This is a genomic window from Phenylobacterium sp. (assembly GCF_030697925.1).
Classification (GTDB): domain Bacteria; phylum Pseudomonadota; class Alphaproteobacteria; order Caulobacterales; family Caulobacteraceae; genus Phenylobacterium.
This window is the reverse complement of record NZ_JAUYOJ010000200.1, coordinates 1-53,250: the sequence shown is the minus strand read 5'-3', so window position 1 is coordinate 53,250 and position 53,250 is coordinate 1. Positions and strand designations below refer to the sequence as shown.

57 protein-coding genes and 2 pseudogenes (1 of these 59 only partly in view) are annotated in these 53,250 nt (G+C 69.4%); 36 read left to right on the top strand and 23 right to left on the bottom strand.

Annotation, left to right across the window (positions count from 1 at the left end; genetic code table 11):
- Positions 1 to 479 carry the 3' portion of a hypothetical protein gene (locus tag Q8Q88_RS19325; RefSeq protein ID WP_305676815.1) on the top strand. Its footprint begins 235 nt before the window's first position, so 479 of the gene's 714 nt are visible here — the last part of the coding sequence; its start codon lies beyond the left edge, outside the window; it ends in the stop codon at positions 477 to 479.
- Here Q8Q88_RS19325 and Q8Q88_RS19320 read toward each other — a convergent pair.
- Entirely contained in the window at positions 476 to 1,231 is a 756-nt protein-coding gene (locus Q8Q88_RS19320) for a helix-turn-helix transcriptional regulator (protein ID WP_305676814.1), read from the bottom strand. The two genes, Q8Q88_RS19325 and Q8Q88_RS19320, sit on opposite strands and share 4 nt — an antisense overlap.
- An 82-nt stretch (positions 1,232 to 1,313) precedes the next feature.
- Here Q8Q88_RS19320 and Q8Q88_RS19315 point away from each other — a divergent pair, with 82 nt between their 5' ends.
- Together Q8Q88_RS19315 and Q8Q88_RS19310 are read left to right on the top strand one after the other, a co-directional pair.
- Positions 1,314 to 2,072: a VOC family protein gene (locus tag Q8Q88_RS19315; RefSeq protein WP_305676813.1), complete on the top strand. Its 759-nt coding sequence runs from the start codon at positions 1,314 to 1,316 to the stop codon at positions 2,070 to 2,072.
- A complete protein-coding gene (locus Q8Q88_RS19310) occupies positions 2,069 to 2,737 on the top strand; it encodes an O-methyltransferase (RefSeq protein WP_305676812.1) in 669 nt (222 codons plus the stop codon). The genes Q8Q88_RS19315 and Q8Q88_RS19310 overlap by 4 nt, the downstream gene beginning before the upstream one ends.
- Here the strand turns inward: Q8Q88_RS19310 and Q8Q88_RS19305 are convergent.
- Together Q8Q88_RS19305 and Q8Q88_RS19300 are read right to left on the bottom strand one after the other, a co-directional pair.
- Complete coding sequence (locus Q8Q88_RS19305; RefSeq protein ID WP_305676811.1) at positions 2,734 to 3,192, bottom strand: GNAT family N-acetyltransferase; 459 nt, start codon at positions 3,190 to 3,192, stop codon at positions 2,734 to 2,736. The genes Q8Q88_RS19310 and Q8Q88_RS19305 overlap by 4 nt on opposite strands.
- The gene (locus Q8Q88_RS19300) at positions 3,192 to 3,956 is read right to left on the bottom strand and encodes an SDR family oxidoreductase (protein ID WP_305676810.1); all 765 of its coding nucleotides are present in this window, start codon (positions 3,954 to 3,956) and stop codon (positions 3,192 to 3,194) included. Before Q8Q88_RS19300 ends, Q8Q88_RS19305 begins: the two co-directional genes overlap by 1 nt.
- Before the next feature lie 91 nt (positions 3,957 to 4,047).
- Between Q8Q88_RS19300 and Q8Q88_RS19295 the strand changes: the two genes are divergently transcribed.
- On the top strand, positions 4,048 to 5,013 hold the full coding sequence (locus tag Q8Q88_RS19295) for an alpha/beta fold hydrolase (RefSeq protein WP_305676809.1): 966 nt from the start codon (positions 4,048 to 4,050) through the stop codon (positions 5,011 to 5,013).
- A gap of 18 nt (positions 5,014 to 5,031) precedes the next feature.
- On the opposite strand, the gene Q8Q88_RS19290 is transcribed toward Q8Q88_RS19295, so the two are convergent.
- Positions 5,032 to 5,373: a hypothetical protein gene (locus Q8Q88_RS19290; protein WP_305676808.1), complete on the bottom strand. Its 342-nt coding sequence runs from the start codon at positions 5,371 to 5,373 to the stop codon at positions 5,032 to 5,034.
- Between the two features lie 136 nt (positions 5,374 to 5,509).
- Between Q8Q88_RS19290 and Q8Q88_RS19285 the strand changes: the two genes are divergently transcribed.
- From Q8Q88_RS19285 to Q8Q88_RS19260, 6 genes are all read left to right on the top strand, one after another.
- The gene (locus tag Q8Q88_RS19285; protein ID WP_305676807.1) at positions 5,510 to 6,985 is read left to right on the top strand and encodes a M20 family peptidase; all 1,476 of its coding nucleotides are present in this window, start codon (positions 5,510 to 5,512) and stop codon (positions 6,983 to 6,985) included.
- A gap of 97 nt (positions 6,986 to 7,082) precedes the next feature.
- Positions 7,083 to 8,129 (top strand): hypothetical protein, encoded by a 1,047-nt coding sequence (locus Q8Q88_RS19280; protein WP_305676806.1) that lies wholly within the window; start codon positions 7,083 to 7,085, stop codon positions 8,127 to 8,129.
- 147 nt (positions 8,130 to 8,276) lie between these two features.
- Positions 8,277 to 8,888 (top strand): ATP-dependent Clp protease proteolytic subunit, encoded by a 612-nt coding sequence (locus Q8Q88_RS19275; RefSeq protein ID WP_305676805.1) that lies wholly within the window; start codon positions 8,277 to 8,279, stop codon positions 8,886 to 8,888.
- A gap of 1 nt (position 8,889) precedes the next feature.
- Entirely contained in the window at positions 8,890 to 10,491 is a 1,602-nt protein-coding gene (locus Q8Q88_RS19270) for an alpha-amylase family glycosyl hydrolase (protein ID WP_305676804.1), read from the top strand.
- Positions 10,492 to 10,508: 17 nt separating this feature from the next.
- Positions 10,509 to 11,615 carry an aromatic ring-hydroxylating dioxygenase subunit alpha gene (locus Q8Q88_RS19265; RefSeq protein WP_305676803.1) on the top strand — a complete coding sequence of 369 codons (1,107 nt, stop codon included), beginning with the start codon at positions 10,509 to 10,511 and terminating at the stop codon, positions 11,613 to 11,615.
- Between the two features lie 51 nt (positions 11,616 to 11,666).
- Positions 11,667 to 12,554, top strand: a complete 888-nt coding sequence (locus tag Q8Q88_RS19260; RefSeq protein ID WP_305676802.1) for a DMT family transporter — start codon at positions 11,667 to 11,669, stop codon at positions 12,552 to 12,554.
- 2 nt (positions 12,555 to 12,556) lie between these two features.
- Here Q8Q88_RS19260 and Q8Q88_RS19255 read toward each other — a convergent pair whose 3' ends face one another.
- On the bottom strand, positions 12,557 to 13,564 hold the full coding sequence (locus Q8Q88_RS19255; protein ID WP_305676801.1) for a hypothetical protein: 1,008 nt from the start codon (positions 13,562 to 13,564) through the stop codon (positions 12,557 to 12,559).
- Between the two features lie 76 nt (positions 13,565 to 13,640).
- On the opposite strand from Q8Q88_RS19255, the gene Q8Q88_RS19250 reads away from it, so the two are divergent.
- Positions 13,641 to 14,423 (top strand): alpha/beta fold hydrolase, encoded by a 783-nt coding sequence (locus Q8Q88_RS19250; RefSeq protein ID WP_305676800.1) that lies wholly within the window; start codon positions 13,641 to 13,643, stop codon positions 14,421 to 14,423.
- 102 nt (positions 14,424 to 14,525) lie between these two features.
- Here the strand turns inward: Q8Q88_RS19250 and Q8Q88_RS19245 are convergent, their stop codons facing one another.
- Complete coding sequence (locus Q8Q88_RS19245) at positions 14,526 to 15,155, bottom strand: glutathione S-transferase family protein (RefSeq protein WP_305676799.1); 630 nt, start codon at positions 15,153 to 15,155, stop codon at positions 14,526 to 14,528.
- 78 nt (positions 15,156 to 15,233) lie between these two features.
- Between Q8Q88_RS19245 and Q8Q88_RS19240 the strand changes: the two genes are divergently transcribed.
- From Q8Q88_RS19240 to Q8Q88_RS19215, 6 genes are all read left to right on the top strand, one after another.
- On the top strand, positions 15,234 to 16,874 hold the full coding sequence (locus Q8Q88_RS19240) for an acyl-CoA dehydrogenase family protein (protein WP_305676798.1): 1,641 nt from the start codon (positions 15,234 to 15,236) through the stop codon (positions 16,872 to 16,874).
- Positions 16,875 to 17,192: 318 nt separating this feature from the next.
- On the top strand, positions 17,193 to 17,405 hold the full coding sequence (locus Q8Q88_RS19235; protein WP_305676797.1) for a hypothetical protein: 213 nt from the start codon (positions 17,193 to 17,195) through the stop codon (positions 17,403 to 17,405).
- Entirely contained in the window at positions 17,402 to 18,055 is a 654-nt protein-coding gene (locus Q8Q88_RS19230; protein ID WP_305676796.1) for a TetR/AcrR family transcriptional regulator, read from the top strand. Before Q8Q88_RS19235 ends, Q8Q88_RS19230 begins: the two co-directional genes overlap by 4 nt.
- Before the next feature lie 135 nt (positions 18,056 to 18,190).
- Complete coding sequence (locus Q8Q88_RS19225) at positions 18,191 to 18,805, top strand: TetR/AcrR family transcriptional regulator (protein ID WP_305676795.1); 615 nt, start codon at positions 18,191 to 18,193, stop codon at positions 18,803 to 18,805.
- A 37-nt stretch (positions 18,806 to 18,842) separates the two neighbouring features.
- Complete coding sequence (locus Q8Q88_RS19220; RefSeq protein ID WP_305676794.1) at positions 18,843 to 19,049, top strand: twin transmembrane helix small protein; 207 nt, start codon at positions 18,843 to 18,845, stop codon at positions 19,047 to 19,049.
- A gap of 1 nt (position 19,050) precedes the next feature.
- Positions 19,051 to 19,620 carry a cob(I)yrinic acid a,c-diamide adenosyltransferase gene (locus Q8Q88_RS19215; RefSeq protein ID WP_305676793.1) on the top strand — a complete coding sequence of 190 codons (570 nt, stop codon included), beginning with the start codon at positions 19,051 to 19,053 and terminating at the stop codon, positions 19,618 to 19,620.
- Here Q8Q88_RS19215 and Q8Q88_RS19210 read toward each other — a convergent pair.
- Positions 19,617 to 19,913 carry a hypothetical protein gene (locus Q8Q88_RS19210; protein WP_305676792.1) on the bottom strand — a complete coding sequence of 99 codons (297 nt, stop codon included), beginning with the start codon at positions 19,911 to 19,913 and terminating at the stop codon, positions 19,617 to 19,619. The two genes, Q8Q88_RS19215 and Q8Q88_RS19210, sit on opposite strands and share 4 nt — an antisense overlap.
- Before the next feature lie 155 nt (positions 19,914 to 20,068).
- Here Q8Q88_RS19210 and Q8Q88_RS19205 point away from each other — a divergent pair, with 155 nt between their 5' ends.
- The 3 genes from Q8Q88_RS19205 (at position 20,069) to Q8Q88_RS19195 (ending at position 22,815) form a co-directional block, all read left to right on the top strand.
- Entirely contained in the window at positions 20,069 to 20,815 is a 747-nt protein-coding gene (locus Q8Q88_RS19205) for an electron transfer flavoprotein subunit beta/FixA family protein (protein WP_305676791.1), read from the top strand.
- Positions 20,815 to 21,759 (top strand): electron transfer flavoprotein subunit alpha/FixB family protein, encoded by a 945-nt coding sequence (locus tag Q8Q88_RS19200; protein ID WP_305676790.1) that lies wholly within the window; start codon positions 20,815 to 20,817, stop codon positions 21,757 to 21,759. The genes Q8Q88_RS19205 and Q8Q88_RS19200 overlap by 1 nt, the downstream gene beginning before the upstream one ends.
- Positions 21,760 to 21,936: 177 nt before the next feature.
- A complete protein-coding gene (locus tag Q8Q88_RS19195) occupies positions 21,937 to 22,815 on the top strand; it encodes a 3-hydroxybutyryl-CoA dehydrogenase (RefSeq protein WP_305676789.1) in 879 nt (292 codons plus the stop codon).
- A gap of 13 nt (positions 22,816 to 22,828) precedes the next feature.
- Here Q8Q88_RS19195 and Q8Q88_RS19190 read toward each other — a convergent pair whose 3' ends face one another.
- Together Q8Q88_RS19190 and Q8Q88_RS19185 are read right to left on the bottom strand one after the other, a co-directional pair.
- Positions 22,829 to 23,224: a type II toxin-antitoxin system VapC family toxin gene (locus tag Q8Q88_RS19190; RefSeq protein ID WP_305676788.1), complete on the bottom strand. Its 396-nt coding sequence runs from the start codon at positions 23,222 to 23,224 to the stop codon at positions 22,829 to 22,831.
- Complete coding sequence (locus tag Q8Q88_RS19185) at positions 23,221 to 23,490, bottom strand: type II toxin-antitoxin system Phd/YefM family antitoxin (protein WP_305676787.1); 270 nt, start codon at positions 23,488 to 23,490, stop codon at positions 23,221 to 23,223. The genes Q8Q88_RS19190 and Q8Q88_RS19185 overlap by 4 nt, the downstream gene beginning before the upstream one ends.
- 139 nt (positions 23,491 to 23,629) lie before the next feature.
- Between Q8Q88_RS19185 and Q8Q88_RS19180 the strand changes: the two genes are divergently transcribed.
- The 7 genes from Q8Q88_RS19180 to Q8Q88_RS19150 all read left to right on the top strand — a co-directional run bounded on the left by Q8Q88_RS19180 (position 23,630) and on the right by Q8Q88_RS19150 (position 31,527).
- A complete protein-coding gene (locus Q8Q88_RS19180) occupies positions 23,630 to 24,895 on the top strand; it encodes an EAL domain-containing protein (RefSeq protein ID WP_305676786.1) in 1,266 nt (421 codons plus the stop codon).
- A 43-nt stretch (positions 24,896 to 24,938) separates the two neighbouring features.
- Positions 24,939 to 25,802 (top strand): TIGR01459 family HAD-type hydrolase, encoded by an 864-nt coding sequence (locus tag Q8Q88_RS19175; RefSeq protein ID WP_305676785.1) that lies wholly within the window; start codon positions 24,939 to 24,941, stop codon positions 25,800 to 25,802.
- Positions 25,803 to 25,844: 42 nt separating this feature from the next.
- Entirely contained in the window at positions 25,845 to 26,267 is a 423-nt protein-coding gene (locus tag Q8Q88_RS19170) for a MaoC family dehydratase (RefSeq protein ID WP_305676784.1), read from the top strand.
- Positions 26,268 to 26,272: 5 nt separating this feature from the next.
- Positions 26,273 to 27,208, top strand: coding sequence for a bifunctional riboflavin kinase/FAD synthetase (locus Q8Q88_RS19165; RefSeq protein ID WP_305676783.1), 936 nt, complete (start codon positions 26,273 to 26,275; stop codon positions 27,206 to 27,208).
- Between the two features lie 162 nt (positions 27,209 to 27,370).
- On the top strand, positions 27,371 to 30,358 hold the full coding sequence (gene ileS / locus Q8Q88_RS19160) for an isoleucine--tRNA ligase (RefSeq protein ID WP_305676782.1): 2,988 nt from the start codon (positions 27,371 to 27,373) through the stop codon (positions 30,356 to 30,358).
- Between the two features lie 40 nt (positions 30,359 to 30,398).
- A complete protein-coding gene (gene lspA, locus Q8Q88_RS19155) occupies positions 30,399 to 30,884 on the top strand; it encodes a signal peptidase II (protein ID WP_305676781.1) in 486 nt (161 codons plus the stop codon).
- Between the two features lie 79 nt (positions 30,885 to 30,963).
- Positions 30,964 to 31,527, top strand: coding sequence for a DUF3035 domain-containing protein (locus Q8Q88_RS19150; protein WP_305676780.1), 564 nt, complete (start codon positions 30,964 to 30,966; stop codon positions 31,525 to 31,527).
- Here Q8Q88_RS19150 and Q8Q88_RS19145 read toward each other — a convergent pair.
- On the bottom strand, positions 31,524 to 32,417 hold the full coding sequence (locus Q8Q88_RS19145) for a LysR family transcriptional regulator (protein ID WP_305676779.1): 894 nt from the start codon (positions 32,415 to 32,417) through the stop codon (positions 31,524 to 31,526). The genes Q8Q88_RS19150 and Q8Q88_RS19145 overlap by 4 nt on opposite strands.
- Before the next feature lie 97 nt (positions 32,418 to 32,514).
- Here Q8Q88_RS19145 and Q8Q88_RS19140 point away from each other — a divergent pair, with 97 nt between their 5' ends.
- On the top strand, positions 32,515 to 33,363 hold the full coding sequence (locus tag Q8Q88_RS19140) for an isocitrate lyase/phosphoenolpyruvate mutase family protein (protein ID WP_305676778.1): 849 nt from the start codon (positions 32,515 to 32,517) through the stop codon (positions 33,361 to 33,363).
- Here the strand turns inward: Q8Q88_RS19140 and Q8Q88_RS19135 are convergent.
- On the bottom strand, positions 33,360 to 34,316 hold the full coding sequence (locus tag Q8Q88_RS19135) for a TraB/GumN family protein (protein WP_305676777.1): 957 nt from the start codon (positions 34,314 to 34,316) through the stop codon (positions 33,360 to 33,362). The two genes, Q8Q88_RS19140 and Q8Q88_RS19135, sit on opposite strands and share 4 nt — an antisense overlap.
- A gap of 75 nt (positions 34,317 to 34,391) precedes the next feature.
- Between Q8Q88_RS19135 and mutL the strand changes: the two genes are divergently transcribed.
- Entirely contained in the window at positions 34,392 to 36,233 is a 1,842-nt protein-coding gene (mutL, locus tag Q8Q88_RS19130) for a DNA mismatch repair endonuclease MutL (RefSeq protein WP_305676776.1), read from the top strand.
- A 94-nt stretch (positions 36,234 to 36,327) separates the two neighbouring features.
- Here mutL and Q8Q88_RS19125 read toward each other — a convergent pair whose 3' ends face one another.
- Together Q8Q88_RS19125 and Q8Q88_RS19120 are read right to left on the bottom strand one after the other, a co-directional pair.
- A complete protein-coding gene (locus Q8Q88_RS19125; RefSeq protein ID WP_305676775.1) occupies positions 36,328 to 36,906 on the bottom strand; it encodes a GDYXXLXY domain-containing protein in 579 nt (192 codons plus the stop codon).
- Positions 36,903 to 37,958 (bottom strand): DUF2157 domain-containing protein, encoded by a 1,056-nt coding sequence (locus Q8Q88_RS19120; RefSeq protein WP_305676774.1) that lies wholly within the window; start codon positions 37,956 to 37,958, stop codon positions 36,903 to 36,905. The genes Q8Q88_RS19125 and Q8Q88_RS19120 overlap by 4 nt, the downstream gene beginning before the upstream one ends.
- A gap of 117 nt (positions 37,959 to 38,075) precedes the next feature.
- Between Q8Q88_RS19120 and Q8Q88_RS19115 the strand changes: the two genes are divergently transcribed.
- Complete coding sequence (locus tag Q8Q88_RS19115; RefSeq protein ID WP_305676773.1) at positions 38,076 to 38,471, top strand: VOC family protein; 396 nt, start codon at positions 38,076 to 38,078, stop codon at positions 38,469 to 38,471.
- Here Q8Q88_RS19115 and Q8Q88_RS19110 read toward each other — a convergent pair.
- Entirely contained in the window at positions 38,468 to 40,081 is a 1,614-nt protein-coding gene (locus Q8Q88_RS19110; protein ID WP_305676772.1) for an ATP-binding protein, read from the bottom strand. The genes Q8Q88_RS19115 and Q8Q88_RS19110 overlap by 4 nt on opposite strands.
- A gap of 384 nt (positions 40,082 to 40,465) precedes the next feature.
- On the opposite strand from Q8Q88_RS19110, the gene Q8Q88_RS19105 reads away from it, so the two are divergent.
- Complete coding sequence (locus Q8Q88_RS19105; RefSeq protein WP_305676771.1) at positions 40,466 to 40,741, top strand: YjhX family toxin; 276 nt, start codon at positions 40,466 to 40,468, stop codon at positions 40,739 to 40,741.
- On the opposite strand, the gene rsmD is transcribed toward Q8Q88_RS19105, so the two are convergent.
- Positions 40,724 to 41,299: a 16S rRNA (guanine(966)-N(2))-methyltransferase RsmD gene (gene rsmD, locus Q8Q88_RS19100; RefSeq protein ID WP_305676770.1), complete on the bottom strand. Its 576-nt coding sequence runs from the start codon at positions 41,297 to 41,299 to the stop codon at positions 40,724 to 40,726. The two genes, Q8Q88_RS19105 and rsmD, sit on opposite strands and share 18 nt — an antisense overlap.
- 88 nt (positions 41,300 to 41,387) lie before the next feature.
- Between rsmD and Q8Q88_RS19095 the strand changes: the two genes are divergently transcribed.
- Positions 41,388 to 42,185, top strand: a complete 798-nt coding sequence (locus Q8Q88_RS19095; RefSeq protein WP_305676769.1) for an enoyl-CoA hydratase/isomerase family protein — start codon at positions 41,388 to 41,390, stop codon at positions 42,183 to 42,185.
- Positions 42,186 to 43,200: 1,015 nt separating this feature from the next.
- Here the strand turns inward: Q8Q88_RS19095 and Q8Q88_RS19090 are convergent.
- A pseudogene (locus Q8Q88_RS19090) lies at positions 43,201 to 43,869 on the bottom strand (pseudouridine synthase); the annotation flags it as partial.
- Positions 43,870 to 43,881: 12 nt separating this feature from the next.
- On the opposite strand from Q8Q88_RS19090, the gene tadA reads away from it, so the two are divergent.
- Both tadA and Q8Q88_RS19080 read left to right on the top strand, forming a co-directional pair.
- On the top strand, positions 43,882 to 44,331 hold the full coding sequence (gene tadA, locus Q8Q88_RS19085; RefSeq protein WP_305676768.1) for a tRNA adenosine(34) deaminase TadA: 450 nt from the start codon (positions 43,882 to 43,884) through the stop codon (positions 44,329 to 44,331).
- Positions 44,332 to 44,335: 4 nt separating this feature from the next.
- On the top strand, positions 44,336 to 44,791 hold the full coding sequence (locus Q8Q88_RS19080; protein WP_305676767.1) for a DUF6265 family protein: 456 nt from the start codon (positions 44,336 to 44,338) through the stop codon (positions 44,789 to 44,791).
- Positions 44,792 to 44,829: 38 nt separating this feature from the next.
- On the opposite strand, the gene Q8Q88_RS19075 is transcribed toward Q8Q88_RS19080, so the two are convergent.
- Positions 44,830 to 46,545 carry an alkyl sulfatase dimerization domain-containing protein gene (locus tag Q8Q88_RS19075; protein WP_305676766.1) on the bottom strand — a complete coding sequence of 572 codons (1,716 nt, stop codon included), beginning with the start codon at positions 46,543 to 46,545 and terminating at the stop codon, positions 44,830 to 44,832.
- Positions 46,546 to 46,660: 115 nt separating this feature from the next.
- Here Q8Q88_RS19075 and Q8Q88_RS19070 point away from each other — a divergent pair, with 115 nt between their 5' ends.
- Positions 46,661 to 47,518 carry an SDR family NAD(P)-dependent oxidoreductase gene (locus tag Q8Q88_RS19070; RefSeq protein ID WP_305676765.1) on the top strand — a complete coding sequence of 286 codons (858 nt, stop codon included), beginning with the start codon at positions 46,661 to 46,663 and terminating at the stop codon, positions 47,516 to 47,518.
- Here the strand turns inward: Q8Q88_RS19070 and Q8Q88_RS19065 are convergent.
- The 6 genes and pseudogenes from Q8Q88_RS19065 to Q8Q88_RS19040 form a co-directional block, all read right to left on the bottom strand.
- On the bottom strand, positions 47,515 to 48,102 hold the full coding sequence (locus Q8Q88_RS19065) for a GNAT family N-acetyltransferase (RefSeq protein WP_305676764.1): 588 nt from the start codon (positions 48,100 to 48,102) through the stop codon (positions 47,515 to 47,517). The genes Q8Q88_RS19070 and Q8Q88_RS19065 overlap by 4 nt on opposite strands.
- The gene (locus Q8Q88_RS19060; RefSeq protein WP_305676763.1) at positions 48,099 to 48,857 is read right to left on the bottom strand and encodes a sulfite exporter TauE/SafE family protein; all 759 of its coding nucleotides are present in this window, start codon (positions 48,855 to 48,857) and stop codon (positions 48,099 to 48,101) included. The genes Q8Q88_RS19065 and Q8Q88_RS19060 overlap by 4 nt, the downstream gene beginning before the upstream one ends.
- 246 nt (positions 48,858 to 49,103) lie before the next feature.
- Complete coding sequence (locus Q8Q88_RS19055) at positions 49,104 to 49,628, bottom strand: GNAT family N-acetyltransferase (protein ID WP_305676762.1); 525 nt, start codon at positions 49,626 to 49,628, stop codon at positions 49,104 to 49,106.
- Between the two features lie 105 nt (positions 49,629 to 49,733).
- Entirely contained in the window at positions 49,734 to 51,047 is a 1,314-nt protein-coding gene (locus tag Q8Q88_RS19050) for an acyl-CoA dehydrogenase family protein (RefSeq protein ID WP_371129883.1), read from the bottom strand.
- Positions 51,048 to 51,246: 199 nt separating this feature from the next.
- Positions 51,247 to 51,792 carry an AAA family ATPase gene (locus tag Q8Q88_RS19045; RefSeq protein WP_305676760.1) on the bottom strand — a complete coding sequence of 182 codons (546 nt, stop codon included), beginning with the start codon at positions 51,790 to 51,792 and terminating at the stop codon, positions 51,247 to 51,249.
- A 216-nt stretch (positions 51,793 to 52,008) separates the two neighbouring features.
- A pseudogene (locus Q8Q88_RS19040) lies at positions 52,009 to 52,394 on the bottom strand (VOC family protein).
- A gap of 102 nt (positions 52,395 to 52,496) precedes the next feature.
- Here Q8Q88_RS19040 and Q8Q88_RS19035 point away from each other — a divergent pair.
- Positions 52,497 to 53,250 (top strand): IS5 family transposase gene (locus tag Q8Q88_RS19035; protein WP_305676759.1). Its coding sequence is split into 2 segments (ribosomal slippage), with 755 coding nucleotides annotated over them: positions 52,497 to 52,827 and positions 52,827 to 53,250; the frame shifts between segments, so codons are not numbered across the junction. This gene is flagged as partial in the annotation.

The window sequence follows — 53,250 nt, the reverse complement described above, 5'->3', positions numbered from 1 at the left end:
CGGCCGGCGTCGTCGCCGAAGGCGCGGCCCTCGGCGCGCTCGCCGGGACAATCATCGGAGCCAAGGCCGGAGCTGCCTCGGCGGCCTGCGAAACCGCCGCCTATTGGAACCACCCGGCCTATCAAAGCTACCAGGACGAGGCGCCGCCGCCGGCCTATGACGATCACCAGTACGGCTCGGGCTACGGTGACGATCGCGGCTACGACGCGGGCGACGACGACCGCCAGGACTATCGTCGCGAGTACGAGCGCGCGCCGGCCACCTATTACGAGCGCCGGGTGACCCCGAACTCGAGCTACGAGTACCGCTCCAGCTACTCCTCCTCCACGACGACCTACGGCGGCGCGCGCTACAACGCCTATAGCGACCGTTCGCGCTGCTGCCTCGAGCCGCGGCGAGAACATCACGACTCCTATCGGGCCTATGACGACCGTGATCGCCACGACGCCCCGCCGCGCGATCCGTACGACCGTTACTAGGGTCGATAGCGGCCGGGCGTGGTTCCAAACGCCCGCTTGAAGGCGGCGATGAAGGCCGAGACGCTGTCATAGCCGCAGTCGAGCGCCGCCTGGGTCACCGGGACCCCGGCGCTCAGCGACACCACCGCCTGCTGCATGCGCACCCGGCCGCGCCAGGCCTCGGGCGAGAGACCGGTCTGGGCCAGGAACAACCGCTGCAGGGTCCGCACGCTGGCCCCCGCGCCGCGCGCCAGGTCAGCGAGGGGCGTGGTCGCCTCCGGCTCGGCCAGCAGGCGCTCGGCAAAGCCCCGGGCGCGAGGGTCGGTGGGCAAGGGCAGGACCAGGGGCGCGGTCTCGCCGGCCGCCAGCAGGTCCAGCAGCAGCCCCTCCAGCCGGTCGTGCGCCGGATCGCCGACCCGCAGCATGCCGATGCGGACGATGTGCAGGATCAGTTCGCGCAGCAGAGGCGCGACCTCCAGGGCGCGGCATGCCGCCAGCCGCTCATCGGCGCCGGTCGGGGCCAGGTAGAGGGTCCGCATGGCCACGGTTCCGCGCATTCTGATCTCGTGCGGCGTGCCGCCCGGCACCCAGATCGCCCGGGTCGGCGGCACCAGCCAGGCGGCCTGCGGCGTGGCCACCGACATCACCCCGCTGGCGGCGTAGACGAGCTGACCCCAGGGATGGGTGTGGCGATCCAGCCGGTGGCCGTCGCGATAGGTCACGGCGAGACCGCGAACCGGAAAGCCGTCGGGATCGCGGGCATTTTGGCGCATGGGCGACATTTGTCGTCAGACTATCGCAAGCACGCCGCTGCGGGAACCGCCTAGGCTGGCCTCGCCATCCAAGGAGCAGGCCATGACCGCCACCCTGCGGCACTTTGCGATCAACGCCGACGACGTGCCCCGCGCCAGGGCCTTCTACGAGAACGCGTTCGGCTGGACCTTCACCCCCTGGGGGCCGCCGGGTTTCTACCAGACCCGCAGCGCCGGTCCGGGCTTCGTCGGCGCCCTGCAGGGCCGCCGCGACATTGCCGGCCATGTCATGCCCAGCGTCGAGCTCACCTTCGGCGTCGAGGATGTCGAGGCGATGACGGCGGCGATCGAGGCGGCCGGCGGCAAGGTCATCATGCCGCTCTTCCACATCGAGACCGTCGGCCACCTGGCCTTCTTCCAGGACACCGAAGGCAATGTCGCCGGCGTCATGCAATACGAGCGCGACGCCACCCCGGAGGGTGCGCCCGCCATGCCCGGCGTGGCTCAACTCCGCCACGTCTCGATCAACGCCGACGATGTTGGCCGCGCGAGGGCCTTCTACGAGCGGGTCTTCGGCTGGACCTTCACGCCCTGGGGGCCGCCGGACTTCTTCCAGCTTCACGGCGCCGGTATCGGCGGCGCGCTCCAGGCCCGCCACCAGGTCGAGGGCCGAACCCTGCCTGGCCTGGCCGTCAGCTTCGGCGTCCCGGACATCGAGGCCGCCGCGGCCGGCATCCCGGCGGCCGGCGGCGCGGTGCTCTCGGCGCCCTTCCACATCGTCGGCGTCGGCCATCACATCTTCTTCCAGGACAGCGAAGCCAACCTCTTCGCCGCCATGCAGTACGAACGGAACGACCAATGAGCGTGCTTACGGACACGGCCCTTCAGGCGCGAATCGACGCCCTGCAGGCGCAAAGCGTGGCGCAGGAGGCCGAGACCTTCCGCTATTTCGGCGAGCGGGCCGAGAAGGGCGACCTGAGCTGGGACGGCCTGGACGCCGACGCCAACCGCTTCATGGCCGACAAGATGGTGGCCCTGGAGCCGGAAAAGGCCGAGTTCTGCTGGCTGCTCTGCCGGTCGCTTCGGGCCCGCCGGGTGGTGGAGATTGGGACCTCTTTCGGGGTCTCGACCCTCTACCTGGCCGACGCCGTCCGGGCCAATGGCGGCGGCGTGGTGATCGGCACGGAGTACGAAGCCGCCAAGGCCGCCAAGGCGCGGGCCAATTTCGCGGCGGCGGGCTTAAGCGACCTCATCGACCTGCGCGAGGGCGATCTGCGTGAAACCCTCAAGGTGATCGAGGGGCCGGTCGACTTCGTGCTGATGGACATCTGGACCGAGATGGCCCGTCCTGCCCTGGAACTGGTCGCCCCGCACCTGCGCTCCGGCGCGATGGTGGTGGCTGACAATACCGCCCAGTTCCGCCACGCCTACCGGCACTTCTTCGAGTTCGTGGAGGATCCGAAGAACGGCCTGAAGAGCCTCACCCTGCCCTATACTGGCGGGCTGGAACTGGTGGTGAAGGTCTAGGCCGGCGGGCGCTCATAGAAGATGTCCACCTCGTCGCGGCCGGTCTCAGTGAACCCGTGGCGCGCATAGAAGCGGTTGGCCGCGCTCTCCCGCAGGACGGTCAGCCTGACCGCCAGCGCCTGGGCGTCGCTCTCCGCCAGCAGGGCCGAGAGGACCTCCGCCCCCAGGCCCGCCCCCTGGCGGTCCGGATGGATGTAGAAGTGCTCAAGCCGGAGCCAGCCCGGACCGTCCGGGCCGAAGGCCACGCAGCCGGCCAGGGCTTCGCCGCGCCAGATCAACCGGGTGTGCTCAGGCCGAAACTGCTCGACCATCCGCCGCCGGGCGCGCACAGGATCGAACCGGCCGATCCGTTCCAGGCTCTCGCGCATGGCCGCGATCCGAAGTTCGACCAGCTGCTCCAGGTCGGAGGCGGCGGCGGGCGAGAACCGGAAGCCACTCTCCCCGCCATGCCCCATCAGGACGTCGAACCGCCGTCGATGACGATGGTCTGGCCGGTCATCCAGGAACCGGCCTTCGAAGCCAGGAACACAGCCCCGCCGGCGATGTCGTCGGGCTCTCCGAGCCGGCGCAGCGGCGTGCCGGTGGAGGCGCGCGCCTCGCCGGCCGGAGTATCCCACAGGGCCTTGGCGAAATCGGTCTTCACCAGGCCCGGCGCGATGCAATTGACGCGGATGTTGTGGGGCGAAAGCTCCTGGGCGAGGTTGCGCGCCAGTTGCATGTCGGCCGCCTTGGAGATGGCGTAGGCGCCGATCACCGGGGTGCCGCGCAGGCCGCCGATCGACGAGATGATCACGATCGCCCCGTCCTTCCGCGCCTGCATCTCCGGGGCGACCATGTTGATCAGCCAGTTGTTGGCGATGACGTTGTTCTCGAGGATCTTGCGGAACTGGTCGTCGCTGATGCCGCTCATCGGGCCGTAATAGGGGTTCGAGGCGGCGTTGCAGACCAGGATGTCGACCTGGCCGAAAGCCTTCTTGGTCTCGTCGACCAGCCGCTGAAGGTCTTCCTTCGAGGAGATGTTGGCTGGCACGGCGATAGCCGCGCCCGGATGCTTGGCGTTGATCGCCGCGGCGACCTCTTCGCAAGGCCCGGCCTTGCGCGAGGAGATCGTCACCTTGGCGCCATGCTCGGCCATGCGCTCGGCGATCGCCTTGCCGATCCCGCGCGAGGACCCCGTGATCACGGCGACCTTGCCGGTCAGGTCGAACAATTCACCCATGGCGCTTCCTTCCAAACATGTGTTTGATTTTATGGCCGCCATTTGCGGCGCCGGGCGACGTTGGGTCAAGCCCGGGCTGGGAGCGATTTCCATGCCGGACTTCCGCGAGATCGAGCTGCCCGAGGTCACCCTGCGCGCGGCGATCGAGGGCGAGGGGCCGCTGGTCCTGATGGTCCACGGCTTTCCGGAGAGCTGGTACAGCTGGCGCCACCAGATGGGGCCCGTCGCGGCGGCCGGCTTCACCGCCTGCGCCATCGACGTGCGCGGCTATGGCGGCTCGTCGCGGCCCCATCCCATCGAAGCCTATGACATGGAGCACCTGGTCGCCGACGTGGCCGGGGTGATCGAGCAGCTCAGCCCCGACGCCCCCGCCGTGCTGGTCGGCCACGACTGGGGCGCGCCCATCGTCTGGAACACCGCGCTCATCCGTCCGGACCGTGTGCGCGCGGTGGCCGGTCTGTCGGTGCCCTATCTGGGCGTGCCCAAGCGGCCGTTCTCCGACCTGATCGACACGGTGTTCACCAGCCGCGGCAAGTTCTTCTACCAGGCCTGGTTCCAGAACGTCGGCCCGGCCGAGGCGGAGCTGGAAGCCGATCCGCGCGACGGCCTGCGTAAGTTCTACTACGCCATCAGCGGCGACGCCCCCGACGGGACCTGGCCCACCGACAAGGTCCACGGCCAGAGCCTGCTGGAAGGCCTGGTCGATCCCGACCCGTTCCCCGCCTGGCTGACCGACGCCGACCTCGACTACTACGTGGCCGAGTTCGAAGGCTCCGGCTTCCGCGGCCCGATCAACCGCTATCGAAACCACCAGCGCGACTTCGAGTACCTGTCCCAGTTCGAGGGCCGAAAGATCGAGCAGCCGTCGCTGTTCGTCGGCGGCGAGCGCGACCTGGTGCTCAGCATGCTGGGACGCGGCGACCTGGTGGCCATGATGAAAGCCGAGATGACCGATCTGCGCGGCGCCGACGTCCTGCCCGGCTGCGGCCACTGGACCCAGCAGGAACGCCCCGCCGAGGTCAACGCCCGCCTGCTGCCCTGGCTGGCCTCGCTCTGAGGCCGCCCGCCGCCGCGCCTAGTGCGGCCGGACCTCGGGCTCGGCGCCCGCCGCCTTGCCGGTCGTGGCCTCGGGCCGGGCGGAGAAGATCACCTCGCCGGCGGTGACCTGCGGCTCGCCGGTGAAGAGATCCGACAGGTTCTCCTCGACCCAGCTGATGGCCCGATCCTTGACGCGCTCGGCGTCCTCGCGGGTCTCGAACATGGTGACCGATAGGCCGACCCCGTCGCCAGCGTCCACGATGTGGTAGCCCTTGAAGCCGGTGGCCGACTGCAGAAGCGGCACGAGGCCGGCTTCGGCGCGCTTGGCGGCCTCGGCCGTCGAGCGCAGGTTTTCGATGCGACGCGTGATGATGAACATGGGGACCTCCCTGGCCGCCCCCTCCCGCGGCGCGGACCATAGCACGCCGGCGCGCCGGCCGGGTCCGGGCAGACGTTGGGCGGACTTCACTTCCCCGTGGGCAACAGCCTAGGTTGGCGGCATTCGGGAGGGCTCCATGAAACTCATCGGCAAGATCGCGCTGGGCGCGCTGGCGCTGGTCGCGCTACTGATCGTCGTGATCGCGGTGCGGACCGTGACCTACAAGGCGCCGGCCTCGGCCGATCTGGGCGGGGTGAAGCTCGCCGCCCCGGTGGCGATCGACCGCACCAAGGCCGCCCAGCACCTCTCCCAGGCCATCGGCTTCCAGACCGTCAGCCACCAGGACAAGGCCGACGACCAGCCGGGTGAGTGGGACAAGCTCCACGCCTGGCTGCAGGCCACCTATCCCGCCGCCCATGCTGCCATGACCCGCGAGGTTATTTCCGGCCACACCCTGGTCTACACCTGGCCAGGTTCCGACCCGGCCCTGGCCCCCATCGTGCTGATGGCCCACCAGGACGTGGTGCCGGTGACGCCGGGCACGGAGGGCGACTGGAAACATCCGCCCTTCGGCGGGGTGATCGCCGAGGGCGCGGTCTGGGGCCGCGGAGCCATCGACGACAAGGGCTCGCTGGTCACCTTGTTCGAAGGGGTCGAGACCCTGGCCGCCTCCGGCTTCAAGCCGAAGCGGACGGTGATCCTGGTCTCCAGCCACGACGAGGAGGTGCGCGGCCAGGGCGCGCGAGCCGCCGCGGCCCTGCTGAAGTCGCGCGGCGTCACCGCCCAGTTCGTCCTGGACGAGGGCATGGCGATCATCTCCGACAACCCGATCACCGGCGGTCCGGTGGCCCTGATCGGGGTCGGTGAGAAGGGCTACGGCACGCTCACGCTCACGGCCAAGGCGCCCGGCGGTCACTCCTCGGCGCCGCCCGAGGGCTCCGGCGGGGTGGTGGTCCTGTCCCGCGCCCTGGTGAAGATCGCCGAGGCCCAGTTCCCCTTGAGGTTGGACGGCCCAGGCGCGGCCATGCTCCAGGTGCTGGCCCCGGAAGGCTCCTGGCCAATCCGGATGGCGGTGGCCAACCGCTGGCTGTTCGAGCCGGTGATCCGGTCCCAGGTCGCCGCCACGCCCGCGGGCGCGGCCCTGCTGCACACCACCATCGCGCCGACCATGCTGAAGGGCAGTCCCAAGGAGAACGTCCTGCCCCAGGACGCCACCGCCTGGATCAACTACCGCATCGCGCCGGGCGACACGGCCCAGGGGGTGCTGGACCACACCAAGGCCGCAGTCGGCGACCTGCCGGTGGACATCGCCTGGCTGAAGACCCCGGACGAGCCCTCGCCGGTCTCCTCGACCAGCTCGGACAGCTGGAAGATCCTCGCCGCCCTGGCGGGAGCGTCGGCCAAGGCGCCTGTGGCGCCGGGCCTGGTCACCGCCGGCACCGACAGCCGCTACCTGCAGCCGGTGGCCAAGGACGTCTACCGATTCCAGCCGATGGTGTTCTCGCTGAACGAGATCGAGATGATCCACGGTACGAACGAGCACATGACGCTCGAGAACCTGGAGCGCGCCGTGCAGTTTTATGCGCGATTGATCGCCACGGCGGCGGTCTAGGCGGGCGGACCCGGTGTCGCGGGGCGCATTCACCGCCTCGACACCCCGGGACGCTTGGTAGAAATCCCCTTAATCCCCACCGCCCTGGACGCCCCGCATGCTGAACTGGATCTACGCGACGCTGGGCCACGTCTGGGGGCCGCTGCGGCTGTTCGATTCGTTCTTCTTCCTCGCCGCCATCGGCTTCGCCTGCTGCGCCCTGGTCACCTGGGTCATCCTGCCGAAGCTCTGGCCGGCGCTTCCCACCGACCGGGGGCGGGCGTTCGCCATCAACGCCGAACAGAGCGTGGGAAAGCCGATCAGCGCCGGCCTGATCTTCGTGAGCGTCTTCTTCGTGGCGTCTCTGATCTTCGTCCCCTTCGACGCGCGGAGCCTGCTGACCCTTCCGTTCATCCTGGCCGCCATGATCGTCGGCTATCTCGACGATCGTCGTGGGGGGTTCAGCGAGTACCAGCTCGCCGCGATGGACCTGGCCATCGCCATCGGCGCATCGATGGTGATCTACGGCATGCAGCCGGTGGCGATCTGGCTGCCGGGCTGGAGGGAGGCAATCCTCTTGTCGCCGTGGATCGCGACCCCGGTGGCCACCGGCATCATCTGGCTCTCGATCAACGCCACCAACTGCTCCGACGGGGTCGACGGGGTTTCCGGCAGCCTCACGGCCACCGCGCTCCTGATTCTCGGCGGCCTGCTCTACGCCGTGATCGGCAATGAGGTTGTCGCCGAGCACCTGAAGATTCCGGTCAATCCCGAGGGCGCCAGCTGGGCGATCATGGCCTTTCTGATGGTCGGCTGCATCGCCGGCTACCTCTGGTACAACGCCGCCCCCAGCCTGGTGCTCATGGGCGACGCCGGATCACGCCCCATCGGACTTCTGATCGGCATGCTGGTGGTCGCCACCAACAACCCGCTGTTCCTGCTGCTGATCGGCTCCGTCCTTCTCCTGAACGGGGCGACCGGACTGGTGAAGGTCGCCCTCATGCGCTTCTTCGGCCTGAGGATCCTGGGCGGCGTGCGCTTCCCGCTGCACGATCACTGTCGCAAGGAGCTGGGCTGGTCGAACAGCCAGGTCCTGGTGCGCTTCATGCTGGTGCATCTCGGCGTTTCGGCCCTGCTCGTGATCCTGGCGCTGAAGGTGCGTTAAGCGGCGTGGGCCAACTATCCAATCCTCGGCGAAACGCTCTAAAGCCGGGAATCTTGGACATTATCGGCCGGTGCGCGACGCTCCGGCCCTTGCGGATGGACGCGGGGCGACGCACGTTCCGTGGAACGAATTTTGGAGACCTGACCTATGCGTAACTGGCGCCTGGACGAAGACGACGACGGCGACGATAACGCCCGCAAGCCCGACATGCCGATGACCTCCGGGCCCGTCCAGAACGCGCTGTTCCATGCGCGCACGGTGCTGGTGTTCGGCGAGATCGATATGCGCCTGGCCGAGCGGGTGACCGCCCAGCTCCTGGCCCTGGCCAGCGAGAACAGCAAGCCGATCAAGGTGGTGATCAACTCCCCCGGCGGCCACGTGGAAAGCGGCGACACCATCCACGACATCATCCGGTACTGCGGTCCGCAGGTGAAGGTGATCGGCACCGGCTGGGTGGCCTCGGCCGGCGCCTCGATCTTCCTGGGCGCGCAGAAGGAGAACCGCTTCTGCCTGCCCAACACCCGCTTCCTGCTGCACCAGCCCATGGGCGGCGTCCGCGGCCAGGCCAGCGACATCCAGATCGAGGCCGAGGAGATCGTGAAGATGCGCGAGCGCGTCAACCGCATGATCGCCAAGGAGACCGGCCAGACCTACGAGAAGATCGTCAAGGACACCCAGCGCAATTTCTGGATGGGGGCCGAGGCCGCCGTCGAGTACGGCCTGGTCTCCAAGATCATCAACAACGCCACCGAGGCCTGACGTGACGACCGCGCCCTGGTGGAAGGGTGCGGTCGTCTACCACATCTATGTCCGCAGCTTCTTCGACGCCGACGGCGACGGCCACGGCGACCTCAGGGGCGTGCTGGCCAAGCTGGACTACATTGAAGGCCTGGGAGTCGACGCCATCTGGCTCTCGCCGGTCCACCCCTCGCCCAACCGCGACTGGGGCTACGACATCTCCGACTATCAGGGGGTCCATCCCGACTACGGGACCCTGGCCGACCTCGAGGCCGTGGTCGACGCCGCCCATGCCCGTGGCCTGAAGGTCATGCTGGACGAGGTGCTGGCCCACACCTCCGACGAGCACGCCTGGTTCGCGGAGAGCCGCGACGGCGGGGCCGAGGGTGAGAAGGCCTCCTGGTACGTTTGGGCCGATCCGGCCGACGACGGGACCGCGCCCAACAACTGGCTCAGCGTGTTCGGCGGCCCGGCCTGGGCCTACCAGCCGGCGCGCCGGCAGCACTATCACCACAAGTTCCTGCGCCAGCAGCCGAAGCTGAACTGGCGCAATGCGGCCGCCCAGGCCGCGGCCCTCGACGTGCTGGACTTCTGGCTGGCCAAGGGGATCGACGGCTTCCGCCTGGACGTCGCCGGGACCTTCCTCCACGACGACAGCCTGGCCGACAATCCGGCCGTGCCCGCACCGGAGCGGACCCGCCATCACTGGTCGCACGCCAGCGAGATGCAGCGGCACCTGCACGACTCCAACCTGCCCGAGAACATTCCGCTGCTGGATACGATCCGCCGCCGGGTGGATGCACACGGCGACCGCTTCGTGTTCGGCGAGTTCTCCGAGGAAGAGGAACGCTGCGGCGCCTATTGCAGCCCGGAAGAGGGCCTCCACTCGGCCTACACCTTCGTCCTACTGCACGCCCGCCGCCTGGCGCCGCAGATCATCCGCGACCACTACGAGACGCTGCGCCGCTTTCCCGACCATTGGCCCTGCATCTCATTCTGCAACCACGACATCGCGCGCACCGCCACCCGATTCGGCGGCGGCGAGGCGATCGCGCGAATGATGCTGGCCCTGCTGCTCAGCCTGAAAGGCACGACCCTGCTCTACCAGGGCGAGGAGCTGGGCCTGCCCGAGGCCCAGGGCCTGACCCGCGAAGAGATCCGCGATCCGGTGGGTGACCTCTACTGGCCCATCGCCAAGGGCCGCGACGGCTCGCGCACGCCCATGCCGTGGACCGAGGGCCCGAACCTGGGCTTCTCGGCCGCCACGCCCTGGCTGCCGCTGGCTGTGGAGCATGCCGGCCTATCGGCGGCGACGCAGGCGACAAACCCCGATTCCGTCCTCGCCTTCTCCAAGGCCATGATCAGCCTACGCAAGGCCTCGCCGGCGCTGACCACAGGCGAGATCGAGATGATCACCGCGCCTGAGCCGATCCTGGCCTTCCTGCGCCAGGAGGGCGCCGAGCGCGCCGCCTGCGTGTTCAACATGGGAGCGACGCCGGCGGTGTTCGGCGACGAACGGCTGACGGGCGCGAGCGTGCTGGCGCCGTCGGCCGGCGAGGCCAGGCTGGAGGGTGCGGCCCTGCATCTCGGCCCCCACGCGGTGCGGTTCCTGCGGCTCGCATGACGCGCTAAAGAGGGCTCATGGCCGACGACGCGTCCAAGCAAGCCCGTGCGCCCGCCGCCGACGCCAAGTTCGGCCGCGGGTTCCTGCACGACATCTGGTATTTCGCCGCCCTCTCCAGCGATCTCAAGCCCGGCAAGCTGCAGCGCTACGAGCTGCTGGGCGAGCCGGTGCTGCTGGGCCGCGACCGGGCCGGGAAGGTCTATGCCCTGCGGGACATCTGCCCGCACCGCGCCGCGCCGCTGTCGGCCGGCAGGCTGACCGAGGAGGCCGACGGGAGCCCCAGCGTCGAGTGCCCCTATCACGGCTGGCGGTTCCGCACCGACGGGGCCTGCGCGGCCATCCCCTCGCTGGTCGATGACCAGGCGATGGATGTCAGCCGGGTCCGCGTGCGGCGCTATCCGGCCGCCGAGAGCCAGGGCCTGGTCTTCATCTGGGTGAGTTCCGATCCGCGCTTTGCGGGCGAACCCACCGAGCCACCACCGGCCTTCCCGGGCGTGGTCGGCGGCGGGCCCAAGCTGGTCGACCGCATGGTGTTCGACGCCCATATCGACCATGCTGTCGTCGGGCTGATGGACCCAGCCCACGGCCCCTATGTGCATCAGCAGTGGTGGTGGCGCTCGGCCAAGAGCCAGCACGAAAAGGCCAAGAAATTCGAGCCGCGCGAGCAGGGCTTCGCAATGGTCCGCCATCAACCGTCGAAGAACAGCCGCGCCTACGCCATCCTGGGCGGCGAACCCCTGACCGAGATTGTCTTCCGCATTCCCGGGCTGCGCTGGGAGCATGTCACCGTCGGCGCGCGCCAGGTGCTGTCGCTCACCTGTCTGACTCCGGTGTCCGAGACGAAGACCAAGATCACCCAGATCGTCTGGTCCGATCACCCGGCCTTCCTGTTCCTGAAGCCGTTCATCGCCGCCGGCGCACGGGCCTTCCTGCGCCAGGACGGGGATATGGTGAACCTGCAGAACGAAGGCCTGCGCTACGATCCCGCCCTGCTGTGGGTCGACGACGCCGACCGCCAGGCCAAGTGGTACCAGCAGCTCAAGCGGGAATGGTCGCTGAGCCGCAAGGAGGCTCGGGGGTTCGTCAATCCCGTGGAAGCCGCCACCCTGCGGTGGCGCAGCTAGGCCTCGGCCAGCGGCCATTTCCGGAATGATGACGCGGGCTTGGGGGGTCTGGTGAATCGCAAAGAATGGCCGGCCGGCGTCGTCCTGCCGCTGCTGGCCACGGTGGCGGCCATGGCGGCGTTCCAGGTCGGGGCCGCCTTCGCGAAGTCCCTGTTTCCGGCGATCGGACCCGAAGGCGCGGCAACCCTGCGACTGGGGCTCGGGGCGGTGATGCTGCTGGCCATCGCGCGGCCATGGCGCGCCTGGCCCGCCTCGGCGCCCCTGCTTCCCCTGCTGGGGCTTGGCGTGTCCGTGGCTGTGGTCATCCTGGCCTTCTACATGGCGATCGAGCGCCTGCCTCTGGGCCTAGCTATCGCCCTGCAGTTCCTGGGTCCGCTGGGCGTCGCTGTGTTCGGATCGCGGCGGTGGAGCGACCTTGCCTGGGCTATCCTGGCGGCTGCGGGGGTCTGGCTGCTGGTCGGGATGGGGGCGCCGGGCGCGGCGCTTGACCTGGTCGGGATCGGCTGGGCGCTCGTGGCGGCGGCGGCTTGGGCGACCTACATCCTCTGCGGTCGGGTGGCGAGCGTGGCTTTCGGGCGCTCGACCGCGGCCCTATCGGTCGCCATCGCGGCCCTTCTGGTGCTCCCGGTCGGGGTGCATGAGGCCGGGGCGGAGCTGCTGTCCCCGGCGCTGATCCCCATGGCCCTGCTGGTGGCGCTGATGTCCACCGCGGTGCCGTTCTCGCTGGAGCTCTATGCCATGCCGCGCATGCCCGCGCGGACCTTCGCGGTGTTCACCAGCCTGGAGCCGGCCTTCGGCGTGCTGTCGGGGCTCTTCCTGCTGCAGGAGCGGCTCGACGTCGCGCAGATCGGCGGCGTGACGGCGGTGGTCGCAGCGGCCGCCGGGGCCGCCTGGTCAAGCGCCGGCCACTCCGCCGTGGCCGAGGCTCCGCCGACCTGAACTCAGGCCGCCGCGGTCTGCGAGGCCTGGGGCGGTTTGGGGGCGGTCAGCTTCAGGTCGTCGATGCGGATCGGCGCGAAGCCGCGATCGGACTCCCAGTCGATGCGACCGCCCAGGGCGGTGATCGTCGAGACCGGCTCCAGGCGGCGCAGGTCCATCGCCTTCAGCGCCTGGTGCGGGACCTTTACATGGACGACGGGCTGCTGTTCGACGTCCCCGCGCGTGGTGGGCAGGAAGCAGCGGGCGACCACGTCGATCACGTCCAGCGGCACCACGGTCATGATCTCGGCCGCGACCCGCAGGGTGGCGGAGCAGACGCAGGCCAAGTGCATCTCCTGGCGCATCTCGGGCGGCAGGGCGACATAGGCGCTGCGACCGCCCTCGTCGAGCTCGACGGCCTCGTCGGGAATGGCGTCGAATTCCAGGGCGTCCAGATAGACCACCAGCCTGCCGGGCGAGGGCATGTGGACCCCAAGCCCCTCCAGCACCGGCGCCAGCTCTGCGGCCGGCACGTGGGCCTTCAGCGACTGTTCGATGGCGGAGATGTCGAGGGCCAGCACGCCGGCGGCGAGGCTGACGTCGAGATTGTGGACGTCGGCGGCCCGCTTGGCCCGCGCATAGATCTCGGCGTCCTTCTTGGCGGCTTCCAGCACCTTTTCGGCCAGGGCGCGGCGGCGGTCCTGGCCCAGGCCGAACAGACCGTCGATCAGGCCGGGCTGATAGTTGGCCAGCGCGCGGCGCGCCTTCTGCTCAAGCGCATTGGCGCGGACGGCGGGCTCGACCATGCCGGCGCCGGCGATGTCGTTCCAGTCCAGCCGCTCGTACTTCACGCAGTGGATGCGGGTCAGGGTCTCGAACAGCGCGTCATAGCGGGCGGCCATTTCGGGGGCGGTGGAGCGGCGTGTGGTCGCTCGCTCCTTGCGTTGGCGCTCGCGCAAGGCTTTCTTGGTCGCCCGGTCGATACGATTCATCGTCGCGATGATCGTCTTTGCCGACCCTTGGGCGTCCATTTTTGCTCCGCGTGTCTATTCGTCGCACTCCTTTCTGAAATACCTGCGTTTTCCTCACCGATCTCTTAAGAAAATCATGGACTTCACCACAACCAACGGTTTCGAACTCGCCTATGACGATATTGCTCCGCTTGATTACGAGCGGGCGATCCTGCTGATTCACGGCTTCGCGTCGAACCGAAACGAGGGTTGGAAACGCACCGGTTGGTACGCGGCGCTCGAGCGGCGGCGCTTTCGCGTGATCGCCCTGGACCAGCGCGGACACGGGCAAAGCGGCAAGTCGCACGACCCCGCCGCCTATCTGCGCGAGAACCTGGCCCGCGACGTGGTGGAGCTGATCGACCACCTGGGAATCAACCGCGTCGACCTGTTCGGCTATTCCATGGGCGCGCGCACCGCCGCCGCCGCCGCCCTGGCCGCGCCCGAACGATTCTCGAACCTCATCCTTGGCGGCGTCGGCGACAAGCTGCTGACTGAGCGGATGGGGGAGCGCACCGAACTGATGGTCGCCGCCATGCTGGCCGAGGATCCGGAGACCATCACCGAGCCGTTCCTGAAGAGCTTCCGCCAGTTCGCCGACGAGCAGGGCGAGGACCGCCAGGCGCTGGCCGCCTTCACCCAGGCGACGAACCCGCCCCTGGACGTGGCGGGGTTCGCGACCCTGCCGATGCCTGTGCTGGCGGTGGCTGGCCAGCGGGAGACCAACGGCGACCCGGAGCAACTGGCCCGGGCCTTCGCCCATGGCCACGGGGTCGTGGTTCCAGGCTGCGACCACTTCTCGGCCATTCCGCACGCCCTCACCAAGGCCGCGGTGTTCGACTTCATCGACGGCCTGCTGGACGACCCCTGGGCGCGGTGACGGCCTAGGCTCGCGAGCTTCTTCCTCTCCCCCCGAAGACGGGTGGAGAGGAGGAGATTGAAAGCGGTCCTCGTGGCGAGATGTCTCCCCGAGGCCGGTCGCCTAGTCCTTCGGGCCCATGTTGTAGGGGCCGCCCTTTTCAAGGGCCTTGCGATAGGCGGGACGGTCCTGGAAGCGCTTCACCCAGGCGGCGATGTTCGGATAGGCGCCGTAGCGGCCGAAGGCGCCGGTGACCTCGCCCACGAAGCTCATCTGGATGTCGGCGGCGCTGAACTCGCCCATCAGCCAGTCGCGGCCGGCGAGCGCGCCCTCCACATAGCCCAGATGATTGGCGATCTCGCTCTCGATGCGCGGATGCAGCGGCCCGCCGGCCTCGCCCAGGCGGCCGACATACATGAACAGCATCAGCGGCAGCATGGCCGAGCCCTCGGCATAGTGCAGCCACTGCTGGTAGACGTCGTAGTCCTTGGAACCCGCGGCCGGGGCCAGCTTGCCGCCGCCATGGTGGCGAATGATATAGTCGATGATCGCCCCCGACTCGATGACGGTGGCGTCGCCCTCGGTCACCACCGGCGACTTGCCGAGCGGATGGACGGCCTTCAGCTCCGGCGGGGCCAGGCGGGTGGTGGCGTCGCGCTTGTAATTTTTTATCTCGTAGGGGGTCCCAAGCTCCTCCAGTAGCCAGAGGATGCGCTGCGAGCGCGAGTCGTTGAGGTGATGGACGACGAGCATTGGGTTGCCTCCCGTGGCGTTAGGCTGGGAGTAGCGGCGCACGTGACCCACGACAAGCTTCGCCTATAGTCGCCGCCGATGATCCTGCCAGACCTCAGCTCCCTGCTGTCGGAGGCCGCCCGCGCGGCCGAACTTTTCGTGGCCGAGACCAAGGCCGCGGTGGCCGACCGCGTGAGCCCGGGCGGGCGCCTGGACCGCACCGCGCTCGACGCCGAGCAGCATATTGCCCACGGCCTGGCCTGGGCTGCGGCCTATGCCGAGACCCTGCGCCAGACCACCGCCTGGGCCGACCACCTGCAGGGCGAGGGCCGGTTCGGCGACGCCGAGGCCCTGCCGGCCCAACTCCTGGCCTTCGAATATCTGAGCCAGCTGGCCGGCGGCGTGCCGATGAACCAGGGCGAGACCTTCCGGCCGGGCGATGTCGGCGTCTCGACCCGGGCGCTGGAGCCGCTGATCGAACGCCTTAGGCCCGGCGCTTCCCAGGCGGTGCGCCACCGGATCGTCGTGCTGCTGGACGAGGCGCGTGGCCGGCCCTCGCTGGAGGCCAGCGGCCTGGACGCGACCCTTGAGCAGGTGCGCGACCACTTCCACGCCTTCGCCGAGGAGAAGATCGTTCCTTTCGCCCACGGCTGGCATCTGCGCGACGAGCTGATCCCGCTCAGCCTGATCGAGGAGCTGGCGGCGCTGGGCGTGTTCGGCCTGACCGCTCCGGAGGAACGTGGCGGCGCGGGCATGGGCAAGGTGGCTATGTGCGTGGTCTCCGAGGCCCTGTCGCGGGGCTGGATCGGGACCGGTTCCCTCGGCACCCGTTCAGAGATCGCCGCCGAGCTGATCCTGGCCCACGGGACCGACGACCAGAAGGCCCGCTTCCTGCCGGGCATAGTTTCGGGCGAGATCATCCCCACCGCCGTCTTCACTGAGCCGGAGGCGGGGTCGGACCTGGGCTCCCTGCGCACCCGCGCCGTCCGCGAGGGCGACGATTGGAAGGTGACCGGCGCCAAGACCTGGATCACTCACGCCGCCCGCGCCGACCTGATGACCCTGCTGGTCCGCACCGATCCCTCGTCGAAGGACCACCGCGGCCTGTCGATGTTCCTCGCGGAGAAGCCGCGCGGCTCGGTCGAAGCGCCCTTCCCGGCGCCCGGCATGGACGGCGGCGAGATCGGGGTGATCGGCTATCGTGGCATGAAGGAATATGAGGTCGCCTTTGACGGCTTCTCCGTGCCCCACGCCAACCTGCTGGGCGGCCAGGAAGGCCAGGGCTTCGTCCAGCTGATGGCGACCTTCGAGAGCGCCCGCATCCAGACGGCGGCGCGGGCCATCGGCGTGGCGCAGTCGGCCCTGGACCTGGCGCTGGACTATGCCCTGGCGCGACGGCAGTTCGGCGGCCCGATCGCCGACTTCCCCCGCGTGGCCAACAAGCTGGCCATGATGGCCGCCGAGATCCTGGGGGCCCGGCGGCTGGCCTGGTTCGCGGCCCGGGCCAAGGACGAGGGCCGCCGCTGCGACCTGGAGGCCGGCATGGCCAAGCTGGTCGCCGCCCGCGTCGCCTGGGCCTGCGCCGACAACGCCGTCCAGATCCACGGCGGGACCGGGTTCGCCATGGAGCAGCCGGTCAGTCGCATCCTGGCCGACGCCCGCATCCTCAACATCTTCGAGGGGGCCGGCGAGATCCAGGCCCAGGTCATCGCCCGGCGGCTGCTGGAAGGCGCCAACTAGGCGGCGACGAGAAGCCGCCCGATCGCGCCCATATGTCGGCCACACGACACCGAGACGCCGGAATTCCATTCCGCACGACAGCGTTGTGCGAGCATGCTCAACGAGCATTGGAGTCCGGCAACGTCGTCGACGCGACGTTGCGCCCCCGAAACATTGGAAAAACACCGCTCTGCGACGCTGCGCCACACAGCCACCTTCGCCATTTGGCGCTAAATCCCTCTCAAACTCGTATCGCGGAACGGGTTCGCTGAACATGATCGATTGAAGCCTTCGCTTGGACGCGCCGCGGCGAGAGGCTAAGAGGACCGCACGGTCATGATGACCAATGACACCGCTCTCCGGGTCGACCCGGATCGCGCCGACGCCAACGAGGAAGTCCGCCAGCTGATCGTCGATCTGCGCGACGCCTCCCGTGACGGGCGGAAGCTCGCGCAGCGCTACGCTGAGCTGCTGGAGAAGGTAGTGGAAGAGTATTGCGTAGAGTTCGAAATGCGCGCGGAAGCGGCCTTGGCGAGGCTGCAAGCGCGATGAAACACGTCCCCAGCACCATCGAAGCCACCGGCGAGACCGAGGTCAGGGTCCCGACCCGCCGCGCCCTGGCCAAGCAACAGACCCGCGCCAAGGTCCTGGCCGCCGCCCGGCGGCTGTTCTCCGAAGCCGGCTATGAAGGCGCCACCATCCGCGACATCGCCGCCGAGGCGGGCATGTCGACCGGCGCGGTGTTCGCCAACTTCACCGACAAGTCGGACCTGTTCCGCGAGATCATGGTCAGCGACATGGAAGCCCTGACCGAGGCCATGGCCGAGGCGAGCAGCCGCGGTCGCACCGTCGAGGACGCCCTGCTGCGTCTCTTCATGGCCGGCTACGCCTTCTACAAGACCCAGCTGCCGCTGGCCCGGGCGGCCTTCAGCATCTCCTGGCTGCCCGAGCAGGGCCCAGAGTTGCGCACCCTGCCGCCGGTGAACGCCATTCACGAGCTGATCACCGACCAGCTCAACCTCGGCGTCGAGCGCGGGGAGTTGTCTCAGGAAGTCGAGGCCAAGCTGCGGACGCAGATGCTGTTCGACTGCTACCTCGCCAACTATCCCGAGGCCATCTTCCAGGGTTGGAGTCTCGAGGCGCTGCAGGCCAAGTCCAGGGACCAGATCCGCGTGGTCCTGGCCGGCGCGCGGCGAGGCTAGATCCGTCACGGATCGGCTGCGGGGGCGGCTGGTCCGCGACGAACTGTCGCAGACGCAGGAGAACCGCGCCCACGGTCGCGGCTGCTCCGTAACCAGGGATAGGAATGCCGCGGATCGCACCGCGGACGGGGGGACATGGCGGGGGTACGCAAATCCCAGAAGGAGGCGACGCGGCAACGCGTCCTCGACGCCGCGCGCGATCTCTTCGAGAGCCGCGGCTACGAGGAGACCACCGTCCGTGAGATCGCCCGCCACGCCGAGGTCTCGGTGGGGAGCGTTTTCACCACCTTCTCTTCCAAGGGCGACATCCTCAGCCAGGTCATGGCCGACCGGCTGGACGCGCTCTATGCCGAGCTCGACAGGGTGGCGCCCCACCTGCGCGGATCCACGCCGGACCGGCTGCGCTCGCTCTTCGCCATCCACTACGCCTTCGAAACCCGCCGCACCCGGCTGTTCCTGGCCCACATAGCGGCGGCCTACAACTGGACGCTCAGCCCCGCCAGCCGCCCCTATGGTCGCAATCTGCGCCTGCGCCAGGTGGTCCGCGACTGCCTGGCCGAGGGCGTGGTCCGCGGCGACGTCGATCCGGCCTGCGACCTGGACGTGGTGATCGACGCCCTGATGGCCTCCTACGCCTGGACCTACCGCCTGGCGGCCTGGGACGAGGCCGACGCCCAGGCCATGAGCGCGGTCATGGACCGCCATATCGGCTTGATCTCGCAAGGCTTCCGCGCCCGCCCCACGGCTTAGTCTCCCCACGGCGCGACGGCGGCGCTAGATTGGGCGCATGAACACAATCTTCCAGTATCTCATCCCCATCAGCCTGGCCGCGGTGACGGTGACCCTGTTCATCGGCCTCTACGCCCTGTTCCGGGGCGGCGACTTCGGCCGGTCCTATTCCAACAAGCTTATGCGGCTACGGGTGCTGCTGCAGGCCATAGCGGTCGCCGTTCTCGTGGCCGCCGTCTGGTGGCGCCACAACGCCGGCGGCTAGGATGGTCACCCTCAACAAGATCTACACTCGCACCGGCGACGGCGGCGCCACGCGGCTGGCCACCGGCGAGCAGGTGTCCAAGGCCTCCCTGCGGGTCGAGGCCTATGGCGCGGTGGACGAGGCCAACGCCTGCCTGGGCCTGGCGCGCCTGCACACCGCCGACGAGCCCGCGTTCGACGCCATGCTGGCCCGGGTGCAGAACGAGCTGTTCGACCTGGGCGCCGACCTGGCGACCCCGCCCCGCGAGGGCGAGACCAACACCCTGCGGATGATCGACAGCCAGATCGAGCGGCTGGAGCGCGAGATCGACGCCATGAACGCCGGGCTTCCGCCGCTCACCTCCTTCATCCTGCCGGGCGGCACGGCGCCCGCCGCGGCGCTCCACCTGGCGCGCACTGTGGCCAGGCGGGCCGAACGCGTCGCCGTGGCCCTGGTCGAGGCCGGCGAGCCGGTCAGCCCGGCGGCGATGAAATACCTGAACCGTCTCTCCGACTTCCTGTTCGTCGCCGCCCGCCACGCCAACGACCGCGGCGCACGCGAGGTGTTCTGGAAGTCGGGCGCGACGCGCTAGTTCCGGGCGGCGGGGACGGTCGCGGGCGGACGGGCCAGGTCGCCGGTCGTGCCGGTGACGCCGTCGGCCTTGGCCGCGTCGTAGGCGGCGCGGTCCTTGATCACCCGCCCGGTGATGTCGGAGATCGGGATCGGGTGGGCGCACGTGCGGGTGCGCCAATCCCACCAGTCGCCGGAGGCCTCGCACTTCTGAGCCGGCCAGACCCAGCCGTAGTGGTAGACGAAAGCGCCCGCGCTGAGCAGGGCGAAGGCCGCCAAGAAGATCAGTTTCAGGCGGTCGATCGTGCGGTTCATCGTCTCGTTCTTCTACTCAAGCGGGCGCGGTTGGCGCTCCCATCGGCCGAAATTGCGGCGAGGTGTGTCCGGGCGCCGACTTGCAATGCTCGGCGGAAGCGTTATGCCGCATCCGACCGATTTTTCCGCAATGCAATTTGAGGCGCTAGCGACCCATGAAGGTGTTGGTCCCGGTTAAACGGGTGATCGATTTTAATGTGAAGGCCAGGGTGAAGTCCGACCAGTCGGGCGTCGACCTCGCCAACGTCAAGATGTCCATGAATCCGTTCTGCGAGATCGCGGTCGAAGAGGCCGTTCGTCAGAAGGAAAAGGGCGCCGTGACAGAGGTGGTCGCCGTCTCCATCGGACCGATCCAGGCGCAGGAAACCCTGCGCACGGCGCTGGCCATGGGCGCGGACCGCGCGATCCTGATCCAGACCGACCAGGATCTTGAACCCCTGACCGTCGCCAAGCTGCTCAAGGCGGTGATCGCCGAAGAGAGCCCGGACGCGGTGATCATGGGCAAGCAGGCCATCGATGGCGACAACAACGCCACCGGCCAGATGCTCGCGGCCATCCTCGATTGGCCACAGGCGACGTTCGCCTCGGCCATCGAGCTTGCGGCCGGCAAGGCCAAGGTGACCCGGGAGGTCGACGGCGGGCTGCAGACCCTCGAGGTCTCGCTGCCGGCGATCATCACCGCCGACCTGCGCCTCAACGAGCCGCGCTACGCCTCGCTGCCCAACATCATGAAGGCCAAGAAGAAGCCGCTCGACGTCAAGGAGGCCGGCTCGCTCGGCGTCGACCTCAAGCAGCACCTGAAGGTCCTCAAGGTGACCGAGCCCGCCAAGCGGGCCGGCGGCATCAAGGTCGAGACCGCCGCCGACCTCGTCTCCAACCTGAAGACCGCGGGGGTCCTCTAATGGCCGTTCTCGTCATCGCCGATCACGACAACGCGTCGCTGAAGGACAACACCCACAAGACCGTCACGGCCGCCCTCGCCCTCTCGAAGGACGTGGACGTGCTGGTCGCCGGCGCGGGCGCCAAGGGCGTGGCCGACGCCGCCGCCAAGATCGCCGGCGTGCGCAAGGTGCTGCTGGCCGAGAGCGACGAGCTGGGCCACGGCCTGGCCGAGGCCGTCGAGGCCGTGGTCGTGCCGCTCATGGCCAACTATGACGCGGTCCTGACCCCGGCCACCTCGCAGGGCAAGAACTTCTCGCCCCGCGTGGCCGCCAAGCTGGATGTGGCGCAGATCTCCGAGATCGTCGAAGTGGTCGACGCCTCGACCTTCGTGCACCCGATCTATGCCGGCAACGCGCTGGAGACCGTCCAGTCCTCCGACGCCAAGAAGGTGATCACCGTCCGCCCCACCGCCTTCAAGGCGGCGGCCGAAGGCGGCTCGGCCTCGGTGGAGACCATCTCCTCTGGCTCCGGCGCGGCCAAGACCAAGTTCGTCGACCAGCAGCTGGTGAAGTCGGAACGTCCCGAACTCGCCGGCGCCAAGATCGTCGTCTCCGGCGGTCGGGCCATGGGCTCGGCCGAGGAGTTCCAGCGGGTGATCGAACCCCTGGCTGACAAACTGGGAGCCGCCGTCGGCGCCTCCCGCGCCGCCGTCGACGCGGGCTATGCCCCCAACGACTATCAGGTCGGTCAGACCGGTAAGGTCGTGGCTCCGGAACTCTATGTCGCCATCGGCATCTCGGGCGCCATCCAGCACCTGGCCGGCATGAAGGACTCCAAGGTCATCGTGGCGATCAACAAGGACGGCGACGCGCCGATCTTCCAGGTCGCCGATTTCGGCCTGGTGGCCGACTACAAGAGCGCCGTGCCGGAGCTGATGGACGCCCTGACCGCCGCGGGAAAGTAGCCGTCACGCCTTACGGTTGAACCATCCAGGGCGGCTCCGCGAGGGGCCGCCCTTCTTTTTGGACCGCCCACGCTGCGGCGCAGCAAAAGCCTTGGCGACGGCGGCCCAGCCTATGTTAGAAACCCGTCACACGCGGTCGCCCCGGTTTGCGGCCAGGTCATTCGAGGCTCTTTCTGCATGGTTCAGATCAGGTCCGTCGGCGTCATCGGCGCCGGTCAAATGGGCACCGGCATCGCTCATGTCTGTGCGTTGGCCGGCTATGACGTCCTGCTGCACGACGTCAGCGTCGACAAGATCGCCGCCGGCATCGCCCTGATCGAGAAGAACCTGACCCGACAGGTCTCCCGCAACATCATCGACCACGAAGCCGCTCAGGCGGCCATCGCCCGCATAAAGCCCGCCGACGAGCTGCAGACCATCGGCGCCACCGACCTCGCCATCGAGGCGGCCACCGAGAACGAAGAGGTCAAGAAGAACATCTTCAAGGCGCTCGCGCCGCACCTCGGCCCCGACACCCTGCTGGCCTCCAACACCTCCTCGATCTCGATCACGCGCCTGGCCTCGGTCACCGACCGGCCCGAGCGGTTCATCGGCCTGCACTTCATGAACCCGGTGCCGCTGATGAAGCTGGTGGAGGTCATCCGCGGCATCGCCACCGACGCGCCCACCTACGAGACCGCCGTCAACTTCGCTCGTTCGCTGGGCAAGACCACCACCAACGCCGAGGATTTCCCCGCCTTCATCGTCAACCGCATCCTGGTGCCGATGATCAACGAGGCGATCTACACCCTGTACGAGGGCGTCGGCACGGTCGAAGCCATCGACAATGCGCTGAAGCTGGGCGCCAACCATCCGATGGGCCCGCTGGAGCTGGGCGATTTCATCGGCCTGGACACCGTGCTCTCGATCATGAACGTGCTCTACGAGGGCCTGGCCGACTCCAAATACCGGCCGTGTCCGCTACTGGTGAAGTATGTCGAGGCCGGCTGGCTGGGCCGCAAGACAGGCCGCGGCTTCTACGACTATCGCGGCGAGACGCCCATCCCGACGCGGTAGTATCCTTCGAGCCTCACCAAAGCACGTCTACAGCATATGCCGTCAGCGCCTCATCCTTAGTGATCAAGTCCGCTTCAAGCCTGCGAGCCTGAGCGACGAGAATGCGATCCCACGGATCTCGGTGATGGAGCGGCAGTCGAGCAGCTTCCCAGGCGTCTCCAGCCGTGATGTCCAGTAGCTGGAGGCCAAGCGACGGGAGCGTCTCCGGCATGTTGTGCGGCATACGCTGCAAGGCGCCGTTGCGGTTGCGCAGACGGGGCTCCCGCCGCTTGAAATCGATCTCGTAGATGCTGACGGTGCTGACCCAGACCTCGTCTGCATTCTCGATGGCGAGCCTGGCGGGTGGAGACAATCTCTCAGGCTCAATCAGCCACCACAAGAGCGCGTGCGTATCCAACAGGACGCTCACGTCTTGTAGAACTCGTCTTCATCCAGCGATTGAGCCGCCTCTTCCAGTTCAGGATCGGGCCGCAAAAACAGATCTGGGTCCTCCAGAGGCCCGAGATGCGCCCATGCGCCTGCGACGCGCTTGGCCTTCTGGGTTGCGGGCACGAGCTTGAGCGTAACAATCGGCTTGCCGGCGCGCGCCAACACAATTTCTTCGCCCGCTTCGGCCCGAGCGACGAGTTCGGAAAGCTTGGCTTTCGCCTCGGCGATATTCACCTGAAGGGTCATCAGATGATAATAGCACATACGACATGTTGGTCCAACGACTTGGACCAACATGTCGGTCAAGGCGACTGCGACGGTTAATCCATTCGACTTGCAAGGCTTGCCCGGCCGATACTCCGAGTTGATTCGGACCGGCGGGCTTATGCGACAGTTCACGTCGGTGGCGCTTGCGGCCACCTATCTCTGCCTTGCGCTGATCGTCGCCCTCCTGCTGTGGCGGAACGGCGGCGGCTGGGCCGCGGGCGTCGCGGCCCTGGTCGGCGGCCTGGCGCTCTGCGCCGCGATCCATGCCATGGTCTCCGCCAGCCTGAAGATGCGCACCCTGCAGCGAGGCCTCGACATGGTGCGCGAGGCCAACACCATCCTGCTGCTGCAGATGGAGAAGATCGACACTCGGCTGTCGGAAGTGGCCGAGACCATGACCGAGGAGGCGGTGCGCCGCACCGAGGAGCTGCACGACGAGGTCCACATCCTGGAGGACCTGGTCCAGCGCATGGGCCAGCGGCTGGAGGAACGGGTGGTCAGCGCGCCCCTCCCCGACCGCCAGCACGACAGCCGCCGCAGCCACCAGTCCGCCGCCTTGCTGGGAACCGTCCGCGACGCCCTGGCCGAGAACCGCGTCGACCTCTACCTGCAGCCGATCGTCGGCCTGCCCCAGCGGCGCACCGTCTTCTACGAGAGCTATTCGCGGCTGCGCGACGAGACCGGCCGGGTGCTGATGCCGGCCGAGTACCTGACCGTCGCCGAGCCCGAAGGCCTGATGACCTCCATCGACAACCTGCTGCTGTTCCGCTGCGTGCAGATCGTGCGCCGGCTGGCCAAGCAGGACCGCAAGGTCGGGATCTTCTGCAACGTCTCCACCTCCAGCCTGGCCGACGAGACCTTTTTCCCGCAGTTCCTGGAGCTGCTGGCCGCCAACAAGGACCTGGCCGGGGCCCTGATCTTCGAGCTGGGCCAGGCGGCCTTCGACGCCCGCGGCTCGGTCGAGGCGCGCAACATGGGCAAGCTGGCCGAGCTCGGCTTCCGTTTCAGCCTGGACAAGGTCATCGACCTCGACATCGACTTCCAGGACCTGGCCCGGTCCGACGTGAAGTTCCTGAAGATCAGCGCCCAGGTGCTTCTGGACGAGCTGACCGAGACCGACGAGGGCCTGGTGCTGCGCTCCATGCCCGACCTGGCGGCCCAGGACTTCGCCGCCCTCACCCGCCGTTACGGGGTCGACCTGATCGCCGAGAAGGTGGAGAGCGAGCGCCAGATCGTCGACATCCTCGAGCTCGACATCCAGTACGGCCAGGGTCACCTGTTCGGCGAGCCGCGGCCGATCCGCGACGCCGTCCTGGCCGAGACCGACCCGCCGGCCGACTTCCTGCGCCCCACCCTGCGCGGCCGGACCGGCCGGCGCGCCTGACGCCGCATTGACCAGGCGGACCTAGCCCGCTACCGCCCCCGGCATGACCGCGCCCAAGCTGATCTCCGGCCTCGCCGAACTCGCCGACCGCTACGACGTCCTGCTCTCCGACGTCTGGGGGGTGATCCACAACGGGCGCGAGAGCTTCCCCGACGCCTGCGCCGCCCTGGTGAAGTGGCGCGCCGAGCGTGGGCCGGTGATCCTGATCTCCAACGCCCCGCGCCCCTCCAGCGCCGTCCACGAGCAACTCGACCAGCTGGGCGTGCCGCGCGAGGCCTGGTCGGCCTTCGTCTCCTCGGGCGACGCCACCCGGCTGATGCTAGGCGCCCGCGCGCCAGGCCCCGCCTGGGCCATCGGCCCCGACCGCGACGCCCCGCTCTATGAAGGCCTCGACCTCACCTTCGCGGGCCCCGACGCGGCGGCCTTCATCTCCTGCACCGGCCCCTATGACGACGAGGTCGAGGGCCCCGACGACTACGAGGAGCGCTTCAAGGCGACCATCGCGCGCGGCCTGCCGATGATCTGCGCCAATCCCGACATCGTGGTGCAGCGCGGCGACCGGCTGATCTATTGCGGCGGAGCTCTGGCCCAGCGCTACGCCGAGCTGGGCGGCGAGGTGATCATGGCCGGCAAGCCCTTCGCCCCGATCTACGGCCTGTGCCTGGCCGAGGCCGAGGTGATCCTGGGCCGGAGCGTCGACCATTCCCGCGTGCTCTGCATCGGCGACGCGGTGGCCACCGACGCCAAGGGCGCCAACGACCAGGGCCTGGACGTGCTGTTTATCGCCAGCGGCATCCATGGCGCCGAGACCATCGGGCCCGACGGCCTGGACGCCCAGGCGGTGCGATCCCTGCTCGCCAGGGACGGCGCGCGGGCCAGCTACGCCATCGCCGACCTGGCATGGTGAGCAAAAGCCGCTAACTAGAGCATCTAACCGGGAGCGGGCGGCGTGCAGGGACTGTTCTTCGAGGATCTGGCCGAGGGCCAGTCGGCCGAGACCACCAAGATCGTGGGCGCGGCCGACGTGGAGGCCTTCGCCGCCGTGTCGGGCGACACCAATCCCGTCCACCTGGATGAGGCCTATGCCCGCGCCACCCCGTTCCAGGGCCGCATCGCCCACGGCATGCTGTCGGCGGCCTACATCTCCGCGGTGCTGGGCACCCGGCTGCCGGGTCCGGGCGCCATCTACCTCTCGCAGTCGCTGCGCTTCCGCCGGCCGGTGAAGCTGGGCGACCCGGTGGTGACCCGGGTCACCGTCCAGAGCCTGGACGAACGCCGCGGCCACGCCACGCTTGCCACCGTCTGCCAGGTGGACGGCAAGACCGTGGTCGACGGCGAGGCCGTGGTCATGGTCCCCCGGAAGCCCAAGTGACGCCCATGCGGATCGTCCACGGCTGGAAGGGGCTCGCCGACACCGATAAGGGCGCCGCCGTGGCGCTTGGCAACTTCGACGGCGTCCATCGTGGCCACCAGAAGGTCATCGCGCTCGCGGCCCGCGCGGCCCAGGCCGCCAAGACTCCGCTGGGCGTGATCAGCTTCGAGCCGCATCCCCGCCGCATCTTCCAGCCCGACGCCCCGCCCTTCCGGCTTATGACTACCGACCAGCAGACCCGGGCGCTCGCGTCCCTCGGCGTCGACCTGTTCTACATTCTGCCCTTCGACGCCGAGATGGAGCACCTGACCGACCGCGAGTTCGCCGCCCGGGTGCTGCACGATGGCCTGGGGATCGCCCACGTCGCGGTGGGTTTCGACATCTCGTTCGGCTATGGCCGGACCGGCAGCCCCGACATCATGCGCCAGTACGGCCAGGAGATGGGCTTCGGGGTCTCGGTGGCGGAGGCGGTGGGCGACGGCCACGCCAAGTTCTCCTCCACCGGCGTGCGCGAGGCCCTGCGCGACGGCCGGCCTCAGGACGCAGCGGCCATCCTCGGCCGCCCCTTCGCCATCGAGGGCGTGGTGGAACGTGGTCGCCAGCTCGGCCGCACCCTGGGCTTCCCCACCGCCAATGTGGCGCTCACCGACTATGTGATCCCCAAGTTCGGATCCTACGCCACCCGCACCCGCCTGCCCGACGGCCGCGAGATCGCCGGCGTGGCCAATATCGGGGTCAATCCCCAGATTCCCGGCGAGATCGCCCCGCGCCTGGAAGTCTGGCTGTTCGACTTCGACGAGGACATCTACGACCAGGTGATCGAGACCGACCTGATCGCCTTCCTGCGGCCCGAGGCGAAGTTCGCGGACCTTCCGACCATGGTCGCCCAGGTCATGGTCGACGCCGCCCAGGCGCGGGCGATGCTGCTGCCGGACTTCTGAGACCTTGGGTTTCGCGCCGGCCTCTGCTACGACCCCGGCGATGACTTCGGTTCGGAAATCCCTGCGAATTATCCGCCCGGCGTGACGCCGCCGGACGATCGATCCAGCGCGCGCCGGGTTTCACCCGCACCCTTTAGTTTCCGAGCCAAGCTGGAAAGTCCTATGGCCGACGACGCTGAAACCCCTACGCGGGACTACCGCGAGACCGTCTTTCTTCCCGACACCCCGTTCCCGATGCGCGGCGGCTTGCCCCAGAAGGAGCCTGAGATTCTGGCGCGCTGGGCGCAGATGGATCTCTACAACACGATCCGCGCGGCGCGTCACAAGGCCGGCGCGCCGCTGTTCGTGCTGCATGACGGCCCGCCCTACGCCAACGGCGCCATCCATATCGGCCACGCCCTGCAGAAGACCCTGAAGGACTTCGTGGTCCGCTCGCGCTTCGCGCTCGGCTACGACGTCGACTACGTGCCCGGCTGGGACTGCCACGGCCTGCCGATCGAGTGGAAGATCGAGGAGGAGCTGCGCGGTCAGGGCCGCCGAAAGGACGAGGTCTCCAAGGCCGAGTTCCGCGAGCGCTGCCGCGAATACGCCGCCCACTGGATCGAGGTCCAGATGGAGGGGTTCAAGCGCCTGGGCGTCCTGGGCGACTGGGAGAACCGCTACGCCACCATGGACTATGGCAGCGAGGCGGCCATCGTCGCGGAGTTCCACAAGTTCGTGGCTTCGGGCCAGCTCTATCGCGGCTCCAAGCCGGTGATGTGGAGCCCGGTGGAGCGCACGGCCCTGGCCGACGCCGAGGTCGAGTACCACGACCACATCTCGCCCACCGTCTGGGTGAAGTTCCCGGTGGTCGACTACACGCCCTACGAAGGCCTGTCGGGCGACGCCGATCAGGACGACGCCATGCCGGCCGGCACCGCCGAGGCCCAGGCCCAGGTGGACTCCTCGCTGAACGGCGACCAGGCCTGTATCGTCATCTGGACGACCACGCCCTGGACCCTGCCGGCCAACCGGGCGATCTCGTACAACCGCGCGATCTCGTATGGGGTCTATGAGGTCGAGGCCATGGAGACCGGCCTGGAGTTCGAGCCCTGGGCCAAGCCCGGCGACCGCCTGATCCTGGCCGACAAGCTGACGGCCGACGTCTTCGCCGCCGCCAAGATCGCCGCGGCCCGCCGCCTGGAGACCTTCGATCCCGCCGGCATGGTCTGCGAGCATCCGCTGGCGGCGCTGGACACCCACTACAGCTTCCAGGTCCCCCTGCTGGACGGCGACCACGTCACCGACGACGCCGGCACCGGCTTCGTCCACACCGCCCCCGGCCACGGGGCGGACGACTACATGGTCTGGCTGGCCCACGGCCATCGCGAGATACCCGAGACCGTCGATCCGGACGGCGCCTACTATCCCAATGTCCCGCTGTTCGGCGGGCTGAAGGTTCTGGAGACCGAGGGCAAGAAGGCCGGCAAGTTCGGCCCCGCCAACGGCGCGGTGATGGACAGGCTGATCGAGGCCGGCCGCCTGCTGGCCCGCGGGCGGTTGGCCCACTCCTATCCGCACTCCTGGCGTTCCAAGGCGCCCGTGATCTTCCGCAACACGCCGCAGTGGTTCATCCGCATGGACGACCCCCTGAAGGACGGCCGCACCCTGCGCGAGACCGCCATCGAGGCGATCGAGGCCACCGCCTTCCATCCCGAGGCCGGGCGCAACCGTATCCGCGCCATGGTCGAGAGCCGCCCGGACTGGCTGATCAGCCGCCAGCGCGCCTGGGGCTCGCCTCTGGCCATGTTCGTCGACAAAGAGACCGGCCATCCGCTGCACGACGAGGATGTCAACGCCCGCATCGTCGAGCTGATCGCCAAGGAGGGCGCCGACGCCTGGTTCACGCGGCCGGTCGCCGACTTCCTGGGGGTCCACGATCCCGAGCGCTTCGAGAAGGTCGAGGACATCCTCGACGTCTGGTTCGATTCCGGCTCGACCCACGCCTTCACCCTGGAGGGCCGCCAGAACACCCGTTGGCCCGCCGACCTCTATCTGGAGGGCTCCGACCAGCATCGCGGCTGGTTCCAGTCCTCGCTGCTGGAGAGCTCCGGCACGCGCGGACGGGCGCCCTACGACGCGGTCCTGACCCACGGCTTCACCGTCGACGAGAACGGCGAGAAGATGTCGAAGTCGAAGGGCAACACCATCGAGCCCCAGACGGTGATCAAGGACTCGGGCGCGGAGATTCTGCGCCTGTGGGCGGCCATGGCCGACTACACCGACGACCAGCGGATCGGCAAGACGGTGCTGGCCACCACCACCGACGCCTATCGCAAGCTGCGCAACACCGTGCGCTACCTGCTTGGGGCGCTCGCCGGCTTCACCGACGAGGAAGAAGTCGACTACGCCGACCTGCCGCCGCTGGAGCGCTTCATCCTCCACCGGTTGTGGGAGCTGGACGGCCAGGTGCGCGCCGCCTATCGCGACTACATCTTCCAGGATGTCTCCCGCCCCGTGCTGGAGTTCTGCCAGAACGAGCTCTCGTCGCTGTTCTTCGACATCCGCCGCGACGCCCTCTATTGCGACCAGCCCGACAGCCTGCGCCGCCGCGCCGCGCGCACGGTCATGGACCTGGTCTTCGAACGGCTGACCATCTGGATGAGCCCGCTCATCCCGTTCACCACCGAGGAAGCCTGGACCACGCGCTTCCCCGACGCCGGCTCCAACAGCCTGCGGGTGTTCCCGGAGACGCCTGCCGAGTGGGCCAATCCCGCCGAGGCCGAACGCTGGGCCAAGGTGCAGGCGGTGACCTCCGTGGTCACCGGCGCCCTGGAGGTCGAGCGCCGCGAGAAGCGCATGGGCGCGGCGCTGGAGGCCGCTCCCAGGGTGCATGTGGCCGATCCGGCCCTGATCGCCGCCTTTGAAGGCCTGGACCCCGCCGAGGTGTTTCGCACCAGCCAGGCGGCCCTGGTTCAGGGCGAGGGTCCCGCCGGGGCCTTCCGCCTGGCAGAGTCGCCTGGGGTCGCCGTTCAGCCGGTGCGGGCCGAAGGGACCAAGTGCGCCCGCTCCTGGCGGATCCTGCCGGAGGTGGGCTCCGATCCCCGCTATCCCGACCTCAGCCTGCGGGACGCCGAGGCCGTGGCGGCCTGGGACGCGGCCCGCGCGTGAGCACTCGGCACGGATCTCTCCACATTTCCGGGGGTGAAGATTGAAGTCGATCTCCAAGCTTGGCTGGTCGGCCTATCTGCTGGCCGCCGTGGTCATCGCCCTCGACCAGGCGTCGAAGTACTGGATCCTGGCGGTCTACGACCTGCCGTCGCGGTTCTCGGTCCCCATCGTCGGGCCGTTCTCCCTGACCATGGTCTGGAACAGGGGGGTCAGCTTCGGCCTGTTCCGCGCCGACCAGGAGCTGACCCGCTGGCTGCTGAGCGCCTTCGCGGTGATCGTCGCCGGCGTGCTGGCCTACTGGGCGCGGCAGGCCCCCCGCGCCTCCCTGGCGCTGGGCCTCGGCCTGGTGATCGGCGGGGCGCTGGGCAACGCCATCGACCGGGTCCGGTTCGGCGCGGTGGCCGATTTCCTGGATTTCCAGCGGCTGGGTTTCTTCCCCTGGGTGTTCAACGTGGCCGACAGCGCCATCACCGTGGGGGTGGTCTTCTTATTGCTCGATTCCCTGCGTAAAGAGCCTGCGACCTAATCCGCGTTGGCGTGGTTTACGCTTTGCGTTATTCAAACTCCCTTCCCGGCCGGGGGGCGGCCTTAGGAGCTATGTTTTTATGAGCTTGAACCGTGTGATCGTGGCGACCGCCTTGGTGGCGGCGACGGGTCTTTCGGCCTGCAGTTCCACGCGCAACGCGCTCGGCATGACCAAGGTCACCCCCGACGAGTTCCGTGTGGTCTCCAAGGCGCCGCTGGTGGTGCCGCCGGACTACGCCCTGCGTCCGCCGGCCCCCGGCGAGCCGCGCCCGCAGGAGCTGCAGCCCGAGAGCGCCGCGCGCAACGCCCTGCTGGGCCAACGCGACGCCCAGGCCCGCTCCGACGGCGAGAAGCTGCTGGTGGCCAAGGCTGGCGCCGACAAGGCCGACCCGCTGATCCGCTACGTGGTCGACGACGAGACCGGCGACCTGTCGCACAAGGAAAAGAGCTTCGCCGACCGGGTGATGTTCTGGAAGAGCGACAAGGCTCCCGCCACGGCGGCCACCACCGCCGCGGCCGGCGACAATGTCGAGGCCCCGATCGACGCCGCGGCCGAAGAGGCCCGGGTCAAGGCCCTGACCGGCGGCGGCGCGGTCGTCATCTCCCGCGAGAAGTCCTCGCGCATCAAGCTGCCGGGCCTCTAGGCCCAGCCGCCCAAGTCCTCCAGAAGGGTCCTGGCCGCGCGGCTGAGAAAGCCGTTGCGGCGCACCACCGCCACCACCGGCTGGGCCGCGTCGAGGTCACCGACCCCGATCACGCCCAGCTGTCCGGACTCCAACTCCTCATCGACGTCGCTGCGCGGCATCAGGGCCAGGCCGAAGCCGGCCGCGGCCAGCCGCTTCTGGGCGGTCAGGCTGTCGATGGCGGTCCAGGCGACATCCCCCATGCCGCGGGTCAGGAACAGCGCGAAGATATGGGTCGCGGCGATCTCCCGACGCCCGCCGGAGTCCGGGAAGGCGAGCCAGCGCTCGGCGCGCAGGTCCGCCAGGGCCGCAACCGGTCGGCCCGCCAGGGGATGTCCGGCGGCGCAGACCACCACCAGGGACTCCATCGTCACCAGCCGCGCCTCCAGGTCGGGAGACGGATCGTGATGGTAGCGCAGGCCCAAATGCGCCTCCCCACCCCGAACCAGGGCGCTGACCTCCGCGCTGGTGGCGGTGCGCAAGGCCAGGTCGACCCGGGGATGATCGCGCCGGAAGCGCGCCAGGGCTGAGGTCAGCCGGTCCCCGGCCAGCGTGCCCACCACCACCAGCGACACCGGGCCGGCGTCCTCGGTGGCCAGGGCCGAGACGGCGCCGCGGGCGTCCTCGATGGCCGCCAGGGCGCGTTCGGCATAGGGCAGCAAAACCTGGCCGGCCTGGCTGAGCGCCGCCCCGCCCGCCGCCCGATCGAACAGCGACGCCCCTAGCTCCTGCTCCAGCAAGGCGATGCGTCGGCTGATCGCTGGCTGCGATCTCAGCAACAGCCCCGCCGCCTGGGAGAATCCGCCGGCGCGATGGACCGTAACGAAGGTCCTCAGCCCGTCACTGTCCACGGCGACCTCCATGCAAATTCCTGATCTTGCATAGTCGAACTATGCATTCGACGGATCAGAAGGACCAGGCAAGGATGCTCGAAGTTTCGGAGCCCCCATGACCGACCAGCGCCAACGCAACGCCGCCGCCGCCTTCAAGGCCCTCCACGCCGCGCCCGGCGGCTTCGTCATGCCGAACGCCTGGGACGCCGGCAGCGCGATCATCCTCGCCCAGGCGGGTTTCAAGGCGATCGCCACCACCAGCGCGGGGGTGGCCTTCTCCCTGGGAAAGCCCGACTACGCAGTGCCGGACAGCCGGCTGGCGGTCGGTCGCGACGAGATGTTCGCCCGTATCCGGCAGATCACCGATCTCGTCACATGTCCGGTGAACGGCGACCTGGAGGCGGGCTACGGCGATGCGCCCGAGACGGTCGCCGAGACCCTGCGCCTGGCCATCGGCGCCGGCCTGGCCGGCGGCAATATCGAGGACGCCAGGCCGCAGTCTGCGAGCCTCTATGACGAGGACCTGGCGGTGGCGCGCATCGCCGCGGCGCGCGAGGCGATCGGGGGCAATCCCTTCGTGCTCACAGCCCGCACCGACGTGTTCCTGCTTCCGGACGGCGACCTTGCGGCCTGCATCCGGCGGGCGAACCGCTACATCGAGGCCGGCGCCGACTGCGTCTTCACCCCCGGCGCCCGCGACCTGGAGACCATCGCGACCCTGGCGCGGGAGATCCACGGCCCGCTGAACATCGTCATGGGCCTAGGCTCGGCGCCCAGCGACGCCACGGCCATCCTGGCGACCGGCGTGCAACGGATCAGCCTCGGCGGGACCTTCGCCCGCGCGGCCCTGGCCTTCATCCGTCGCGGCGCCGAGGAGCTGCGGGATCGCGGAACCATCGGCTTCGCCGCCGGCCAGATTCCACAGGGGGAGCTGAACGCCCTGTTCAGCGCCGCGCGGGCCTAGGGCTCACCGGGGGTCTTCACCTCGAACCCCTTGGCTTGCAGGCGGTCCAGCACGCCGCCCTGGCTGAGCAGGGGCCGCAGCTGCACCACCGCCACCGCGTGGCCGGGCTTGGCCAGGGCCCGCTCGATGGCGGCCACCTGTTCGGCCTTGAAGCGGGCGTCGAGGTTGAGCGCGCCCGGCACGCTGGCCAGGCAGCGCTCGTAGCCGCGCTCCTGGTTGAGCGCCCCGCGGACATCGCCGTCGGCCCAGGCTGCCCCGGCCCGTCGCGCGCCGGCGGGACCGGCCTCGACCTCGTCGAGCGCATCCTCCAGGCAGGCGCGCTGCGCCGCGGCCCCCATGCGCGTGGCCTGGCCCAGGATCGGGCCCAGGGACAGCGAACGGCTCTCGGTCTTGATCTTCCGGGCCTTGGCCATCCGCGCCACGCTCTTGCCGGGGTCGGCGGCGGTCAGCTTGACGCTGTCGCGGTAGTCGCCGACCAGGATCAGCCCCACCAGCAGCTCGTTCTTGTAGGCGTAGCGCTTGGCCGGCTGGCCGGCGGCCTCACGGGCGGCGACGAAGCGGCGGCGGATGTCGCCCGACAACCGCTCCTCCATCGGCTTGCCCTTCAGCCGCAGCCATTGGAGGGCGAGGCCCGGCACGCTGAGCAGGCTGACGCTGACGCTGTTGAACGGCAGGATGACGGTGCTGGCGCCGTTCAGCCGCCGCTCCAGAACCGTCTGGTCCCAGGCCTGGCCCTTGGGCAGCACGCCGGGCGCGCCCAGCACATAGACCGTGGTGTCGGCGTCGGAGACCCGCCACCAGGCCGGGCCCTTGTCGATGGCGGTGACCACCAGCTCCTCGAGCAGCACCGCGTCGGGGTCGAGCGGATCGGGGACGGCGGGCGCCTGGGCCGAAGCCGGGACCGCCAGGGCGAGGATCAGACAGCCGACCGCCGCGGCTTTGGCGAAACTCATGGTGCTCCTTCCGGACGCGCCCCCCGGAATCGAACTATATAGAATGGATATCGAAATCGCGTTCAAAGCTTGACCATGACGATCCGCCGCCTTCCGCCGGAAACCGTGAACCGCATCGCCGCCGGCGAGGTGGTGGAACGGCCTGCGAGCGCGGTCAAGGAGCTGGTGGAGAACGCCCTGGACGCCGGAGCGCGTTCGGTCGAGGTCCAGGCGGACGGCGGGGGCCTGACCCGCATCCTGGTGGCCGACGACGGCGCGGGGCTCTCGCCCGACGAACTGCCCCTGGCGGTCGAGCGCCACGCCACCTCCAAGCTCAGCCCCGACGCGGCCGGCGACTACGACCTGCTGCGCATCGCCACCCTGGGCTTCCGCGGCGAGGCCCTGCCGTCGATCGGCTCGGTGGCGCGGCTGTCGATCTCGTCGCGCGCCAGGGGCTCAGCCGACGCCTACGCCATACTGGTGGAGGGCGGCGCCATGGGCGCGGTCGCCCCGTCCGGCTTCCCCGGTCCGCATGGCGCGCGGGTCGAGGTGCGCGACCTGTTCTACGCCACCCCGGCGCGGCTGAAGTTCATGAAGTCCGAGCGCTCGGAAGCCATGGCCATCGCCGAGGAGATCAAGCGCCAGGCCATGGCCCATGAGGCGGTCAGCTTCGCCCTCGATATCGACGGGCGCCGGGTGCTGCGCCTGCCGGCCGAGAGCCAGGGTCCCGACGGACGCCTGGCCCGGCTGTCGTCGATCATGGGCCGGGAGTTCTCCGAGAACGCCATCGCCATCGACCAGGAGCGCGACGGGGTCCGGCTGTCGGGGTTCGCGGGCCTGCCCACCTACAATCGCGGCAACAGCGCCCACCAGTATTTGTTCGTGAACGGACGACCTGTGCGCGACCGCCTGCTGCAGGGCGCCCTGCGCGGGGCATACGCCGACTTCCTGGCGCGCGACCGCCATCCGCTGGTGGCGCTCTACCTGGAGCTCGACGGGTCTCTGGTGGACGTCAATGTCCACCCCGCCAAGGCCGAGGTGCGGTTCCGCGACCCGTCCCTGGTGCGCGGCCTGATCGTGGGCGGCCTGCGCCACGCCCTGGCCGGCGCCGGGCACCGGGCCTCGACCACCGTGGCCAACGAGACCCTCAGCCACATCCGCCCCGGCTGGTCGCCGCAGCCGCAGCCCTCGGCCCAGGGTTTCTCCGCCTGGCAGATGGGCGGCTGGAGCCAGGTCGCCCAGGCCATTCCCGGCCTCACCGAGGTCTCGGCCCGCGCCGAGGCGCCAGAGGCCTGGAACCCGCCGTCCGTGGGCCTGCAGGAGGCCCCCGCCCCGTCCGTGGTCTTCGACCCGGTCGACTTCCCGCTGGGCGCGGCGCGGGCCCAGGTGCACGAGACCTATATCGTCGCCCAGACCCGCGATGGGGTGGTGATCGTCGACCAGCACGCCGCCCACGAGCGGCTGGTCTATGAGCGGATGAAGGTGGAGATGGCCGACGGCGGCGTCGCTCGCCAGGTGCTGCTGCTGCCCGAGGTGGTCGAGCTCGATCCCGCCGAGGCCGAGCGTGTCACGGCCCGCGCCGAGGAGCTGCAGGCGCTGGGCCTGATGGTCGAGGCCTTCGGTCCGGGCGCCGTGCTAGTGCGCGAGACCCCGGCCCTGCTGGGCGAAACCGACGTGGCCGGACTGATCCGCGATATCGCCGACGACCTGGCTGAGAACGGCCAGGCGCTCGCCCTGCGCGAACGGCTGGAGGAGGTCTGCTCCACCATGGCCTGCCACGGCTCGGTGCGGGCCGGCCGCCGGCTCACCGCGCCGGAGATGAACGCCCTGCTGCGCCAGATGGAGGCCACGCCCCATTCCGGCCAGTGCAACCACGGCCGCCCCACCTATGTGGAGCTGAAGCTGGCCGATATCGAGCGGCTGTTCGGGCGGCGATAGACTTCCGAGGCCGCCCCAATCTCCTCCTCTCCACCCGTCTTCCGGGAGGAGAGGAAGTCAAAGCAACCGACCCATTAGGCGCCTGCCTGGCGCCTCACCACCACGTCAAATCCGTCCGCTTGCCGTCGAGGATGACGCCCTTGAGCCGGGCGCGGCCGTCCTGGCCCACCGAGACCACCGCAAAGGCCGGAAGCGGGCGGCCATCGCGCCTGGCGCGCAGGACCTTCTCCATGGCCTCGGCCTCGTCCTGGTCGGCGTGGAAGCGGTCGACGCCGACGTCCAGGATGACGGCGTTGGCCTCGGCCCGGTCGATCATCACGCGCGAACAATAGACCCCGCCGCGGACCGCCACGTCACCCCCGGCCGCGAGGGCGGCCTCCCGCGTATCGCCCGCGCCCATGAAGCGCCCGTCGGCGGCGCGCAGGGCGAGCCAGCCGCCTTCCTGGATGGGTTGGGTGCGGCTTGGGCAGGCCTGGCCGGGCGCCAGGCGCTGGGTGAGCTGCAGAGCGACAAAGTGGCCGGTCAGCAGGTTGCGTGGGTCGAAGAGCTCCATGGGCAAATTCACTTCGCGGCCCGCGGCGCGGGCGCGGTCCTCCGAGATCACCAGGGCGACGAGCACGGCCACGAGCAGCAGGCCCGCGGCCAGGATGCGGAAAGGCAGGGCCCTGATCACGCCTTGGCCCTCCCGCGGATCACGAATCCGGCGACGAGCGCGATCATGGCGCAGGCGCCGAACAGGGCCGCCGCAGTCATCAGGCCGAGACCCAGGTCGAACAGGATCGTGCAGACCGCCGCGATCATCGCCACCACCCCTGCGGCCGTGACCATCGGCTGACGGTCGTGCATGCCGAGCGCGATGACCCCACCCGCCAGCACCAGCCAGGCCGCGCGGTGGACGATGAGGGCTGCGCCCTTCAACTCGTCGAAGCCCGCCACGGCGAACAGCAGCAGGGCGCCCCAGACGAACCACAGCATGAAGACTACCGCCGTGCGGCGATCCGACATCTGCCGGGCCGCGCCCGCCAGCACGGCCAGGACCACGCCGCCGGCCAGGAAGCCCGCCGCGCCCCATTCCCGCTCATAGAGTGCGATCACCGCGATCAGGCCGACGATCAAGGCCAGGCTTGCCGCATGGGCCAGAGGCTTGGAGTTCCAGAGCCAGGCCAGACCCAGGCCCACCGGCGCGGCGAAGATCAGCCAGCGGGTGTTTCCGCCGTCGAACCGCCCGGCGAACTCGCCGACCCCTAACAACACCAGGGCCGCGATGCCGGCGCCGCTGGAGCGTCCGGCGACGGCCAGCAGTCCGGCGGCGAGGCCCGCGCTGCGCAGGGCCCGCTGCGGGTCGCCGGCGATGTCGAATATCTGTCCGGTCAAGCCGATGGCCGAGGCGTAGATCAGGGCCGCCACCATCAGCAAGGTGTTGGTCAGGATCGGCCGCGCATCGGCCCGCGAGGTCCAGGCCGCGCCGCCTGTCACCCCCAGGAACACCGCCAGGATCAAGCCGAACCGCGCCAGCCTGGGGATGGCGTCCCAGTTAGCGGCCACGAAGGCGATGGCCGCGATCCCCAGTAGCAGGGCGCCGACCACACCGAGCGCCACGGAGGCGTCGATCCGCCGGCCATCGGCGACGCTGTCCAGAATGGCGCCGCGATTGTCGGCCGGCACGAGGCCGTCCTCGATCCACCGGTCCAGGTCCCGCTGCAGCCGAGCCTTGTAGCCCGCCATCCGTCTCTCCCCGCGTCCGCCCGGACCCTCGCCCAGGCGGAGCTTGGACGCAACCTCGCCGCGAAACGCCCCGGGTCGCCCGGGCGTTGAAGTCCCCCATCACAAGGAGAACCCAGCATGCAACTTCATCGCGGCCGACTCATCGACCACGTGCAATTCGGGGTCCGCGACCTGGACGCCTCCAAGCGGTTCTACCGCGCGGTGATGGAGGTCTTCGGCATCGAGGTCCAGGAGGACGAACGCCACATCGGCGCCGACGAACTGTGGATCGAGGCGCGCGACAACCCGACTCGCGTGCACCTGGCCTTCCAGGCCCCCGACCGGGAGACGGTGCACCGGTTCCACGCCGCGGCGCTAGCGGCCGGCGGTCGCGACAACGGCGGACCGGGCGAGCGGGAATACCACCCCGGCTACTACGCCGCCTTCGCCCTCGATCCCGACGGCAACAACATCGAGGCGGTGTATCACGGCGAAGCCAAGCGCTCGGCGCCCAGTGTGACGGTGGACTTCTAGGCCGCGGCGGCGCGGCGGCCCTCGGTCTCGAACAGGCCGTTGATGGCGTCCAGCAGGCGCTCGGCCTTGATCGGCTTCTCGACCACCCCGTCCATCCCCTGGGCGAGATAGCTGGCCGCGTCCCAGGGATCGGCGTTGGCGGTGAGCGCCAGGATGGGGATGTCGGCCGCGACGCCGGCCATGCCGCGGATCCTCCGCGTCGCCCCCACGCCGTCGAGGTTGGGCATCTTGATGTCCATCAGGATCAGGTCGAAGCGGCCGCTGGCGGCGGCGGCGGCGGCCTGCTCCCCGTCCTCGACGCTCTCGGTGGTGCAGCCGAACATGCCGCACAGGGTCTCGGCCACCAGCCGGTTGGTGGCGTTGTCGTCGGCGATCAGCACGTGCAGTCCGCCGGCCGATCCCTGGCTCAGATCCGGCTCGGCGGCGATGTCCGCCTGCGCCGGGACCGGGACGTCGAAGAGCGGGAATTCGAAGCGGAAGCTGGCGCCGGGGCCGGGATTGGCGCGGGCCTCGATGCTCCCGCCCATCTGCTGGACCAGCTGGCGGCAGATGGAGAGGCCGAGCCCCGCCCCGCCCTCGCGCATGCCGGCCTCGGTCTGGCTGAAGGGCTGGAAGATATTGGCCAGGCGATGCTCGGGCACGCCGACCCCGGTGTCGCGGACCATCCCCTCCAGATGGACGTGGATGTCGTCGCGCCGCACCTTCAGCGCCACCTCGACCCCGCCCGAATAGGTGAACTTCAGCGCATTGCCGATCAGGTTGTTGAACACCTGCTTGATCCGCACCGCGTCGCCCAGCGCCCATTGATCGGGCGCGCCCTCATAGCTGAAGGCGAGGCTGAGGTTCTTCTGGTCGGCCCGGGCTGTCCACAGGGCGGCCAGGTCCTCCAGCAGGGCCGGGACGCAGAAGCCGTCCTCGGCGAGTTCCAGCTGGCCGGCGTCGGCGCGGGTCAGGTCGAGTGCGTCGGTCAGCAGCCGCAGCAGGGTCTGGCCCGAGTCCTGGATGGTGGTGACGTAGGGCTTCAGCTCGGGATTGGCGAGCTTGCGCTGCAGGATGTCGGCGATGGCCAGCACCCCGTTCAGCGGCGTGCGGATCTCGTGGCTCATCACCGCCAGGAACTGCGACTTGGCGGTAAGCGCCGTCTGGGCCTCCAGCTTGGCCTGGTTCAGGGTCTCGGCCAGGCGGGTCATCTCCTGGGCGTGGGCGCGGTTGGCCGCGCTGGTGGCCTGCAGCAGCGACAGGGTCGAGCCGACGCCGGCGTAACGGCCGCCGTTCAGCACCACGAAGCCCTTCATCACCTCGTTGGAGCGGTCGGCCAGCACCTCGCCGCAGAACTCGGCCACCGGGGTGTCGCCATCGGCGACCAGCGGACTGGGGTTCATCAGCAGGGAGATCGGACGAAGGGCGTAGAGCGCCCGCCCATAGTGGGCGGCCATGGCCACGAAGAAGGCGTTGCGCTCCACCAGCCCGACCGGCGCGCCCGCCTCGTCCACCACGGCGATGGCCAGGGTCTCGGGCTCGGCCTGGAAGCGGTCATAGACGTCCTGCCCCTGGGTCTGCGGCGAGATGGGGGCGATCGGCTGGATCAGGTCGAGGAGAGTGGCGGTCATGGGGGAGCCTTCCGCTGTGCCAGCGTGGCTGTAGACAACCTGGACTAATGATGGGTGAATCTTACTTCGCCTCTCGCGATTTATACCTGAAGCTTGCTGTTATAAAATCGTCACATTAGCGTCATGATTTTACTTGTCTTGAGATGTCCAAAAGCAATTGAAGTAATCATCACGCCGCCCATCCGGGACTGGACCATTTCGCGGAGCTTCGCCATGATCTCGGCGTCCAGACCCAGTGGGGAGTTCATGTCTGAGATTGCGTTCGAGGCCCGGGCCTAACCGCCGAACCGGCGTCCTCGTCTGAAATCGGCTGTCAGGTCCGTATCGTCCGCGCCCCTTCCTTGGAGCGGGCGCGTGGTTTCACGCCTGACCTCGGACAACCCAGTGAACATATCGAAAGCGCAGCAAAGGACGCTGCACGCCCTCGCCCAGGGCGGAACCATCATGCTCGAACGCGACGAACGGGGCCGCATCGTCGCGGCCCATTGCCAGACCCGCGACGGCTGGGCCCTGGCCGACTGCGACCTCCTGGTCTTCAAGGCCTTGAGGAAGAACGGCCTGATCGTCAGCCGGGGTGGCGGGCCCTATCGGATCAACCGCGAGGGACTCGCCAACCTGCGCAGCCAGCTCGACAACCGGACCTCAAGCCGGCTGTGGTGAGAATCGCATGAAGTGGACGCGCGCGGCGCCGTAGTCGCGCGCGTCCAGCTTCTCGAAATTCTCGACCGTGAAGTCGGCCTCGTCCGAGCCGCGCTCGAAGACGATCAGGGCGCCTGGCGCCAGCCAGCCGCCGGCGGCGAGCTTGGCCAGGGCTAACTCCCCCAGGCCCTTGGCGTAGGGCGGGTCCAGGAAGGCTAGGTCGAAGGCCGGGCCGTCGCCGCCGGGCCGCTGGCCGAGGTCGGTGGCGTCGCGGCGATGCACCCGGGTGCGGCCGAACAGGGACAGCGCGTCGACATTCTCGCGGATCGCGCCGCGGGCGGCCTCGTCGGTCTCCACGAACAGGCAGAAGGCCGCCCCGCGCGACAGGGCCTCGAAGCCCAGGGCCCCCGACCCGGCGAACAGGTCGATGACCCGGACGTCGCGCAGGCCCGGCGACCAGGCGGCGTGCTCCAGGATGTTGAACACCGCCTGTCGGGCGCGGTCGGAGGTCGGCCGGGTGCGGTCGCCCGAGGGCGCGGACAGGGCCTTGCCGCGAAATTCTCCCGAGACGATGCGCAACAGAGGCTCCTTGCCGATTCACCGCGACCTTGCCGCGCCGTCGTCCGCGATCCAAGCTCGCGGCCGATTAAATCCATGGGAGGACGCGATGGGCCTGGTGAGCGTCGAACGCAAGGCCGGGACGGCGGTGATCACCTACGCCAACCCGCCGCTCGGGACCATGACGGCCCAGGGCTCGAACGAGATCCTGGCGGCCTTCGAGGCCTGCGTGGCCGACGACGCGGTGCGCGTGGTGGTGCTGACCGGCGGCCTGCCGGGCATCTTCATCCGACACTACGACGTGGGCGAGCTGTCGGTGATGAGCGACGCCATCCAGGACGCCCCGCCCCCGGCCGCCGAGGCGACCCCGCCGCGGCCGGGCGGCGCCTTCGGGGCCTTCGTCGACCTGCTGGCCAGCGCCCCCAAGCCGATGATCGCGGCGATCAACGGCCTGTGCATGGGCGGCGGGTTCGAGATCGCCCTAGCCTGCGATCTGCGGATCGCCGCCCTGGACGCCGCGGCCATCGGGTTGCCCGAGACCCGCGCCGGCATCTTCCCGGGCGGCGGCGGCACCCAGCGCCTGCCCCGGGTCATCGGCGAGGCCAAGGCCCTGGAGATGATCCTGCTGGGCAAGGTGGTGACCGGCGAGAAGGCCGCCGAGATCGGCCTGGTGCACGAGGCCGTGGCCGATCCCCTGGCGCGGGCCCTGGAGATCGCGGCCGACCTGGAGACGCGAGGCAAGGACGGCCTGGCCTACGCCAAGCGCCTCACCCGCGCCGCTTTGGACCGCCCCCTGGCCGAGGGGCTGGCGGACGAGCGCCGGAGCTTCGTGGAGATCCTGAAGACGGCTTCGGCCCGCGAGGGCCTGAGGGCCGCGCGTCCGCCCGCGGCGATCCAGGACCTTTAGAGCCGACAGGCGACTTGCCGCGATAGGGCGAGGGTTTGCCGCCTTCCTCGCGCTGCGGGGCTGACTTGTAGTCCGGACGCGGACCGCGCGGCGGGCCGTCGGAGCGCGGCGCGCGCGGGCGGTCGGACGATGGGCCGCCCTCACGCTTCGGGCCGGCCTTGTAGTCGGGACGTGGGCCGCGCGGCGCGGCGGAACGCGGGGCGCGGGGCCGATCCGTTGACGGCGCACCCTCACGTTTCGGGCCGGCCTTATAGTCGGGACGGGGGCCTCTCGGTGCGTCGGAGCGTGGCGGACGCGGGGCGTCGGACGCGTAGGCGCGCTTGGGGCCTTCGCCGCGCGGCGGACGGTCGGGACCGCGCGGGCCGCCTTCGCGTTTGGGTCCGTCCTTATAGGCGGGCCGCGGCTTGTCGGAGGCGTAGGACCGCGGGCGGTCGGCGCCTTCGCGCTTAGGCCCGTTCTTGAAATCCCGCGCCGGGCGCGGGCCGTCGGCGGAATAGGGCCGGCGGTCGATCAGGGTGGAGCCCTTGGCCTTCGGACGGCCGGCGGCCCGGGGCGCGCTCGAGCGCGCCGGGGCGGAGGGGGCGAGCGGGGCGCCGGGGCTGAAGGTGCGGATGCCGCCGGGCTTGTCGGCCACCAGGCGCGAGGAGCGGGCGCGGGGGGCCAGGGGAACCTCGCCGTGGGGCTTGGCCGGACCCGTCGCCGGGGCGGCCTCGACACCGGGGCGCGGAGCGCGGCGGCGCTGGCCGGTGTGGACCTTGACCTCGATCTTGGGCGTCGCCCAGCCGGACTTGTAGACGGTCTTCTTCTTGGGTTCGGGCGCGCCGGTCCCGCCGGTGGGCGCGCGGCGCCCGCCGCTGGAGCGGCCGGCCTTGTCGACGAACAGCGGCCGGTCGCCCTCAGGCAGGTTGGCCGGGGCGATGTAATCGGCGAGCTGCTCGCGGATCACCCGGGGCCCGACCTCCTCGACCTGGCCCATTTCAAGGGTCCCGAGCGCGAAGGGGCCGTAGGAGAGTCGGATCAACCGGCCCACCGTCAGACCGATGGACTGCATCACCCGGCGGACTTCGCGGTTCTTGCCTTCGGCCAGGGTGACGGTGATCCAGATATTGGCGCCCTGCGGGCCTTCCTTGGCCTTGTCGATCTTGGCTTCGATCGGGCCGTAGGTGACGCCCTCGACGGTGACGCCCTCGGCCAGCTTGTCGAGCTCGGCCTGGGTGATCCGGCCGCGGGCGCGGACCCGGTAGCGACGGACGATGCCGTTGGCGGGGCTCTCCAGAGCGCGCGCCAGCTCCCCGTCATTGGTCAGCAGCAGCAGGCCTTCGGAATTGATGTCGAGGCGGCCGACCGAGATCAGCCGCGGCAGGCCGGCGGGCAGGTGGTCGAACACCGTGGGCCGCCCCTGGGGGTCCTTGTGGGTGGTCAGCAGGTCCACCGGCTTGTGGTAGCGGAAGAGGCGCGTGGCCTCGGGCGCGTTCACCACCTTGCCGTCGACGGAGAGGACGTCGCCGGCCTCGACCTTCACCGCGGGGGTGGTCAGCACCTCGCCATTGAGGGCGACGCGGCCGGCCTCGATGAGCTTTTCGACGTCGCGGCGGGAGGCGACACCGGCGCGGGCCAGGGCTTTTGAGACGCGCTCACCTTGACCGGGAGCCGTCTCGTCGTTGTCTTGGGGGTCGTGGATCATGATCAACGCACCATGCGCATCGCGCTTCAAGCCGCGCAAGACGCCGCCGCACGTGGCGAAACGCCCGTGGGGGCCGTCGTGGTCGATCCGGCGACCGGAGACGTGGTCTCGATCGGGGCCAACGGACCCATCGGCGCGCACGATCCCACCGCCCATGCGGAGATCGTCGCCCTGCGCGCCGCGGCCGCGAAGATCGGCAATTACCGGCTGACCGACCTGACCCTGGTGGTGACGCTGGAACCCTGCGCCATGTGCGCCGGAGCCATCAGCCACGCCCGGATCGGACGGCTGGTGTTCGGAGCCGAGGACCCCAAGGGCGGGGCGGTGATCCACGGTCCGAAATTCTTCGACCAGCCCACCTGCCACTGGCGGCCGGAGGTGGTCGGCGGGGTGCTGGCGCAGGAGAGTTCGGCGCTCCTGAAGGGTTTCTTCCAGGCGCGGCGGAAAAAGACGAAAGGATAGGCGCATGCGCAACGTGATCATCGCCGGCCTTCTGCTGGCGGCGGGGTCCGCCCAGGCCGCGCCGGCCGACGACGTCCAGGCGCTGGCCTGGATGGCCGGGTCCTGGGTCCACGAGGCGGACGGGGTGACTGTTCGGGAAACCTGGCTGGCCCCGATCGGCGGCGCCATGGCCGGGGCGGCCCAGACCAACCGGCCGGGCAAGCGCCCCAGCCTGGAATTCACCAGCATCACCGCCGAGCCGGCCGGCGCCACCTTCACCGCCCGGGTCGGGACCCAGCCGCCGACGCCCTTCGTCCTCAAACCGGGTCCCGCGGGCGAGGCGGTGTTCGAGAACCTGGCCCACGATTTCCCGCAGCGGGTCATCTACCGCCGCTGCGGCGAGGACCTCTGCGCCCGCGTCGAGGGGACGATGAACGGCAAGCTCGAAGGCGAGGACTGGCGCTACCGGCGGGCGAAGTAGAGCTTTCCTCTCCCCCCGAAGGCTGGTGGAGAGGAGGTTCACCCCCTGAACAGATCCAGGAAGGCCGCCAGGTCGGTCGGCGAGCCTTTCTCCAGCTTCACCTTGCCCGAGGTCAGGGCGGCCTGCAGGGCGGCGGGCGAGGCGAGCGCGCCGACCCAGTCGGCCTTGGCCGCGACCACCACCAGCGGAACCTCCGCCGCCACGCCCGAAGAGGTCTCGGCCACGCCGCGCCGCACGCCGATGGTCCAGTCGCCCTCGCCGGTCAGCTTCAGCCCCATGGCCCGTTCGACTCCCGCCGCCTTCTCGGCGTTCAGCCGCACGGGGAAGGTGGCGACGATGGCGGCGGCCGGCAGGCCCGCGGCCTGGGCGCCGCCCTGGCGCGCGCCGACGATCTGGGCCCAGCCGGGCGCCTTCTTCTCCAGTTCGGCGGCGCGTTCGAGGTAATAGTTGCGGCCGTTGGGCGAGACGCTGTCATAGCCGAGCTGCCGGAACGCCTTGGCCTGCAGGGCGTCGGCGGCGGACCTCAGCGCCGGGTCGGCGCGGCCGACATGGCCCGCCAGTTCCGCCGTCCACTTCCAACGGCCCTGGTCATATGCGCCCTGGGCCTGGGTCAGCGCCTGCGCCGCGCCGCCGGCCAGGGCGACGATCTCCCGGGCGCGGACGTCCGGCGCGTCGAAGGAGAGGCTCGCCGGGTCGCCGCCGAACCAGCCCATATAGCCGTTAACCACCGAGCGGACCGACCATTCCACCGTCCCGTAGTGCTCGAAGAGAAAGGGATCGGCCGCCAGGTGGGCCGGCAGCTTCACCTTCTCGACGATCTCGTCGGGGCTGAGGCCGGCGTTCATCCAGCGCACCGCCTGGTCGTGGGTGAAGCGGATGGCGTCGCGATAGTTGGTCAGCGTCCCCATGATCGCCGGGGCCCCGACGATGGGCCGGGTGTGTGAGGGGACCAGGACCTCGGGCTTCAGGGCCCGCATCCGGTCGACCGACGCCGCCCACTGGACCGGGTCGCGGTAGCTGGTGCCGCGGATTGTGTAGAGGTTGGGGAAGGCCTTGTAGACATTGTCGCCCGGGAACAGGATTTTCCGCGCCGGCATCCAGACCAGGATCTGGTCCTCGGTCTCGCCGGGCGCATGCTCCAGCACGAAGCGCTCGCCACCGAGGGTCAACTCCAGCCGGTCCTTGAAGGTGACGTTGGGCGCAGTGAAGCCCCCCGCCCCGCCGCCGCCGAAGGCCGAGAGATAGGGCCCGATCCCCACATTGACGAAGCCGTCCGGCGTGCCCTTGGGCAGGAAGACTCCGTACATCCGCGCGGCGCGGGCGGCGATGGCCGGAGCGGCGACCCCGTTCCACTTGGCGGCCTCGCGCAGCAGAGTCTCGTGGGCGATCACCTTGCCGCCCTTGGCCAGCGGGAAGCCGGCCGCGCCATTGATGTGGTCGTTGTGGTTGTGGGTGTAGATGATCGCCACCACCGGCTTGCCGCCGGCGCGCGGGGCGAACTCGGCCCAGACCTTCTTCGCCTCCTCCAGGCTGTCGGTGGTGTCGATGATCACCACGCCGGTCTTGCCCACCACCATGATCGAATTGGCGATGCCGTAGCCGACGGCGGAGAACACGCCGGGCGCGGGCTCATGGACCTTGGGCGGGGCGAACTCGGCGGTTTGAGCAGCGAGCGAGGGGGCGATGCGCGGACCCGGCTCCTGAGCGTGGACGGCGCCGGCCAGGCCGGCCGCAAGAACGATGGCGCGGATCATGTCGTCTTCCCCGTGGCGCGGTTGCTGGATGCTTGCCAGCGTCCATACCGAGCCCAATGATGGCGCCATAATTAGATCATTCGGGAGCGACGTCATGGGTCTGTTGGATGGGAAGGTGGCGATTGTCACGGGCGCCGGCGGCGGTCTGGGCGAGGCCTACGCCAAACTGTTCGCCAAGGAAGGCGCCTCGGTCGTCGTGAACGACCTGGGCGGATCGCGCGACGGGTCGGGGTCTGGGACCAGCGCCGCGGCGCAGAGGGTGGTCGACGAGATCGTGGCGGCCGGCGGCAAGGCCGTGGCCAACGGCGACGATGTCTCCACCATGGAAGGCGGCGAGCGGATCGCCAAGACCGCGCTGGATAACTTCGGCCAGATCAACATCCTGGTCTGCAACGCCGGCATCCTGCGCGACAAGACCTTCGCCAACACGTCGGAGCAGGACTGGGACCTGGTGGTGAAGGTCCACCTGAAGGGGACCTATTGCTGCACCATGCCGGTGTGGAAGTGGATGAAGGACAACGGCAAGCCCGGCGTCATCGTCATGACCAGCTCGACCTCGGGCCTCTACGGCAATTTCGGCCAGTCCAATTATGGAGCCGCCAAGGCCGGCATCTACGGCTTCATGCGCGTGCTCTCCATCGAGGGGCGCAAGTACGGCATCCGGGTCATGGGCCTGGCGCCGGGCGCCTTCACCCGCATGACCTCCGACCTGCCCGGCCGCCAGGGCAAGGAACCCGATCCCATGAGCCTGCCGGAGAACATCGCGCCGGGCGTGCTCTACATGGTCTCGGACCTGGCCGCCGACCACACCGGCAAGGTGCTCGGCGTCTCCTCGCGCGGGGTGCGGGAGATCAAGATGCTGCAGACCGACGGGTTCCAGCCCGGCCGGCCCTACACCGCCCAGGAGGTGGCCGAACACGCCAGCGAGGTGTTCTTCCCCGCCGCAGCGGAACGGACGGCGGTCAGCGCCTAAGCGAAGGCGGCGAGCCGGGCGTCCAGCCGATCGCGGACGGCCGGCCATTCGTCGTCGAGGATCGAGAACACCACGGTGTCGCGGATACGGCCGGTCCAGGCCACGCGGTCTTTGCGGAAGATCCCCTCCTGCACCGCGCCCATCTTCAGCACCGCGGCGCGGGAGCGGGCGTTGATGGCGTCGACGCGATAGACCACCCGCCGGGCGCCGGCCTCGAAGGCGTCGCCCAGCATCAGCCGCTTGGCCGACGGATTGGTCGCCCCGCCCCGGAAGTCGGGGTGATAATAGGTGCCGCCGACCTCCACCGAGGCGTTCACCGAGTCCGCGCCGATGAAGCAGGTCATCCCCACGCAGCGCGCGCCGACCACGACGGCGTAGTGCATCCAGGCGCCGGTCGCGCGGTCCTTGGGCATCTGCTCGTCGAAGCGCTTGTCGAAGGCCTCGCCCAGCATCGAATACGGATAAAGGTCGTGGAACAGGGCGGGATCAGCAGCGCAGGCCGCTCTCAGGTCTTCCTTGTGGGCCTGCGCCATCGGTTCCAGCCGCACGAAGCGGTTCTCCAGGACCTTGGGTTCGATCTTCATCCGCCGCCTCGCATGAACAGTTGAGCGGCCTGGATCAGATAGACGACGCCCACCCCGGTCACGATCCACTTTGTCCAGGACTTGAAGTCCACATCCGTCATGCGGTCGAGGATCTTGCCGCCGACCCATGTGCCGCACATGGAGAGCGGAATGGCGACGGCGAACACCTGCCAGGGCGGCAAGTCCTGGCTGGGCGTGGTCAGCAGGGGCGCGCCGTAGACGACGATCTTGGCCAGGTGGGCGAAGACCTGGGTGGCGGCCTTGGTGGCGACGATGGCGTGGCGGGTCAGCACCGTGCGCACGAAGAAGATGTCCAGCAGCGGCCCCGCCACCCCGGCCAGCAGGTTCAGGCCGGTCACCAGGAAGCCCGAGGTGAAGGCGTGGATCGGCTTGGCCGCGTCCAGCCGCAGCCAGGTCTTGGGCAGCCAGACCAGGCCGGGCACCAGGCCGAGCGCCAGGTAGAGCAGGCCCTTGGAGGGCACGAAGGCGATCAGCGCCACCAGCGCGCCCGCCAGCAGGGAGGCCGCCGCATACCAGCCGACGATGTCCCAGCGCACGTGCCGGGCGTGCAGCACCGCGCGCCAGCCGTTGGCGAAGAGCTGCAGGATCCCGTGGGTGACGAAGGCCGCCGAGACCGGCAGGGCCAGGGCCAGGGCCCCCATCAGGACCAGGCCGCCGGCCATGCCGAAGACGCCTGAGAGGGTTGCGGTGACGAAGGCCGTCACCACGATGAAAACAGCCGCGAGATTATGCACTGGGTCGTCCTCCGGGTTGCGACCCGCGCCCTATGGAGTGGACACAGGCCACCCCCGCTCGCGGATCTGCTGCGCGTCGCGCGCGAAAATGTGCGGGTCCGCCCGCGCACCTTCCGGAGGAAGGCGGTGTTCTCCGGGTCCGCCGTGCGCGGCGGGGAAGCTGGGGATCGCGACGACGGATCGACCCGGCTGCTCCTGGAGCACGCGCCTGTTTACACCCGAACAAGCGGAGCCGTCGAGCGGGGCTCAGATGTCCTTGTAGAACACCACCGTCCCGCAGGGCCGGCCGTCGGGCATCAGGGCGTAGCGCGGGATGACGCCCACCCGCACCCAGCCCAGCCTGGCATAGAGCCGCTCGGCGGCCTCGCCCTCCACCGTGTCGAGGGTCAGCAGGCTCTTGCCCAGGTCGCGGCCGGCCTGCTCGGCGGCGCGCATCAGGGCCTCTCCCACGCCCCGGCGGCGGCCGCGCCGGTGGACCAGCATCTTGGCCACGTCGCCCCGGTGCGGCTGGTTGGGCGGGCCGGCGGGGATCACCTCGACCACGCCGAACAGGCCCTTGTCGTCCTCGGCCACGATCACCGCGCGGCCGTCGGCGGCCTGGGCCCCGGCGACGCCGGTCCAGAACGCCAGGGCGTCGGCCAAGGTCAGGTCGGCCATGAACGAGACCGAGGCGCCGCCCTCCACGCAGTCCTTGAGGATGACCGCCAGGGCCGGGGCGGCGGCGCGGGTTTCGGCCGCCTCGAGGCGGCGGATGCGGAAGGGCTCAGTCATGGCGCCGTCCCTACACCGGCAATCGCCGTCTCGCGACAGACGAAGGCCCCCGCGTGTGTCGCAACGCGGGGGCCTGGTCAAACCGGGGGCAGATTGCCCGCAGACTTAGCTGCGGAAGACCGCGGCCATCGAGTTGTCGACCGGCATCTCGCGATACTGGCGCAGCTCGTTGCGGCCCACGACCATGTGGTGGACCTCGTCGGGACCGTCGGCGATCCGCAGGGTGCGGGTGTTGGCGTACATCTTGGCCAGCGGGGTATGCTGCGACACGCCGAGCGCGCCGTGCATCTGGATGGCCTGGTCGATGATCTGGCAGACCCGCTCGGGCACCATGGCCTTGACCATGTGGATCCAGATGCGGGCTTCCTGATTGCCCAGGACGTCCATGGCCTTGGCGGCCTTGAGCACCATCAGGCGCATGGCCTCGATGTCGATGCGGGCGCGGCTGATGATCTCGATATTGCCGCCCAGCTGCACGAGGGGCTTGCCGAAGGCCTCGCGGGTCAGGCCGCGGGTGACCATCAGGTCCAGCGCCTTCTCGGCCGAACCAATGGCGCGCATGCAGTGGTGGATCCGGCCCGGACCCAGGCGCAGCTGGCTGATCTCGAAGCCCCGGCCCTCGCCCAGCAGCATGTTCGACGCCGGCACGCGGACGTTATCGAAGATGATGTGCATGTGGCCGTGCGGCGCGTCAGGATCCCCGAACACGTGCTGCGGGCCGACGATCTTCACGCCGGGCGCGTCGGTGGGCACCAGGATCTGGGACTGGCGCAGGTTGGGCGGGCCGTCCGGGCTGGTCTGGACCATGGTGATCATGACCTTGCAGCGCGGGTCGCCGGCGCCGGAGATGTAGTGCTTCTCGCCGTTGATCACGTATTCGTCGCCCACCAGGGTGGCGCGGGTGTTGACGTTCTTGGCGTCCGAGGAGGCGGAGTTCAGCTCGGTCATGGCGAAGGCCGAGCGGATCTTGCCTTCCAGCAGCGGCTCCAGCCATTGCTTCTTCTGGGCCGGGGTGCCGACGCGCTCCAGCACTTCCATGTTGCCGGTGTCGGGCGCGGCGCAGTTCATGGTTTCGGAGGCCAGGCGGTTCTTGCCCAGCTCCACGGCGATATAGGCGTAGTCCAGGTTCGACAGGCCCTCGCCGGTCTCAGCGTTGGGCAGGAAGAAGTTCCACAGGCCCGCGGCCTTGGCCTTGTCCTTGGCCGCTTCCAGCGCTTCCAGCTGGCCGGGGGCATAGGACCAGATATTGGGATTGCCTTCGCCCAGGCGATGGAACTCCTCGCTCATCGGCTCGACGACGTCCTTGATGAACGCCTTCACCTTGTTGAGCAGCGGCAGCGCCTTTTCCGACATCCGCAGGTCGTTGAGGTCGTCCATCGGGTTCAGCTTGAAGCTGGAATCCGCCCGGTCCGCGGTCATGGTCATCTTGTCTCTCCCATAGCGGTTGTTGCGATCGGACCCCGCATCGCGGCGCCCTGCGTTGGTGTCGTCGGGCAGCCGCCTCGCGCCCGAAAGGATAGGCCGACAGCTTTGGCCTATATTGCGCGAAAATCAAACAAGCGTTTTAATTTTTCGCTGTAAATGTCCGGGCCGGCCTGAAACGCCCCGCGCCGGCCGCTCAGGCCAGGCGCAATCGTCCCGCCCGCAACGCGTCCCACGCCAGTTCGACACTGGCCTTGAGGTCGAGGCCGGTGGTGTCCAGCACGTGGGGCTCGAAGCCGCCCAGGTCAGCGAACTGGTCCCACATCGAGCCGATCACCTGCTCGTCGCGCATCGGATGACCCTCCCGTCCGGTCCCGCGGGCAACGGCGGTGGCCCGGTCGGGGCGCAGGACCAGGTAGTCGAGACGCACGCCGGCGGCCTGCGCCGCCTTGCGGAAGATGTCCACGAACCAGGGGCCGACAATGCCGTCGAAGACCACTGGATAAGCCTGGGCGAGCGTCGTGGCGGCGCTGGCCATGGCGCCGGTGACCACGATGTTCTGGTCGCGTGACTCAGGTTTCCAGGGCGGGACGTAGCCCTTGGCGAACCAAGTCCACATGTCGTCGGAATGGGCGTGGTGGGCCGCCTCGGCGGGCCAGTCCCTGGCCAGGGGCCGCGCCAGGGTGCTCTTGCCCACCCCCGGCGACCCGGTGACGATCACCAGCCGTCCAACCATGAGCATCCCCCGATCGCGTGGCGTATCGGTCGACTATAGCCCATGCCTCCGGACGCGCTCGAGACGAGGCGCTCAGGCGTAGAGGGGCGCCGGGAGGGTCAGGACGATCGCCGCACTGGACATCAACAGGATGGCGATCGCGGGGAAGAGTTTCAGCAAGGTCATCATGGCGCGGCAGATAGTGACCCGCGCCCCACGGCGCCAGTTAAGCTTCCGACAGATTTACTGAGGGGCGTGACAGACCGCCTCGATGTTGTGGCCGTCGGGGTCCAGGACGAAGGCGCCGTAATAGTTGGGGTGGTAGTGCGCGCGCACGCCGGGCGGGCCGTTGTCGGTTCCGCCCGCCGCCAGGGCCGCGGCGTAGAAGGCGTCCACCTTGGCGCGATCTCCGGCGGCGAAGGCCACATGCAGCCGCCCCGTCTTGGGCCCGCCGGTCCCGATCCAGAAATAGGGCCGGCCCTCCGAGCCATAGCCCATCTGGTTCTCGCCGCCGGTCAGCTCCGGGGGCACCTCCATGACCTTGGCGATGCCGAGGGCGCCAGGGCGGCGTCGAAGAAGGCGCGCGCCCGGGCGAAGTCACTGACGGTCAGGCCGATATGGTCGAGCATGGGATCCTCATCTCTCTCATTGGCGGGCGAGCCTAGGCGGTAGTGACGATTTAGGATTCCCTGACTGGCGCTGTTCTGATTCAACGCTTCTCTTTGGAGGGTGTGTTGGAAGGCGAGGTTCTTCGGGACGATCAGTGGGCGCGGATCGAGCCGTTCGTGCCGGGCGGTCGCAAGGGCAAGCGGGGTCCGCGCAGCAACGGTCGTCTGTTCGTTGACGCGCTGTTGTGGATGGCGCGCTCAGGGGGGCGCTGGCGTGATCTGCCGGAGCGGTTCGGCCCCTATCAGACGGCCAAGCGGCGCTACTATCGCTGGATCGAGATGGGGGTGCTGAACCGGCTGTTCGAGGCCGTGGCGGCGGAGCCTGATCTGGAGTGGGTCATGCTGGACGCCACTGTCATCCGGGCTCATGCCCAGGCCGCCGGCGCGCGGCGTAAAAGGGGGGACCGGACGCCCAGGCGCTTGGCCGCTCTCGCGGCGGCTTCGGAACCAAGATCCACGTCTGCGTAGACGCGCTGGGCCTGCCCGTGCGCATCCTCCTGGGGCCGGGTCAGCAGAACGACATGGCCCCCGCCGGCGACCTGATCGACGGCATCGCCGCCGAATACGTCCTCGCCGACAAGGCCTACGACGCCGATCGGCTCTATCGGAAGATCATCGACCAAGGCGGCGACCCCGTCGTGCCGCCCCGCCGCCACCGCAAGCGACAACATGCCTACGACAAGGCTCTCTACAAGGAGCGCAACCGCGTCGAACGCTTCTTCAGCCGCATCAAGCACTTCCGGCGCATCGCAACCCGATACGACAAGCTCGCGTCCACCTTCATGGGCTTCGTCACCCTCGCCGCCATCATGCTGTG

What these genes read in the sequence shown, in the direction of transcription:
- Q8Q88_RS19150 (WP_305676780.1), top strand. Translation starts at nt 30,964, where the DNA reads ATGAGCTTGAACCGTGTGATCGTGGCGACCGCCTTGGTGGCGGCGACG.
- tadA (WP_305676768.1), top strand. Translation starts at nt 43,882, where the DNA reads ATGCGCATCGCGCTTCAAGCCGCGCAAGACGCCGCCGCACGTGGCGAA.
- Q8Q88_RS19285 (WP_305676807.1), top strand. Translation starts at nt 5,510, where the DNA reads ATGAAACTCATCGGCAAGATCGCGCTGGGCGCGCTGGCGCTGGTCGCG.
- Q8Q88_RS19235 (WP_305676797.1), top strand. Translation starts at nt 17,193, where the DNA reads ATGACCAATGACACCGCTCTCCGGGTCGACCCGGATCGCGCCGACGCC.
- Q8Q88_RS19320 (WP_305676814.1), bottom strand. Translation starts at nt 1,231, where the DNA reads ATGCGCCAAAATGCCCGCGATCCCGACGGCTTTCCGGTTCGCGGTCTC.
- Q8Q88_RS19080 (WP_305676767.1), top strand. Translation starts at nt 44,336, where the DNA reads ATGCGCAACGTGATCATCGCCGGCCTTCTGCTGGCGGCGGGGTCCGCC.
- Q8Q88_RS19295 (WP_305676809.1), top strand. Translation starts at nt 4,048, where the DNA reads ATGCCGGACTTCCGCGAGATCGAGCTGCCCGAGGTCACCCTGCGCGCG.
- Q8Q88_RS19175 (WP_305676785.1), top strand. Translation starts at nt 24,939, where the DNA reads ATGACCGCGCCCAAGCTGATCTCCGGCCTCGCCGAACTCGCCGACCGC.
- Q8Q88_RS19065 (WP_305676764.1), bottom strand. Translation starts at nt 48,102, where the DNA reads ATGAAGATCGAACCCAAGGTCCTGGAGAACCGCTTCGTGCGGCTGGAA.
- ileS (WP_305676782.1), top strand. Translation starts at nt 27,371, where the DNA reads ATGGCCGACGACGCTGAAACCCCTACGCGGGACTACCGCGAGACCGTC.
- Q8Q88_RS19185 (WP_305676787.1), bottom strand. Translation starts at nt 23,490, where the DNA reads ATGACCCTTCAGGTGAATATCGCCGAGGCGAAAGCCAAGCTTTCCGAA.
- Q8Q88_RS19250 (WP_305676800.1), top strand. Translation starts at nt 13,641, where the DNA reads ATGGACTTCACCACAACCAACGGTTTCGAACTCGCCTATGACGATATT.
- Q8Q88_RS19215 (WP_305676793.1), top strand. Translation starts at nt 19,051, where the DNA reads ATGGTCACCCTCAACAAGATCTACACTCGCACCGGCGACGGCGGCGCC.
- Q8Q88_RS19300 (WP_305676810.1), bottom strand. Translation starts at nt 3,956, where the DNA reads ATGGGTGAATTGTTCGACCTGACCGGCAAGGTCGCCGTGATCACGGGG.
- Q8Q88_RS19110 (WP_305676772.1), bottom strand. Translation starts at nt 40,081, where the DNA reads ATGACCGCCACTCTCCTCGACCTGATCCAGCCGATCGCCCCCATCTCG.
- Q8Q88_RS19205 (WP_305676791.1), top strand. Translation starts at nt 20,069, where the DNA reads ATGAAGGTGTTGGTCCCGGTTAAACGGGTGATCGATTTTAATGTGAAG.
- Q8Q88_RS19095 (WP_305676769.1), top strand. Translation starts at nt 41,388, where the DNA reads ATGGGCCTGGTGAGCGTCGAACGCAAGGCCGGGACGGCGGTGATCACC.
- Q8Q88_RS19195 (WP_305676789.1), top strand. Translation starts at nt 21,937, where the DNA reads ATGGTTCAGATCAGGTCCGTCGGCGTCATCGGCGCCGGTCAAATGGGC.
- Q8Q88_RS19075 (WP_305676766.1), bottom strand. Translation starts at nt 46,545, where the DNA reads ATGATCCGCGCCATCGTTCTTGCGGCCGGCCTGGCCGGCGCCGTCCAC.
- Q8Q88_RS19290 (WP_305676808.1), bottom strand. Translation starts at nt 5,373, where the DNA reads ATGTTCATCATCACGCGTCGCATCGAAAACCTGCGCTCGACGGCCGAG.
- Q8Q88_RS19255 (WP_305676801.1), bottom strand. Translation starts at nt 13,564, where the DNA reads ATGGACGCCCAAGGGTCGGCAAAGACGATCATCGCGACGATGAATCGT.
- Q8Q88_RS19315 (WP_305676813.1), top strand. Translation starts at nt 1,314, where the DNA reads ATGACCGCCACCCTGCGGCACTTTGCGATCAACGCCGACGACGTGCCC.
- Q8Q88_RS19200 (WP_305676790.1), top strand. Translation starts at nt 20,815, where the DNA reads ATGGCCGTTCTCGTCATCGCCGATCACGACAACGCGTCGCTGAAGGAC.
- Q8Q88_RS19050 (WP_371129883.1), bottom strand. Translation starts at nt 51,047, where the DNA reads ATGACCGCGGACCGGGCGGATTCCAGCTTCAAGCTGAACCCGATGGAC.
- Q8Q88_RS19140 (WP_305676778.1), top strand. Translation starts at nt 32,515, where the DNA reads ATGACCGACCAGCGCCAACGCAACGCCGCCGCCGCCTTCAAGGCCCTC.
- Q8Q88_RS19305 (WP_305676811.1), bottom strand. Translation starts at nt 3,192, where the DNA reads ATGGGGCATGGCGGGGAGAGTGGCTTCCGGTTCTCGCCCGCCGCCGCC.
- Q8Q88_RS19180 (WP_305676786.1), top strand. Translation starts at nt 23,630, where the DNA reads ATGCGACAGTTCACGTCGGTGGCGCTTGCGGCCACCTATCTCTGCCTT.
- Q8Q88_RS19310 (WP_305676812.1), top strand. Translation starts at nt 2,069, where the DNA reads ATGAGCGTGCTTACGGACACGGCCCTTCAGGCGCGAATCGACGCCCTG.
- Q8Q88_RS19135 (WP_305676777.1), bottom strand. Translation starts at nt 34,316, where the DNA reads ATGAGTTTCGCCAAAGCCGCGGCGGTCGGCTGTCTGATCCTCGCCCTG.
- Q8Q88_RS19265 (WP_305676803.1), top strand. Translation starts at nt 10,509, where the DNA reads ATGGCCGACGACGCGTCCAAGCAAGCCCGTGCGCCCGCCGCCGACGCC.
- Q8Q88_RS19245 (WP_305676799.1), bottom strand. Translation starts at nt 15,155, where the DNA reads ATGCTCGTCGTCCATCACCTCAACGACTCGCGCTCGCAGCGCATCCTC.
- Q8Q88_RS19115 (WP_305676773.1), top strand. Translation starts at nt 38,076, where the DNA reads ATGCAACTTCATCGCGGCCGACTCATCGACCACGTGCAATTCGGGGTC.
- Q8Q88_RS19240 (WP_305676798.1), top strand. Translation starts at nt 15,234, where the DNA reads ATGATCCTGCCAGACCTCAGCTCCCTGCTGTCGGAGGCCGCCCGCGCG.
- Q8Q88_RS19280 (WP_305676806.1), top strand. Translation starts at nt 7,083, where the DNA reads ATGCTGAACTGGATCTACGCGACGCTGGGCCACGTCTGGGGGCCGCTG.
- Q8Q88_RS19045 (WP_305676760.1), bottom strand. Translation starts at nt 51,792, where the DNA reads ATGCTCATGGTTGGACGGCTGGTGATCGTCACCGGGTCGCCGGGGGTG.
- Q8Q88_RS19210 (WP_305676792.1), bottom strand. Translation starts at nt 19,913, where the DNA reads ATGAACCGCACGATCGACCGCCTGAAACTGATCTTCTTGGCGGCCTTC.
- Q8Q88_RS19275 (WP_305676805.1), top strand. Translation starts at nt 8,277, where the DNA reads ATGCGTAACTGGCGCCTGGACGAAGACGACGACGGCGACGATAACGCC.
- Q8Q88_RS19230 (WP_305676796.1), top strand. Translation starts at nt 17,402, where the DNA reads ATGAAACACGTCCCCAGCACCATCGAAGCCACCGGCGAGACCGAGGTC.
- Q8Q88_RS19220 (WP_305676794.1), top strand. Translation starts at nt 18,843, where the DNA reads ATGAACACAATCTTCCAGTATCTCATCCCCATCAGCCTGGCCGCGGTG.
- Q8Q88_RS19225 (WP_305676795.1), top strand. Translation starts at nt 18,191, where the DNA reads ATGGCGGGGGTACGCAAATCCCAGAAGGAGGCGACGCGGCAACGCGTC.
- Q8Q88_RS19120 (WP_305676774.1), bottom strand. Translation starts at nt 37,958, where the DNA reads ATGGCGGGCTACAAGGCTCGGCTGCAGCGGGACCTGGACCGGTGGATC.
- Q8Q88_RS19055 (WP_305676762.1), bottom strand. Translation starts at nt 49,628, where the DNA reads ATGACTGAGCCCTTCCGCATCCGCCGCCTCGAGGCGGCCGAAACCCGC.
- Q8Q88_RS19165 (WP_305676783.1), top strand. Translation starts at nt 26,273, where the DNA reads ATGCGGATCGTCCACGGCTGGAAGGGGCTCGCCGACACCGATAAGGGC.
- mutL (WP_305676776.1), top strand. Translation starts at nt 34,392, where the DNA reads ATGACGATCCGCCGCCTTCCGCCGGAAACCGTGAACCGCATCGCCGCC.